This window comes from Gordonia sp. PvP123, from assembly GCF_040547295.1.
GTDB classification, from domain to species: domain Bacteria; phylum Actinomycetota; class Actinomycetes; order Mycobacteriales; family Mycobacteriaceae; genus Gordonia; species Gordonia terrae.
In genome coordinates, this window is the sequence record NZ_JBEPPN010000005.1 from 1 (window position 1) to 57671 (window position 57671).

The 57671-nt window shown below is 68.8% G+C and carries 50 protein-coding genes (1 of these 50 running past the window's edge); 31 read left to right on the forward strand and 19 right to left on the reverse strand.

Annotation, left to right across the window (positions count from 1 at the left end; translation table 11 throughout):
* The coding region (locus tag ABIC25_RS10260; protein WP_354561654.1) for an IS3 family transposase at positions 1-70 on the forward strand (70 nt) is incomplete at its 5' end.
* An 87-nt stretch (positions 71-157) separates the two neighbouring features.
* On the opposite strand, the gene ABIC25_RS10265 is transcribed toward ABIC25_RS10260, so the two are convergent.
* The 3 genes from ABIC25_RS10265 to ABIC25_RS10275 all read right to left on the reverse strand — a co-directional run bounded on the left by ABIC25_RS10265 (position 158) and on the right by ABIC25_RS10275 (position 4177).
* Positions 158-1645, reverse strand: a complete 1488-nt coding sequence (locus ABIC25_RS10265; RefSeq protein WP_354561301.1) for an outer membrane protein assembly factor BamB family protein — start codon at positions 1643-1645, stop codon at positions 158-160.
* Positions 1646-2140: 495 nt separating this feature from the next.
* Positions 2141-3553, reverse strand: coding sequence for an amidase (locus tag ABIC25_RS10270; protein WP_354561303.1), 1413 nt, complete (start codon positions 3551-3553; stop codon positions 2141-2143).
* Positions 3554-3562: 9 nt separating this feature from the next.
* Complete coding sequence (locus ABIC25_RS10275) at positions 3563-4177, reverse strand: TetR/AcrR family transcriptional regulator (RefSeq protein ID WP_354561304.1); 615 nt, start codon at positions 4175-4177, stop codon at positions 3563-3565.
* An 87-nt stretch (positions 4178-4264) separates the two neighbouring features.
* Between ABIC25_RS10275 and ABIC25_RS10280 the strand changes: the two genes are divergently transcribed.
* Positions 4265-5518 (forward strand): MFS transporter, encoded by a 1254-nt coding sequence (locus tag ABIC25_RS10280; protein WP_354561306.1) that lies wholly within the window; start codon positions 4265-4267, stop codon positions 5516-5518.
* Position 5519: 1 nt separating this feature from the next.
* Here the strand turns inward: ABIC25_RS10280 and ABIC25_RS10285 are convergent, their stop codons facing one another.
* Entirely contained in the window at positions 5520-6140 is a 621-nt protein-coding gene (locus tag ABIC25_RS10285; protein WP_354561307.1) for a TetR/AcrR family transcriptional regulator, read from the reverse strand.
* 215 nt (positions 6141-6355) lie between these two features.
* Here ABIC25_RS10285 and ABIC25_RS10290 point away from each other — a divergent pair, with 215 nt between their 5' ends.
* The 4 genes from ABIC25_RS10290 (at position 6356) to ABIC25_RS10305 (ending at position 9911) form a co-directional block, all read left to right on the forward strand.
* Entirely contained in the window at positions 6356-7549 is a 1194-nt protein-coding gene (locus tag ABIC25_RS10290; RefSeq protein ID WP_354561309.1) for an acyl-CoA dehydrogenase family protein, read from the forward strand.
* 42 nt (positions 7550-7591) lie between these two features.
* Complete coding sequence (locus ABIC25_RS10295; protein ID WP_354561311.1) at positions 7592-8704, forward strand: acyl-CoA dehydrogenase family protein; 1113 nt, start codon at positions 7592-7594, stop codon at positions 8702-8704.
* A gap of 164 nt (positions 8705-8868) precedes the next feature.
* Positions 8869-9351 (forward strand): DUF350 domain-containing protein, encoded by a 483-nt coding sequence (locus ABIC25_RS10300; protein ID WP_248644532.1) that lies wholly within the window; start codon positions 8869-8871, stop codon positions 9349-9351.
* Positions 9352-9452: 101 nt separating this feature from the next.
* Positions 9453-9911, forward strand: a complete 459-nt coding sequence (locus ABIC25_RS10305) for an SRPBCC family protein (protein WP_004022833.1) — start codon at positions 9453-9455, stop codon at positions 9909-9911.
* Between the two features lie 75 nt (positions 9912-9986).
* On the opposite strand, the gene ABIC25_RS10310 is transcribed toward ABIC25_RS10305, so the two are convergent.
* On the reverse strand, positions 9987-10787 hold the full coding sequence (locus ABIC25_RS10310; RefSeq protein WP_248644531.1) for an HAD-IIA family hydrolase: 801 nt from the start codon (positions 10785-10787) through the stop codon (positions 9987-9989).
* A 101-nt stretch (positions 10788-10888) separates the two neighbouring features.
* Between ABIC25_RS10310 and moeA the strand changes: the two genes are divergently transcribed.
* The 6 genes from moeA to ABIC25_RS10340 all read left to right on the forward strand — a co-directional run bounded on the left by moeA (position 10889) and on the right by ABIC25_RS10340 (position 19033).
* Positions 10889-12130, forward strand: coding sequence for a molybdopterin molybdotransferase MoeA (gene moeA / locus ABIC25_RS10315; protein ID WP_354561313.1), 1242 nt, complete (start codon positions 10889-10891; stop codon positions 12128-12130).
* A 104-nt stretch (positions 12131-12234) separates the two neighbouring features.
* The gene (locus ABIC25_RS10320; RefSeq protein ID WP_101822593.1) at positions 12235-12966 is read left to right on the forward strand and encodes a phosphatidylserine decarboxylase; all 732 of its coding nucleotides are present in this window, start codon (positions 12235-12237) and stop codon (positions 12964-12966) included.
* A gap of 26 nt (positions 12967-12992) precedes the next feature.
* Positions 12993-14042, forward strand: coding sequence for a CDP-alcohol phosphatidyltransferase family protein (locus tag ABIC25_RS10325; protein ID WP_239401805.1), 1050 nt, complete (start codon positions 12993-12995; stop codon positions 14040-14042).
* Positions 14039-16333: an AAA family ATPase gene (locus ABIC25_RS10330; protein WP_354561315.1), complete on the forward strand. Its 2295-nt coding sequence runs from the start codon at positions 14039-14041 to the stop codon at positions 16331-16333. Before ABIC25_RS10325 ends, ABIC25_RS10330 begins: the two co-directional genes overlap by 4 nt.
* A gap of 193 nt (positions 16334-16526) precedes the next feature.
* Positions 16527-18203, forward strand: coding sequence for an MDR family MFS transporter (locus tag ABIC25_RS10335; RefSeq protein ID WP_064571457.1), 1677 nt, complete (start codon positions 16527-16529; stop codon positions 18201-18203).
* Positions 18200-19033: a universal stress protein gene (locus ABIC25_RS10340; RefSeq protein ID WP_248644527.1), complete on the forward strand. Its 834-nt coding sequence runs from the start codon at positions 18200-18202 to the stop codon at positions 19031-19033. The genes ABIC25_RS10335 and ABIC25_RS10340 overlap by 4 nt, the downstream gene beginning before the upstream one ends.
* 20 nt (positions 19034-19053) lie before the next feature.
* On the opposite strand, the gene ABIC25_RS10345 is transcribed toward ABIC25_RS10340, so the two are convergent.
* Positions 19054-19482, reverse strand: a complete 429-nt coding sequence (locus tag ABIC25_RS10345; RefSeq protein ID WP_004022825.1) for a hypothetical protein — start codon at positions 19480-19482, stop codon at positions 19054-19056.
* 73 nt (positions 19483-19555) lie between these two features.
* Between ABIC25_RS10345 and ABIC25_RS10350 the strand changes: the two genes are divergently transcribed.
* The 6 genes from ABIC25_RS10350 to mnhG are packed head-to-tail and all read left to right on the forward strand — an operon-like array spanning position 19556 to position 26381.
* Positions 19556-22528 (forward strand): Na+/H+ antiporter subunit A, encoded by a 2973-nt coding sequence (locus ABIC25_RS10350; RefSeq protein ID WP_248644526.1) that lies wholly within the window; start codon positions 19556-19558, stop codon positions 22526-22528.
* Positions 22525-23319 carry a Na(+)/H(+) antiporter subunit C gene (locus ABIC25_RS10355; protein WP_064571460.1) on the forward strand — a complete coding sequence of 265 codons (795 nt, stop codon included), beginning with the start codon at positions 22525-22527 and terminating at the stop codon, positions 23317-23319. Before ABIC25_RS10350 ends, ABIC25_RS10355 begins: the two co-directional genes overlap by 4 nt.
* Entirely contained in the window at positions 23316-24932 is a 1617-nt protein-coding gene (locus ABIC25_RS10360) for a Na+/H+ antiporter subunit D (protein ID WP_354561317.1), read from the forward strand. The genes ABIC25_RS10355 and ABIC25_RS10360 overlap by 4 nt, the downstream gene beginning before the upstream one ends.
* Entirely contained in the window at positions 24929-25792 is an 864-nt protein-coding gene (locus ABIC25_RS10365; RefSeq protein ID WP_248644525.1) for a Na+/H+ antiporter subunit E, read from the forward strand. The genes ABIC25_RS10360 and ABIC25_RS10365 overlap by 4 nt, the downstream gene beginning before the upstream one ends.
* Positions 25789-26052, forward strand: a complete 264-nt coding sequence (locus ABIC25_RS10370) for a monovalent cation/H+ antiporter complex subunit F (RefSeq protein WP_004022820.1) — start codon at positions 25789-25791, stop codon at positions 26050-26052. The genes ABIC25_RS10365 and ABIC25_RS10370 overlap by 4 nt, the downstream gene beginning before the upstream one ends.
* Entirely contained in the window at positions 26049-26381 is a 333-nt protein-coding gene (gene mnhG, locus ABIC25_RS10375; protein ID WP_004022819.1) for a monovalent cation/H(+) antiporter subunit G, read from the forward strand. Before ABIC25_RS10370 ends, mnhG begins: the two co-directional genes overlap by 4 nt.
* Here mnhG and ABIC25_RS10380 read toward each other — a convergent pair.
* Positions 26364-26978 (reverse strand): TetR/AcrR family transcriptional regulator, encoded by a 615-nt coding sequence (locus ABIC25_RS10380; protein ID WP_248644524.1) that lies wholly within the window; start codon positions 26976-26978, stop codon positions 26364-26366. The two genes, mnhG and ABIC25_RS10380, sit on opposite strands and share 18 nt — an antisense overlap.
* A gap of 97 nt (positions 26979-27075) precedes the next feature.
* Here ABIC25_RS10380 and ABIC25_RS10385 point away from each other — a divergent pair, with 97 nt between their 5' ends.
* Positions 27076-27465 carry a DUF1304 domain-containing protein gene (locus tag ABIC25_RS10385; protein ID WP_248644523.1) on the forward strand — a complete coding sequence of 130 codons (390 nt, stop codon included), beginning with the start codon at positions 27076-27078 and terminating at the stop codon, positions 27463-27465.
* A gap of 34 nt (positions 27466-27499) precedes the next feature.
* Here ABIC25_RS10385 and ABIC25_RS10390 read toward each other — a convergent pair whose 3' ends face one another.
* The 4 genes from ABIC25_RS10390 to napA all read right to left on the reverse strand — a co-directional run bounded on the left by ABIC25_RS10390 (position 27500) and on the right by napA (position 30364).
* Complete coding sequence (locus ABIC25_RS10390) at positions 27500-28627, reverse strand: glutamate--cysteine ligase (RefSeq protein WP_101822567.1); 1128 nt, start codon at positions 28625-28627, stop codon at positions 27500-27502.
* 32 nt (positions 28628-28659) lie between these two features.
* Entirely contained in the window at positions 28660-29340 is a 681-nt protein-coding gene (locus ABIC25_RS10395) for a superoxide dismutase family protein (protein WP_004022815.1), read from the reverse strand.
* Positions 29341-29459: 119 nt separating this feature from the next.
* Positions 29460-29945, reverse strand: a complete 486-nt coding sequence (locus tag ABIC25_RS10400; protein WP_248644522.1) for a LytR C-terminal domain-containing protein — start codon at positions 29943-29945, stop codon at positions 29460-29462.
* 47 nt (positions 29946-29992) lie between these two features.
* Entirely contained in the window at positions 29993-30364 is a 372-nt protein-coding gene (gene napA, locus ABIC25_RS10405) for a nucleoid-associated protein NapA (protein WP_004022813.1), read from the reverse strand.
* 260 nt (positions 30365-30624) lie between these two features.
* Between napA and ABIC25_RS10410 the strand changes: the two genes are divergently transcribed.
* Genes ABIC25_RS10410 through ABIC25_RS10425 form a run of 4 tightly spaced genes read left to right on the forward strand, consistent with a single transcriptional unit; the run spans position 30625 to position 33909 of the window.
* Positions 30625-31476, forward strand: a complete 852-nt coding sequence (locus ABIC25_RS10410; RefSeq protein WP_004022812.1) for an esterase/lipase family protein — start codon at positions 30625-30627, stop codon at positions 31474-31476.
* Between the two features lie 20 nt (positions 31477-31496).
* Positions 31497-32099: a peptide deformylase gene (locus tag ABIC25_RS10415; protein WP_004022811.1), complete on the forward strand. Its 603-nt coding sequence runs from the start codon at positions 31497-31499 to the stop codon at positions 32097-32099.
* Positions 32100-32113: 14 nt separating this feature from the next.
* Positions 32114-33124, forward strand: coding sequence for an N-acetylglutamate synthase, CG3035 family (locus tag ABIC25_RS10420; protein ID WP_248644521.1), 1011 nt, complete (start codon positions 32114-32116; stop codon positions 33122-33124).
* Positions 33121-33909: an exodeoxyribonuclease III gene (locus ABIC25_RS10425; protein WP_004022809.1), complete on the forward strand. Its 789-nt coding sequence runs from the start codon at positions 33121-33123 to the stop codon at positions 33907-33909. The genes ABIC25_RS10420 and ABIC25_RS10425 overlap by 4 nt, the downstream gene beginning before the upstream one ends.
* 207 nt (positions 33910-34116) lie before the next feature.
* Here the strand turns inward: ABIC25_RS10425 and ABIC25_RS10430 are convergent, their stop codons facing one another.
* Positions 34117-34863, reverse strand: coding sequence for a siderophore-interacting protein (locus ABIC25_RS10430; protein ID WP_248644519.1), 747 nt, complete (start codon positions 34861-34863; stop codon positions 34117-34119).
* Positions 34864-34967: 104 nt separating this feature from the next.
* Entirely contained in the window at positions 34968-36617 is a 1650-nt protein-coding gene (gene mbtM, locus ABIC25_RS10435) for a long-chain-fatty acid--ACP ligase MbtM (RefSeq protein WP_354561320.1), read from the reverse strand.
* 377 nt (positions 36618-36994) lie between these two features.
* On the opposite strand from mbtM, the gene ABIC25_RS10440 reads away from it, so the two are divergent.
* From ABIC25_RS10440 to ABIC25_RS10470, 7 genes are read left to right on the forward strand one after another with little or no spacing between them, the layout of a single operon-like run.
* Entirely contained in the window at positions 36995-40681 is a 3687-nt protein-coding gene (locus ABIC25_RS10440) for a non-ribosomal peptide synthetase (protein ID WP_248644517.1), read from the forward strand.
* Between the two features lie 58 nt (positions 40682-40739).
* Positions 40740-41348 carry a GNAT family N-acetyltransferase gene (locus tag ABIC25_RS10445; RefSeq protein WP_004019740.1) on the forward strand — a complete coding sequence of 203 codons (609 nt, stop codon included), beginning with the start codon at positions 40740-40742 and terminating at the stop codon, positions 41346-41348.
* A 4-nt stretch (positions 41349-41352) separates the two neighbouring features.
* Positions 41353-43167: an IucA/IucC family protein gene (locus ABIC25_RS10450; protein WP_248644516.1), complete on the forward strand. Its 1815-nt coding sequence runs from the start codon at positions 41353-41355 to the stop codon at positions 43165-43167.
* Positions 43167-45551: a penicillin acylase family protein gene (locus ABIC25_RS10455; protein ID WP_420871513.1), complete on the forward strand. Its 2385-nt coding sequence runs from the start codon at positions 43167-43169 to the stop codon at positions 45549-45551. Before ABIC25_RS10450 ends, ABIC25_RS10455 begins: the two co-directional genes overlap by 1 nt.
* Positions 45539-47044: a condensation domain-containing protein gene (locus ABIC25_RS10460; protein ID WP_248644514.1), complete on the forward strand. Its 1506-nt coding sequence runs from the start codon at positions 45539-45541 to the stop codon at positions 47042-47044. Before ABIC25_RS10455 ends, ABIC25_RS10460 begins: the two co-directional genes overlap by 13 nt.
* Positions 47045-47094: 50 nt before the next feature.
* Positions 47095-48639 (forward strand): pyridoxal phosphate-dependent decarboxylase family protein, encoded by a 1545-nt coding sequence (locus ABIC25_RS10465; protein ID WP_248644513.1) that lies wholly within the window; start codon positions 47095-47097, stop codon positions 48637-48639.
* A complete protein-coding gene (locus ABIC25_RS10470; RefSeq protein WP_101823166.1) occupies positions 48636-49955 on the forward strand; it encodes a lysine N(6)-hydroxylase/L-ornithine N(5)-oxygenase family protein in 1320 nt (439 codons plus the stop codon). Before ABIC25_RS10465 ends, ABIC25_RS10470 begins: the two co-directional genes overlap by 4 nt.
* Before the next feature lie 411 nt (positions 49956-50366).
* Here ABIC25_RS10470 and ABIC25_RS10475 read toward each other — a convergent pair whose 3' ends face one another.
* The 6 genes from ABIC25_RS10475 to ABIC25_RS10500 form a co-directional block, all read right to left on the reverse strand.
* Complete coding sequence (locus tag ABIC25_RS10475) at positions 50367-51341, reverse strand: ABC transporter substrate-binding protein (protein ID WP_248644512.1); 975 nt, start codon at positions 51339-51341, stop codon at positions 50367-50369.
* A gap of 64 nt (positions 51342-51405) precedes the next feature.
* Positions 51406-52248: an MTB12 C-terminal domain-containing protein gene (locus ABIC25_RS10480; RefSeq protein WP_248644511.1), complete on the reverse strand. Its 843-nt coding sequence runs from the start codon at positions 52246-52248 to the stop codon at positions 51406-51408.
* A gap of 107 nt (positions 52249-52355) precedes the next feature.
* On the reverse strand, positions 52356-53663 hold the full coding sequence (locus tag ABIC25_RS10485) for a wax ester/triacylglycerol synthase domain-containing protein (RefSeq protein ID WP_248644510.1): 1308 nt from the start codon (positions 53661-53663) through the stop codon (positions 52356-52358).
* A 40-nt stretch (positions 53664-53703) separates the two neighbouring features.
* On the reverse strand, positions 53704-54885 hold the full coding sequence (locus ABIC25_RS10490; protein ID WP_248644509.1) for an acyl-CoA dehydrogenase family protein: 1182 nt from the start codon (positions 54883-54885) through the stop codon (positions 53704-53706).
* 14 nt (positions 54886-54899) lie between these two features.
* Positions 54900-55148 carry an acyl carrier protein gene (locus tag ABIC25_RS10495; protein ID WP_004019729.1) on the reverse strand — a complete coding sequence of 83 codons (249 nt, stop codon included), beginning with the start codon at positions 55146-55148 and terminating at the stop codon, positions 54900-54902.
* 45 nt (positions 55149-55193) lie between these two features.
* A complete protein-coding gene (locus ABIC25_RS10500; RefSeq protein WP_004019728.1) occupies positions 55194-56534 on the reverse strand; it encodes a salicylate synthase in 1341 nt (446 codons plus the stop codon).
* A 156-nt stretch (positions 56535-56690) separates the two neighbouring features.
* Here ABIC25_RS10500 and ABIC25_RS10505 point away from each other — a divergent pair, with 156 nt between their 5' ends.
* Positions 56691-57671: the 5' portion of a (2,3-dihydroxybenzoyl)adenylate synthase gene (locus ABIC25_RS10505; protein ID WP_354561324.1), read on the forward strand. The gene runs 678 nt beyond the window's last position; 981 of the gene's 1659 nt are visible here — the first part of the coding sequence; the start codon lies at positions 56691-56693; its stop codon lies off the right edge, out of view.

A 57671-nucleotide genomic window follows, 5' to 3' on the forward strand; every position in this document is an offset into this window, starting at 1 on the left:
CAACCGCACCTCCGAACGCCTCGAGGGTCTAAGCCCGGTGCAATACCGGACTCAGACCCTCGTGGCGTAACCTCCCGAATTACCAGTCCAACTCCCGGGGACCAGTCCACACGAGGCGGTGGGTTTCAGGAAAAGGGGTGGATTTGTGGGTACTCGACTACTCCGGTCGAAGTGCCGCCACGCTCACCGGCGCATTGGGGTCACCGGGCTCGCCGAAGCATGCGACCAGCACGGCTCCCGGCACGGGTATCACGCCGCCCGTGGCCGTCCCGCACGGCGAGGGCACGGACGTGATCGAACCGTCCGGGTGGATTGTGGTCAGGTCGTACCGCCTCGGGCTATCGAGAGGTCTCTCCAGTTGGGCCGTCACCACGGAGTCGTGCAGAAGAACCCAGGTCTGCGACTCCGGGATCGGATCCCTTGGCCATCCGGTGCCGGTCGGGATCACGGCGCGGGTCGTCACGTCGGAGTCCAGGCGTCTGATGACTGCCACCCCGGGCTTGTCGCCGTACACGAACCAGGACGGCTGGGGACTCACGGAGATCCCCGACATACGACGCCCTCGGGCATCTGAACCCCACCACCATCTGTCGACCGGCTCGTGGTCCCCGTTCGCGATGGAGACCACCAATGACCGGGGGACGTCATCGACGTCCCACAGGTGAGCCACGAACTCAGAGTCGCCTGTTTCGCCGACGGTGACGTCGAGCCGCTCATCCGCTGCCGTGATCGCGATGCGATGGGTCCGATCAACACCGGTCAGTGCGTCGAAAGCGACGACTTTCACGTGCCCGTCGTCCGGGGCCACGTGGACGACATGGGCACCGGTAGCGGACACCGAACGCGGATGCGGGCTGGGTTCATCCCGTCCGGTCGACGGCGACACACGTCGCTGCCATCTGACTTCTCCGCTCCGGGACTCGAGGACTGCTATCTCGCCGTCACGAATCACCGCCAACGGCCGATCGACCTGTCCGGCACGTGGAACGTCGGACACCAGAATCCACGACGAATCGTTTGTCCAGAGAATTCGTCCGGTCATGGCGTCGATCCCGGTCGTGAAATACCCTTTCCGCCCTGCGCGGACGAAGTCGCAGCTGACCACAACCACCGATTCTGTTCCGGTTCCGGTGCTGGTGATGCGATCGAACCCTCGTTCGGCGCAATTCGCCGCACCGACGCCATCGGAGGTGTGGCTCCACCGTGGTCGGCCCGTCGTGCCGTCGTAGGCGACCAGGACACCTTCGACGACTGCGGCGAAGCCCGGGCCGGCTGGGGTGATGGACCAGGGGTCGACGTCATCCACTCGGTAAGCGACGTCCCCGCCGGCCGAGGGCGGCACTTCGGGAATGTGGACGGCTTCGACCGGTGCAGCCCCTGAATGCTCCGACGGCACGAGGCCCACCGCCAGGGTGGCGACCAGGGCGACACCGGTCGTCGCTCCGATCCCTCTCGCGGACAACCGACCTCGTCGAACCATCGCCACGATTCCGGCGGCGAGTAGGCACGCCCAGGCCGCGGTGACCGATCGGACCACGTCGTGTCCACCTGGGCCCCCGGTCAGCGCTGCGATGCCGTCCATGGTCTCCGATCGGACCGCATAGGCGAGGCAGGCGCCCGAGACACATGCAGACCCGATCGCCACACCGCGACCGACAAAACAGAGCAGTGTGGCACCAACCAGAAGCGACAGTGCGAGCGACGCCCCGAGTAGGAGTGTCGTTGCGGCCCACTCTGGTCCGGTCCAGAATCCGCCAGACACCCGACCCGATGGAACCCGCTGGACGAAAGCCAGTCCAGAAAGCACGATCCCAGCAACCGCGAGGAATGCGATTACATAACCAGTCGAGCGGGATACGGCGGCCGACCTCTGTGAGCCGCGACCCGTCGTGTCGTCGACGGGATCGGCAGCGTCGACCGTTCCCGACTCCCCAGTGCTTCCGTTCTGGCCCATCCCCAACCCCCGTCGACCGAGCACACAATCGGTGCTGCCCGGGGGGAGACTATCGGAGTTCGGCATCTTGCGCGGTCGCGCATCCCCAGACCCATCCGAACTCCCGCGGCCCTGCTCCCGTCCCGCTTATCGGATCCAATAAGCGGAACGGAAACGGAACCGCGGGAACACAATCAACCCCGGGACTCAGGCGTCCTGGATCCGCGCGAACGGCCGGGCGGCTTCGAGTTCGAAGGCCAATTCGAGGAGGGTGCGCTCCTGGCCGAGGTCGGCGGCGAAGTGGATGCCCACCGGCATACCCGACTCCGTCTGTCCGAGTGGCAAACTGATCGCCGGGGTGCCCGCAGTGTTGTTGGCCGGGGTGAACGCGATGAACTTCGTCAGCCGGTCCATCGCCTCGTCGAATTCGATTGCCGGATCGAGGTATCCGATCTCGGGAGTTGTATGGACGACGGTCGGGGTGAGGATCACGTCGAAGGTGTCGTGCAGACCCCGGATCGTGGCGGTCGACTTCTTCAGCCCGCGAACCGCGCCGGGGAGCCGGTAGAAGTGCCGGAGGGCGCTCCGCGACAACCCGCGGGTGAAGGAGTCGACCTGCGAGCGGTCGAAGCCCTTGTCGACGACCCGCTTTCCGAACCGGTCCAGCGCCAGGGCCAGCAATGACCAGTAGTCGATGAAGTCCCGGACGTAGTCGCGATCGACCGGCAACGGCACCATCTCGGTGCGGTGGCCCAGCGACTCGACGAGTTCGGCGGCCTCGGCGACGCACCGTTGGGTCTCGCGGTCGAGCAGCGCACCGGTCAGCGGCTCGGTGATCAGCGCGATCTTCAGCCGCTTCGTGCCCGGACCGTCGACCACACCGATCGGCGGCATCCCGGGTGCGGGCCGGAAACCCTGTGTGTCGGCGAGGAAGCGCGCCGTGTCCCGCACCGAGCGACTGACGATGCCGTTGGACACCAGGTCGATCGGAGCGTCCCGCGTCTCCTTCGACGACTCGACCCGCCCGCGACTCGGCTTGAGCCCCACCAGACCACAGATGGCGGCTGGGATCCGGATCGACCCGCCACCGTCGTTCGCGTGCGCGATCGGTAGCGCACCGGCGGCGACGAGCGCCGCCGAACCACCCGACGAACCACCCGAGGAATAGTCGGTGTCCCACGGATTGCGCGTCGGCTCGCGGTCGACGAATTCCGTCGTCGAGGTCAGCCCGAAGGCGGGCATCGTCGACGCCCCGACGACGTTCACCCCGCTGGACAGGAACTGATTGGTGAAGGCCTCGTTGGCCTCGGCCGGCCGCGGCGGCACCGCCGCCGAACCATGGCGGGTCGGCAGTCCCGCGAAGTCGGTGTTGTTCTTGATGATCGACGGCACCCCGATGAACGATCCCAGCGGGAAGTCGTTGTCGACGGCACGCTTCCGAGCGCGCTCGCGATCGTCGAAGGCGATCGCGTTGAGGTGCGGGTTGACGGCGTCGATGCGGGCGATGGCGGCCTCGACCGCTTCCGCTGCGGAGACCTGGCCGGAGGAGATCGCGTCGGCGATGCCGACCGCGTCGTGCTCGCCGAGTGCGTCGTCGGTGAACGCGTGGACGTGTTTCATGCCCGGACCCTACCGTCTCGGCGCAACCCCGATCATCGACAAGACGTCACCCACGAGGTCCGAGGCGTGATCGGCGTCGAGGGCGAGCCCGAACACCGCGTGGTGGTACAGCGGGGCGATCACGTGATCGAGCACCTGGCGCACGGACGGCGTGGGTTCACCGCGCCCCTGCGCCCGCGCGATCATCTGCTCGGCGTGCTCTCGCCTGATCTCCCAGCAGGGGCAGACCTCGACGATGTCCTCGCGGGCCGCGACCATGGCGCGCAGGTAGGCCCGGCGCTTGGGACGCGCGATGTCGGCGGCGATGATCTGCGCCCACTCCGCGAGATCCCCGGCAAGGGTGCCGGTGTCGGGCAGCGGTTCGCCCTGCGTCAGCGCCGCGACCGCCACCTCGCCGAGCAGTGCGTCGATCGACCGCCACCGTCGATAGATGCTGGTCGGGTTGACCCCGGCGAGTTCGGCGACCTCCGGGATCGTCATCGTCTCGCGGCGTCCGGCGCCGACGAGCTGACCGACAGCCGTGTAGACCGCCGATTGCACGCGCGCGCTGCGACCACCGGGACGCCGGGTCGGCGCGGCGGGGCCGCCAGGAGTCGGCTTGTCGGAAGTGCGGGCGGTCGTCATGGACGCCATTATTGCAAAGCTGATTGCTTTTGGAACACAGTCCGGGCTAGTTTCTGAATGCAACTCTGTTTGCTTTAAGGAGACCTCGTGGCGCCACTTCACCCCCATCGCGCGTTCTGGCTGATCGCGGCCACCTACATGATGGTCCTGTTCGCGTCCGCGGCACCGTCACCGCTGTATCCCGTCTACCAGGAACTCTGGGGGTTCTCCGCGCTCACGCTGACGCTGGTGTTCGCGGTGTACGTGCTCACCATGCTGTTGAGCCTCCTCACGGTCGGGTCTCTTTCCGATCATGTCGGCCGGCGGCCCGTTCTCGCCGTCGCGCTCGTCCTGCTCATCGCGAGCATGGTGCTGTTCGTCGTCGCCCAGGACGTCGGCACGCTGCTTGCCGCCCGCGCCCTCCAAGGCCTGGCCACCGGGGCGGCGATGGGCACGTTGACCGCGACAACGGTCGATCTGCAGCCCTCGGCTCGGATCGGTTCGACGATCGTCGGCGCGGCACCGGCGATCGGCCTGGCGAGCGGCGTCGCCGTGGCCGGTGTGCTCGTCGAGTACGCACCCGCGCCCCGCGTCCTGATCTACGAGATCATCCTCGGCCTGTTCGCCGCGCTGCTGATCGCCCTGCTCATCGTCCCGGAGACACGCGAACGGATCGGCTTCGATTCCCGACGGCACCTGGCGGGCACACTCGCGCCGCAGGTGCGCGTGCCCCGCGAGGTGCGCACGGTGTTCCTGGCCTCCGTGCCCGCGCTCGTCGCCACCTGGTCCCTCGGCGGCCTGTACCTCTCTCTCGGCTCGTCGGTGGTCTCCCGCGTATTCGGCGTGGACAACCACGGCGCGGCCGGCGCCATCCTGTTCGTCTTCTTCGCCTGCGCGGCCGTCACGTCTCTGTTGATCACCGATCGCTCGTCGACGGTCAAGGCCGCGTACGGATTTCCCGCACTCGCCGCGGGCGTGGTGATCTCACTCGCCGGGGTCCTCATCGAATCGTTGCCCCTCTACATCGTCGGTTCGATCGTGGCCGGCTCGGGCTGGGCCGCCACCTTCCTCTCCGTGATGGACAACATCACCGCCGCGACCCCGCCCGCGAAGCGCGGTCAGGTCTTCTCGTCGGTGTTCGTGGCGAGCTACCTCGCATTCAGCGTCCCGGCCGTGATCGCCGGGATCGTCGTCTCGCACATCGGTTTGCGCGACACCATCGTCGGCTACGTCGGTTACGTTCTCGCGATGGTGATGATCGCGGCGGCATTCGCGGTGACGATGCGCCGCCGGGCAGCATCCGCAGCCCGTGACGCCGTTGAAGTCTCTCCGCCGCAACCGGAACCGGCACGCAGGGGCTGAGTCACCCGACGGCGGGCGGTCGCCATCCCACCATCCGCGTGGCCAGCTCCGCGTAGAAGTCCCCCATTTCCCCGGGCGAGAGTGATCCCCCGTCGCGATACCAGCGCGCGACATCGATTCCCATGGACAGCATCGCGTTGGTGGTAGCGAGCGAATCGGCAATCGCGAAGTCGCCGTTGGCGATCCCGGCGTCGACGATCGCGCGCACCCGTCGGGTGATCTCGCGGCGCATGGCCATCACGGTGTCGAGGTGGTCGGGCGCGAGCGAGTTCAGCTCGTAGTTCACCACCCGGCCCCCCACGTGTTCGCGCGCGTGGTGCTCGGTGAATGCGCGGACGATCGCCCGCAGGCGGTCACCGGGGGGTGCCGACGGATCGTCGGCGACGTCGATCGCCTCGAGGATGGCGCGATGACCGGCATCGGAGATCTCGAACAGCAGCTCTTCCTTGGAGCGGAAGTGGACGTAGACCGCGGCCGAGCTCATCTGCGCGCCGTTGGCGATGTCCCTGGTGGTGGTGCCGTTGAACCCCTTCGCGGCGAACGCCTCGACGGCAGCGCGCAGGAGCCGGGCCCGGGCGGCCATCGGCCGCGCCTGGGGCGCCGGGACAGCGGACGGGCCCATCGTCACCCTCTCGAAACGGTCGGACTGGTCATCGCAACGGACCCGTGATTGACAGCCTCCGGCCCGCGCGGCATAGTGCAACCTATCACTAAGCAAGCGCTTAGTCATTCGTGAACCGGCTGGGTCTCCCCAGCCGGGAGGCACACGGCAGAGGTCCCCGGTTCGGCCACACCGCCCGGAGTACGGACACCCTCGACAGGAGTAGAGAAGAACCTATGCAGCTGACATTCAGTCCTGAAGAAGAGGCTTTCCGCGAAGAGATTCGCGGCATCTTCGCCAAGGTCCCCGAAGACGTCCGCAAGCGATGCGAAGAGGGCAAGCTCAACTACCCCGAGGACCTCGTCACCACGACGCGCATCCTCAACGAGCACGGCGTCGCCACCCCGAGCTGGCCGGCGGAACACGGCGGCAAGGACTGGACCCCGATCCAGCACCACATCTACCGCGAGGAGATGAGCCTCGCGTTCGTCCCCGACATGCTGCCGTTCAACGTCGGCATGATCGGCCCGGTCATCGCCCAGTTCGGGTCCGACGAGATGAAGGAACGCTTCCTCGCCAAGACCGCGAACCTCGACATCTGGTGGTGCCAGGGCTTCTCCGAGCCCGAGGCTGGTTCAGACCTGGCCTCGCTCAAGACCCGCGCGGTTCGTGATGGCGACGACTACGTCATCAACGGCCAGAAGACATGGACCACGCTCGGCCAGTTCGCGGACTGGATCTTCTGCCTCGCGCGCACCAACCCCGAGGTCAAGAAGCAGGCCGGCATCAGCATGTTCCTGTTCCCGATGGACACCCCGGGCGTCGAGATCCGCCCGATCCAGCTCATCGACGGCAGCTACGAGGTCAACGAGGTCTTCTTCAACGACGTCCGCGTGCCCGCCGAGAACATGGTCGGCGAGGAGAACAGCGGCTGGACGCAGGCCAAGTTCCTGCTCGGCAACGAGCGCAACGGCATCGCCCGCGTCGGTTACACCAAGGCCAAGCTCGCGCGCGCCAAGGAACTCGCCAAGCAGACCCGGACCGCCAAGGGCACGCTGCTCGACGACCCGCTGTTCGCCGCACGTCTGGCCGAGGTCGAGAACGAACTGCTCGCGCTCGAGCTGACCCAGCTGCGTGTCGCCGCGTCGTCGGCCGACGGGAAGCCGAACCCGGCGTCGTCGTTGCTCAAGCTGACCGGTAGCCAACTGCAGCAGGCCGCGATGGAGCTGATCGCCGACATCGCCGGCCCCGACTCGCTCCCGGTGGCACAGCTCGATGCCTCGGCACCGAACGGCAGCGCCGAGGTCAGCGCCCCCGAGTGGGCCCAGCTCGCCGCGCCGACCTACCTCAACTACCGCAAGGTCACGATCTACGGCGGCTCGTCAGAAGTGCAGCGCCAGATCATCGACAAGGCCGTCCTGGGCCTCTGAGCCTCGGCCACGACTCTTTCCGACCTTCACCAAAGGAACACCATGGATTTCGAGCTTTCCGAAGAGCAGGGGATGCTGCGCGACACCGTTCGCGAGGTCCTCACCAAGACCTACGACGTCGAGACACTGCGCAAGGTCACCGACACCGACCTCGGCTGGAGCGAGAAGGTGTGGAAGTCGCTGGCCGAGATCGGCATTCTCGGCCTGACCTTCCCGGAGGCCGAGGGCGGCATGGATGCCGGCCCGGTCGAATTCACCAGTGTGATGACCGAACTCGGCCGCGCACTGGCCCCCGAGCCGTACCTCGACTCGGTCCTCGTCCCCGGCTCGCTCCTCGGCCTCGCCGACGACGCGACCCGCACCGAGCTGCGGACCGCACTGGCATCCGGCGAACTCCTGATGGCTTTCGCCCACACCGAGCCCGGTGACCGGTGGCCGGAGGCCCGGGTCGAGACCACCGCGTCGGCCGACGGCGTCCTGAACGGAACCAAGAGCCTTGTCGGACACGGCGATTGCGCAGCCAAGCTGATCGTGTCGGCCCGCGACGACAAGGGCGTGGGCCTCTACCTCATCGACGCCGACGCCGAGGGCGTCACCCGCACCCCCTACCGGACCCACGATCGTCGGCGCGGTGCGCAGATCGAGTTCACCGATGCCAAGGCCACGCGCCTCGGCGACGGCGACGCCTCGCAGACGATCGCCGATGCGGAGGTCGGCATCCAGACGGCGCTGTGCGCGGAGGCCGTCGGCGCGATGGAGCGCAGCCTCGATCTCACCGTCGAATACCTCAAGTCGCGCAAGCAGTTCGGCGTCACCCTGTCGTCGTTCCAGGCGCTCACCCACCGGGCCGCCGACATGTACGTCCAGCTCGAACTGGCGCGCAGCCTGAGCCTGTATGCGACCTCGGCGCTCGCCGACGGCATCGCCGACCCGATCATCGCGTCGCGGGCGAAGCTGCAGATCTGCCGGTCCGCGCGTCTGGTCGGCCAGGAAGCGATCCAGATGCACGGCGGTATCGGCATGACCGCCGAGTACCCCATCGCCCACTACGTCAGCCGACTGACCGCGATCAGCCATACCCTCGGCGACGCGTCGGACCATGTGACCCGCCTGGCGGAGAACGTCGACTCCTACGACATGCTCAGCGTCGGCTGACACGCCGATCCCCCCGGACACGCTCCGGAGGGGTGCTGCGGGGGCTGTGCCCCGGCTACTGTCCTTCAGCGAAGGTCCTTCTGCGCTTCCCGCGTACGGACCTTCGCTGAAGTCGTTGTCGGGCGACCGCCCGCTGACGGTGTCGTGAGGCGAGAGGGATCCGGATGGAACTGCTGCGGGACAATCTGGCCGCGGGCGCGTCGTTCAGTCTGGTCGGCATCGCCCTGCTCATCCTGGGATTCGCGGCACTCGACCTGGTGACGCCCGGCCGGCTGCGGCAGCTGGTGTGGATCGAACACAACCGCAACGCGGTGCTGCTGACCACGTCGATGGTCATCGGTCTCGCCATCGTGCTGGTCTGTTCGGTCGTCGACACCGAACTCCTCGAGCTGTGGCGCGCATTGCTCTACACCGTCGCCTACTCGGTCTTGGCGATCGCGGTCATGATGTGGTCGTTCGTACTGATCGACTGGCTCACGCCCGGCAAGCTCGGGACCCTGCTGTTCGACGGCGCGCCGGGCGCCGACGACGCTCCCGACTCCCTCGACACCGGCCGGAGGGCCGCCGACGAGCATCCCGCGGGGTGGATCACGGCCGCGGTGTTCGTCGCCGTGGGCGCCGTCATCGGGATGACCCTGCTGGTCTGAGTTCGGGGCGACACCGCTGGTCCACGCGTTTTCCGGGGTTGACTCAGGCACCCGAACATGCTTATTGACCCTCGGCCAACAAGCCCATAGGGTGAGCGACCATGACCGCAGCACTCATCGAGGAATCCATCGACATCGACGCCACCCCCGAGCAGGTGTGGTCGGTGATCTCCGATCTCAAGCGCATGGGCGAGTGGAGCCCCCAGTGCAAGAAGATGATCATCCGCGGCGGCACCGTCGGGTTGGGGACCAAGACCATCAACATCAACCGCCGGGGCCCGCTGGTGTGGCCGACCACCTCCAAGGTCGTGCGCTTCACCCCCAACCAGGAACTCGGTTTCCGGGTCGCGGAGAACCACACCATCTGGAGCTACACCATCACCCCGAAGGACGCCGGCGTCACGGTCACCGAGCGCCGTGAGGTCAACGGATCGACCACCAAGGTCTCGTCGGTGCTCGTGGACAAGCTCTTCGGTGGGGCCGACTCGTTCGAAGAGGAACTCAAGCTCGGGATGGCCGAGACGCTCGGCAAGATCAAGCGCGCCGCCGAGTCCAACTGACCCTTCGAGACGCTCGCAAGCTCGCTCCTCAGGGAGCGGGGGACGCTCGCGAGCTCGCTCCTCAGGGAGCGGGGGTCAGGTTCCGCTGAGCTTGTTGATGAGCTCGGGGAGGTCGGCCACCGAGTCGATGATGTGGTCGGGGTAGGGCCCGAACTCGTCACGCTGCAACGCATGCAGCGCCTCCTCGCGGAACTTGCCGGTGCGCACCAGCACCCCGATCAGCGCCGCGGCCTGGGCTCCCAGGACGTCGTTGTGCATGTCGTCGCCGACCATGACCACCTGCGTCGGCTCGAGACCCAGGATCTCGGTGGCCGCCCGGAAACCGACCGGCGAGGGCTTGCCGATCGCCTTGATCTTTGCGCCCGAGGCCTTTTCGAGGCCCTCGAGGTACACCCCGGTGTCAATGCTCAGACCGGCCGACGTCGACCAGGTCATCGACCGGTGCATCGCGATCACCGGGATGCCGTCGAGCAGCATCTCCAGGACCTTCGACAATGCCGCGTGGGTGAACACCGAACCGGCGCCGCCGAGTACCACCACCTCGGCCGACGCCGGATCGTCGGTCAGCTCCACGCCGGTCATGTCCTCGGCGATCGGCCCCTCGTTGAGCACCCATACCCGCTTGCCCGGATACGCCGCGGCGACGTGTTCGGCGGTCAGCTTGGCCGCCGACAGGATCTCGTCCGACTTCACCTCGAAACCGCATTCGTTCAGCGCCTCGGCGATCTCCCCGCGCGACCGGGACGTCGTGTTGGTCAGGAACATCCGTGGGATGCCCTGATCGGCGAGTTCGGCGATCGCCTCCACCGCGCCCGGCAGCGCCCGCCACGAGGTGACCATCACCCCGTCGATGTCGAGCAGCAGACCCAGCGCCATGCGCACGAATGTAGTCCTCGGGCAGCTGCGTCGCAGGGCAGGCCCGGCCACCTGGCCGGGACCGCGGCGGCGCCCGCGGCGGCACCTGGCATGCTGAGCCCATGCGTACCGTCGTAGAGCATCAGCGCGTCGTCGCGGCATTGTTCGGCGCGCCCGAACCGTCGAGGGTCGCAGTGCCGCAATCGCTGGGTCTCGCCACGTTCACCGATGTCGACGCCCCGCTGTCCCTGCCCGGCTTCGACAACTCCGCGATGGACGGATTCGCCGTGCGCGCCGCCGATCTCGCGGACGCGAGCACCGATTCACCGGTCACCTTGCCGGTCGCCGCGGACATCCCCGCCGGCCGCACCGACGACCTGACGCTCGAACCGGGGACCGCACACCGCATCATGACCGGCGCCCCGATGCCCGCGGGCGCCGATGCGGTCGTCCCGGTCGAACTGACCGACGCCGTGGTCGGGCCGGTGGCCGCCGCGCCGACGGTCACCTTCACCGCGGCGCCCGAGCGGGGCAAGCACATCCGGCGCGGGGGCTCCGATATCGAGTTCGGCACCCGCGCGCTGCCGGCCGGCACGGTGATCGGCGCGCCGCAGATCGGCTTGCTGGCGGCACTGGGCATCGCCGAGGTCACCGTCGCCCGACGATTGCGCGTCGTCGTGCTGTCCACCGGTTCCGAACTCGTGGAGCCCGGAAAACCGTTGCGCCACGGTCAGATCTACGAGTCCAACGGCGCCATGCTGACCGCCGCGGTCACCGAGGCCGGCGCGATCGGTCGTCACCTCCACTTCGTTCCCGACAACACCGCGGACTTCGCCGCGCGGCTCGACGAGGTCGCCGACGACGCCGATCTGATCATCACCTCCGGCGGCGTCAGCGCCGGCGCCTTCGAGGTGGTCAAGGACGCCCTCTCGGCGACGGGGACCGTCGAGTTCGTGAAGGTGGCGATGCAGCCGGGAATGCCCCAGGGTTGCGGCCACTTCCCCTCGACGCGTGGGACGCGGGTACCGATCATCACCCTGCCGGGCAACCCCGTCAGTGCGCTCGTGTCCTTCGAGGTCTTCATCCGGCCGGCCCTGCGCGCCGCGATGGCCCTGCCGGCCGACCGGGAGCGGGTCGAGGCCCGCCTCGGCGCCGACATCCGCTCACCCCGCGGCAAACGACAGTTCCTGCGCGGCGTACTCGACGCGGGGCACCTCGACGGAGCCGTCGGGGTCGATCCGATCGGCCCACCCGCCTCCCATCACCTGCGCTACCTGGCCGAGGCCGACGCACTGATCGACATCCCCGCCGACGTCGAGTCAGTCGAGGCCGGAACGCTGGTGGAAGTGCTGGTCCTGCGCTGACGACGAGGCCCGCGGGGGCAGCGCTCTAGAGTGGACGCCGAGGCACCCGGCGATGCGGTGCGCACCGAGTACCCGGCCTGGACACAGGCCAGAGGAGGTTGATCGTGGCCCGACGTCCGCGTCCGGACGGCTCCGGTGACACCGGCCGTGTCGCCCATTTTCTCGATCTGGCCCGAGAGACCATCCCCCCGATCCATCCAGCCGGTGTGCCGTTCGTCGCCGCTCCGGCCGCCGTTGCCCTGCTGGGTCGCAGGCACCGCTGGATCGCCCGGCCGGCCGCTCTGACCGCCGGGGCGTGCGCGGCCTTCTTCCGGCATCCGAAGCGGGTTCCGCCCACCGAGCCCGGGGTGGTGGTCGCGCCCGCGGACGGCACCATCGCCCTGGTCGACGAGGCCGTCCCGCCCGCCGAGTCCGGCCTGGGCACGCAGCCGCTGCCCCGGGTCTCGACCTTCCTGTCGATCTTCGACGTCCACGTGCAGCGCGTGCCGATCGCGGGCACGGTGACCGCCGTGACCCACACGCCGGGCGCGTTCGTCTCCGCCGACCTCCCCGAGGCCAGTCGCGACAACGAGCGCACCACGATGACCATCCGCACCACCGCCGCAGGCGGCGCACCCGGCCCCGAGCTGGCGGTCGTGCAGATCGCCGGTCTCATCGCGCGGCGGATCGTGTGCGAGCCGACGGTCGGGGACTCGCTGGCGCTCGGTGAGACCTACGGGCTGATCCGATTCGGCTCGCGGGTCGACGTCTATTTCCCGGCCGGCACCCGGCCCCGCGTCTCGGTCGGCCAGCGCGCGGTGGGCGGCGAGACCCCGTTCGCGTACCTGGATCAGTGAACTCCGGCCCGGTGAACCCGACCGACATGACCTCATCCGGCACGACCCCCGGGCGTCGACGACCCGGCTCGCGCACCGCCCGGACCCCGACAGCACGCTCGGCGAGCCGACACGCACAGGCGCACCCGGTTCCGCGGAAGGAGCCGGAGCGCCGTCGTCTGCGCCGCCAGGCACAGGCCAGCCGCATCGTCATCCCGTCCTCGCTGACGATCCTCGCGATCTGCGCGGGCCTCACCGCCATGCGGTCGGCCATCAACGGCGACGTCGACACCGCGATGGCGCTCCTGGTTGCGGCGGCGTTCCTCGACGGCATCGACGGCCGGGTCGCACGCCTGATGGGAGCGACCAGCCGCATCGGCGCCGAGATCGACTCACTGGCCGACGCGATCAACTTCGGTGTGGTCCCGGCGATGATCATCTACTTCCACTTCATCGACGGGCACGACCTCGGCTGGGTGCTCGCCCTGATCTACTGCTGCGCCATCGTGCTGCGGCTCGCGAGATTCAACACCCTGCTCGACGACGACGAGGCACCGGCGTACACAAAGGATTTCTTCGCCGGTGTCCCCGCGCCCGCCGCGGCGATCTGCGCACTCCTGCCGATCGGGCTGGAACAACAGTTCGGTGACGGGTGGTGGACCTCGCTGCCGGCCGTGGGCGGGTGGTTGATCCTCGTCGCGTTCATGGCCGTGAGCCGCATCCCGACCTCCTCGCTCAAGACCGCCTCGATCCCGCCCGGCGCGGTGGCCGGCCTGCTGGTGCTCGTCGCCGCGGCCGCGGCACTGCTGGTGACCTTCCCCTACGTGCTGATGATGATCGCGATCGCCGGGTACGCAGTGCACATCCCGTTCGCGTGGCGCGCACGTCGCTGGGTCGCCTCCCGTCCCGAGCACTGGGATGACAAACCGGCCGAACGTCGTGCCCAGCGTCGGGCCCTGCGCACCGCGTCTCCCGGTGGCCGGCGCCGGCGGCCGGTCATCAACTCGCTCGGCCGCCTGGGCCTGAACCGCCCCACCGGCCCCGGCGTCACCGCGCCCCGCACGACCGGCGGGACGACTGAAAGCGAGCCCGAATGAGCACGCCCGCATCCCTCACCCTGACGGCGCGCCACAATCCCTCGGCGGCCGAGGCCCGGCGCGGCATCATCCGCGTGCATCCCGAGGTGCTGACGGCTCTCTCGCTGCGGGAGTGGGATGCGGTGTCGATCACCGGCGCACGCGTCACGGCTGCCGTGGTGGCCGCGACCGAGCCCACCGCGCCGACCGGGGTGGCCCTCCTCGACGAGATCGCCTTCTCCAATGCCGGTGTCCGGGAGAACTCGCCGGTCGTTCTCGCGCCTGTCGAGGTGCAGGGCGCAAGCCGCGTGGTGGTGAGCGGTTCGGTGCTGGCCACCCAGTCGATCACCGAGTCGACGCTGCGCCGCGCGCTGCTGGGCAAGGTCCTGTCCGTCGGCGACGCCGTCTCGCTGCTCCCCCGCGACCTCGGTCCCGAACTCGCGGCCACCGAGGCCACGCGCGCGCTGGCCCGCTCGGTCGGGATCACCTGGACCACCGAGTTGCTGACCGTCACCGCGACCGAGCCGGGCCCGCCCACGGGTGACCAGGTGTCGGCACCGGTCAGCGTGCAGACCAACACCGCCGTGCTGTGGTCGACGACCGCGGGCGAGGTGCCGCCGCTCGGCGACCGGACCTGGCCGGGGTCACCTGGCATCCCCGGCGCACTCGGCATGGTGTCGGAGTCCGACTCCCGCCCGCGGCCGGTCGCCGCGCCCACCCCTGTCCGCGAGCCCGCCCGCGAGCCCGACGTCCCGGTCCGGCCGGTGTCGGAGCTCGTCGGCGTCGACTCCCAGATCACCAAACTCACCGAGTGGCTGACCATCACCCTCGACGAACCGGAGGTCCTGCGCACCCTCGGCGCGACACCGCGTCTCGGCGTCCTGGTGACCGGCCCGGCCGGCGGCGGCAAGGCGACGCTCGTGCGCTCGGTGTGCGCGTCGCGCGCGCTGGTGACGGTCGACGGGCCGACGGTCGGAGCCCTCGAGGCCACCGCGCGACTACGGGCGGTCGCCGACGCGGTGGCCCGCACCCGATCGGGGGGCGGCGTCCTGCTGATCACCGATGTCGACGCGCTGCTGCCCGCCGAACCCGAGCCGGTGGGCGCCCTCATCCTCGATGAACTGCGCTCCGGCATCGCCGACGGGCGCATCGCGCTCGTCGCGACCACCGCCGAACCGGTCCGCCTCGACGCGCGGTTGCGCGATCCGTCGCTGTGCGACCGCGAACTGGTCATCGGTCTGCCCGATGCCGCCACCCGCGCGCGGTTGCTGTCGGCCATCCTGTCGAACGTCCCGACCGACGGCGATCTCGACCTCACGTCGGTCGCCTCCCGAACCCCCGGCTTCGTCGCCGGCGATCTCGCCGCGCTCGCCCGCGAGGCCGCCCTCCGGGCTGCCACCCGCGCGAGTGCCGAGAAGTCTGCGCCGTCGCTGCGCACCGAGGACCTCGTCGGCGCCCTCGACGTCATCCGGCCGGTGTCCCGCTCGGATTCCCCCGAAGTCGCGCTGGGCTCGATCACCCTCGCCGACGTCGGCGACATGGTCGAGACGAAACAGGCCCTGACCGAAGCGGTCCTGTGGCCGCTGCAACACCCCGACACCTTCGCCCGACTCGGCGTCGATCCGCCGCGCGGGGTCCTGCTGTTCGGTCCGCCCGGCTGCGGCAAGACCTTCGTCGTCCGCGCCCTCGCGGCGTCGGGTCAGCTGTCGGTGCACACGGTCAAAGGCGCTGAGCTGATGGACAAGTGGGTCGGATCGTCGGAGAAGGCGGTGCGGGACCTGTTCGCACGGGCCCGCGAGACGGCACCGTCGCTCATCTTTCTCGACGAGGTCGACGCGCTGGCCCCGCGCCGCGGGCAGTCCACCGACTCCGGTGTCGGCGACCGCGTGGTCGCCGCGCTGCTCACCGAACTCGACGGCGTCGAACCACTCCAAGACGTCGTCGTTCTCGGCGCGACGAACCGTCCCGACCTCATCGACCCGGCGTTGCTACGCCCCGGACGGTTGGAACGACTCGTCTTCGTGCCGCCGCCCGACGCCGACGCCCGCGGGGACATCCTGCGCGCCACCGGTCGCGACGTCCCGCTCGACGGCGTCGACCTCGACGAACTCGCCACTGATCTCGAGGGCTATTCGGCGGCGGACTGTTCGGCGCTGCTGCGCGAGGCGGCGCTGTCGGCCATGCGTCGCGACATCGATGCCGCCGCGGTTACCGTCGCCGACGTCGACGAAGCCCGCACGCGGGTCCGCCCGTCGCTCGACCCCGCACAGGTCGCCGACCTGAAGGCCTACGCCGAGCGCCGCCTCGACTGACCACAGCCGACGTCCCTTCGCCGGCCGGGTGAGTCCCGGAACACACCCGGAATAACCTCCGATAGTTGTTGGTTGCAACCATCACGCTTTATAGTTGCATCAATCAACCAATTGGGTGCGCCGCCGTGCGCGCCGATTCGCAGCCCGCTCGTCTCCTCGTCGCGGGCAGCTTTCTTTCTCGGAGGTTTGTTCTATGAGTGCACCCGCATCCGCGGTGGCGCCGGTCGAAGACGTGCCGATGACCCATCGCCAGAAGATCGAGGCCCTCATCGGCCTCCTGCTCGGCATGTTCGTCGCGTTCCTGTCCTCGACCGTGGTGTCCAACGCCCTGCCGACGATCATCACCGATCTGCACGGCACCCAGGACCAGTACACCTGGGTCATCACCGCGACACTGCTCGCGTCCACGGCCACCACGCCCATCTGGGGCAAGTTCGCCGACCTGGTCAGCAAGAAGCTGCTGGTGCAGGGCGCCCTGTTCCTGTTCACCCTGGGTTCGGTCCTCGCCGGACTCTCCACCTCGGTCGACATGCTGATCGGCTTCCGCGTCATCCAGGGTCTGGGCCTCGGCGGTCTGCAGGCGCTGGTCGTCATCGTCGTCGCGACGATGTTCAGCCCGCGCGAACGCGGCCGGTACCAGGGCCCGATGGCCGCGGTGATGTCGGTCGCGACCGTTGCCGGTCCGCTCATCGGCGGCGTCATCGTCGACACCAGTTGGCTCGGCTGGCGCTGGACGTTCTACGTCTGCGTCCCGCTCGCCGTCCTCGCCCTCGTCGTCATCCAGCGCACGCTGAATGTTCCGGTCGTGCGCAAGAAGGTCAGCATCGACTACCTCGGCGCCGCTCTCATCGCCTCCGGTGTCAGCACCCTGCTGATCTGGGTCACGCTGGCCGGTAAGAATTTCGACTGGGCGTCGCTGACCTCGTACGGGCTCGTCGCGCTCGGTGTCGCGCTGCTCGTCGCCGCGGTCGTCGTCGAGTCGAAGGTGTCCAGCCCGATCATCCCGCTGCACATCTTCCGGGATCGCACCACCGCCCTGGCGACCCTCGCCAGCATCGGCGTCGGTGTCGCTCTCTTCGGCGGCGCGGTCTTCCTCGGCCAGTACTTCCAGATCGCCCGCGGGTACTCGCCCACCGCGGCCGGCCTGCTGACCCTCCCGATGGTCATCGGTTCGATGCTGTCGGCGACCGTCTCCGGCAACCTGATCACCCGGTACGGACGGTGGAAGCGATTCCTCGTCGCCGGTGCCGCGATGATGACGATCGGCTTCGGCCTGCTCGCGACGATCGACGCGCACACCGACATGGTCCTGGTCGGTGCATTCCTGTTCGTCCTCGGCTGCGGCATGGGCATGACGATGCAGAACCTGGTTCTCGCGGTGCAGAACAACGTCAGCCCGGACAACCTCGGCGCGGCGACCTCGACGGTCACCTTCTTCCGCTCACTCGGCGGCGCCGCAGGTGTGTCGGTGCTCGGTGCGATCCTGTCCAACCACGTCACCGATCTCATCGCCAAGGGTCTCGGGGCCCTGGGCATCGGGTCCGGACAGACCGGTGGCGGCGCGGCCGGCCTGGCCAATCTGAACGAGCTGCCGGCTCCGATCGCGGCCATCGTCCGCGGTGCGTACGGCGACGGAACGGCCCGGATCTTCCTGGTCGCGGCAGTCATGGCGGCGCTGAGCTTCATCGCCATCACGCTCATCAAGGAGGTCGCCCTCAAGACGATGAGCAGCGACGAGGAACGGCGCGCGGAGGAGGCAGCCATCGCCGCATCGGCGCCGCAGGCTTTCGCCCCCGCCGAGGGGCCGCAGGAAGACGTCACCGGGTCCGTCGCCGACACGCGAACCGGCGACCCCACCCGCACGCGATGAACACCATCGCCGTCGGGGTGGACCTGAGTCCCGAATCCGAGGCGGCCGCCCGCTGGGCGGCCGCCTCGGCCCGCGTCGGGGACCGCCTGGTGTTGATCCACGGATTCGCGGCCGCCGGGGCGCTGCAACCTCTCAGCGAGTTCGAGCTCGACTTCGACGTGACCGCCACGCGGCGGGCAGCGGTCGACCACCTGTCCGCGGTGGCCACCCGCCTCGGCGCACACCATCCCGGCCTGCGCATCGACACCGTCGTCGAGCACGACTTCGCGATCCCGCTCCTCACGCGCTTGTCGAGCCAGGTCGATCTGATGGTCGTGGGTCACCACCGGCCCGGACTGATCGAGCGTCTCACCACCGGGAGCATCAGCTCCGCGCTCTCGGGGCGCTCGCACTGCACCGTCGTGACCGTCCCGTACGGCAACCTCGCAACCGGCGGTCCGGTCGTCGCCGCGATCGACGTCGACGCCCCTTCCGACCTCGCCCTGTCGACCGCGTTCGAGTACGCCGGTGGCACGGGCAGCGCGGTGGCGGTGGTGTGTGCGATATCCGACGCGGCTCCTCCCGCCCAGATCGAGTCCGTGTACGCGCGGGCCGACGCGCTGCTCGCACCGTGGCGCCGGCGCTTCCCCGGTTGCGCCACGACGCTGCAACTGGTCAACGGCAACCCGTCCCGGGCCGTCGGGGAGGCGGTGCCGCAGGCGTCGTTGCTCGTCGTCACCCGACCACGCGCAGGGAGCGCCTTCGCCGCCTGGGCGGGATCGGTCGCACGCGCGGCGCAGCATCGCACGCGCTGCCCGATCGCGATCGTGGACCACAGCCGAACGTCGTGATGGCACCCCCGCGGTGCGCGCTACTCCACGTTGACCAGATAGAAGACCGACGAGCCGCCGCCCGCGGCCTGTGGGGACGCGCCGATCTGGACCCAGTAGGTCGCACCCTCCTTGGTCGCCGACATCACGACCACCGACTGGCCGCCCTCGGTCGAGCGGTGCGACTCGGCGAAGCCCGCCTCGGCCAGTGTGTCGGTCGCGGCCTCGAGCTGGTTGCCGGCGTTCACCGGACCCTGCACCGTGACCTCCCAGCCGTCGGAGCGGCTGCCCCCGGCGGAGAGCACGTGGCCGTCGATGAGCGGCACCTGGGTGACCGGGAAGTCCGACGGCAGCGGGACACCGTCCGGACCGGCCTGTTCCTCGTCCGCGCACCCAGCGACGAGGCCGAATACCAGCAGGACAGCAGCGGTGATGACGGCGGTACGCCGGAGCCAGTCGAACCGGAACATACGGGCAACGGTAAAGTAGCGACCGCGGGTGTTCGCCCGTGACACCCCGCCGGGAGAAAGACGGAGTGCCCTTTTGATCACTGTGTTGGCTGCGTTGGCAGTGTGCGCACTCGTCGCGCCCGCAGTCATCCACTGGATGGGCACCCGCGGTTTCTATGTCCTCGCGCTCGCGCCGCTCGGTGGTCTGATCTGGGTGATCGCCAACTGGCCGCCGGCCGACGCGGCCGCCGCCCGGGTCGAGACGGTCAGCTGGGTTCCATCGCTCCAGATGGACATCGTCACCCGATTCGACACCCTGACGGCGATCCTGTCGGTACTCATCCTCGGGGTCGGCGCGCTCGTGCTCTGCTACTGCGCCCACTACTTCGACGACGCCCGCCCCCGGGTCGCGGTGTTCGGCGGCGAGATGGTCGCCTTCGCCGCGGCCATGTTCGGCCTCGTCATCTCCGACAACATGCTCGTGCTCTACGTGTTCTGGGAGCTCACCACCGTGCTCTCGTTCATGCTCGTCGGCTTCTACGGGGTGCGCGCGACGGCTCGACGATCCGCCACGCAGGCCCTGCTGGTCACCACCTTCGGCGGTCTGGCGATGCTCGTCGGCATCATCATGCTCGGCGAGCGGTCGGGCACCTACCTGCTGTCCGAGATCATCTCGGCCCCGCCCACCGGCGTCTACGTCGACATCGCGGTCGTGCTCCTGCTCATCGGCGCCCTCACCAAGTCGGCCATCGTCCCGTTCCACTTCTGGCTGCCCGGCGCGATGGCCGCGCCCACCCCGGTCAGCGCCTACCTGCACGCGGCGGCGATGGTCAAGGCGGGCATCTACCTCATCGCCCGGTTGGCCCCCGCGTTCTCGGTGACGATCAGCTGGCAGGTCGCCGTGGTCGGACTCGGCCTGGTGACGATGGTGCTCGGCGGGTGGCGTTCGTTGCGCGAACTCGACCTCAAACTCATCCTGGCGTTCGGCACCGTGTCGCAGCTCGGTTTCATGGCGGTGCTCGTCGGCATCGGCGACGCGAACGTCGCCATGGCCGGCATCGCCATGCTGGTCGCACACGCTCTGTTCAAGGCGTCGCTGTTCATGGTCGTCGGCATCATCGACCACTCGACGGGTACCCGCGATGTCCGCAAGCTCGCGCGCCTCGGTCATCGACTCCCGGGACTGGCCGTCACGGCCGCCGTCGCCGGGGCCAGCATGGCCGGCATCCCGATCACCCTCGGATTCGTCGGCAAGGAGACGGCCTTCGCGTCGGTGTGGGAGACCGGTGCATTCGTCTCCTGGCAGGCGCACGCCGTCGACATCGTCCTGCTGGTCGGCTCGATCATCACCTGCGCCTACACGCTCCGCTTCCTGTGGGGCGCGTTCGGCCGCAAGGTACGCAACACCCCGAGTCCGGCGGTCGCCAAGATGCACCCGCCGACGTGGCCGTTCTACTTCTCGCCGGTCGCCCTCGCCGCTGCCGGTGTGGCGGCAGGCGTGTTCAGTCCCCAGCTCGGCGGCCTCTTCGAACCGTATGCGGAGACCCTCAACGGTTACGGGCACGAACTCGAGCATCTCGCACTGTGGCACGGGTTCGGCCTGCCCGTCGTCTTCTCGATCATCGTCATCGTCGGCGGAGCTGCGCTGTTCCTCGGCGTCCGGCGTGTTCGTGACCGGGTCTTCGGCTTCCGCCCGCTGGTGAACGCCGACCGCATCTACGACGCGACGCTGCGCGGCGCCGACACCTTGTCGCTGCTGCTGACCCGCAACACCCAGCGCGGTTCGCTGCCGGTCACACAGGGCGTCATCCTGTGCACCGCGATCCTGCTGCCGACGATCGTCCTGTTCGCCGGCGCTCGCGATCGGTTGAGCATCGACTACACCGCCACCCCGGTCCAATGGGTGATCGGCGGCTGCATCGTCGCCGCGTCGCTGTCCGCCGTCCTCCTCCGCAACCGCCTGGCGGCCACGCTCGTCGTCGGCATCACCGGTTACGGCTGCGCGATGCTGTTCGCGCTGTACGGCGCACCCGACCTCGCACTCACCCAGTTCCTGGTGGAGACACTGACCCTGGTCATCTTCGTGCTCGTGCTGCGCAAGCTGCCCGCCGAACCGGAGAAGCGTCACGCCACCGGGTTCAAGCCGCTGCGCGCCCTGATCGGACTCGCCTTCGGCGCCATGCTGGTGCTCATCGGCCTGTTCGCGGCATCGGCACGTTCGACCGAACCGCTTCACGTCGATCTCCCGGAAGCCGCCTACGACTTCGGTCACGGCGCCAACGCGGTCAACGTCCTGCTCGTCGACATCCGCGCCTGGGACACCCTCGGCGAGGTGTCGGTGCTCATCGCGGCCGCCACGGGCGTGGCATCGATGGTCTTCCGCAACCGCCGTTTCGGGGCCGCGCCGCGCGTGGCCGACGCCGCCCGATTGCAGGCCGGCGACAACGGGGACGACGACGATCACGTCCCACCGGACCGCACCACGTGGCTGCTCGGTTCCGGGTTGCGCGACCCGCGCCACCGGTCGATGGTGCTGGAGGCCACGACCCGCCTGCTGTTCCCGACGATGGTGGTGCTGTCGATCTACTTCTTCTACGCCGGTCACAATGCGCCGGGCGGCGGTTTCGCGGGTGGCCTGACCATGGGTCTCGCGCTCGTGCTGCGCTACCTCGCGGGCGGACGCTACGAACTCGGTGAGGCCCTGCCGATCGAACCCGGCCGCATCCTGGGTGCCGGCCTCGCCGTCTCCGCGACGACTGCGATCGTCTCGATGTTCCTCGGTGCGCCCGCGCTGTCGTCGGCGGTCTTCGAGGTCACCGTGCCCGTCCTCGGCGACATCAAGTTCGTCACCGCTCTGTTCTTCGATCTCGGCATCTACCTGATCGTGGTCGGTCTCGTGCTCGACGTGCTGCGCAGTCTCGGCGCGCGGCTCGACGTGGAGACCACCATCGCCCGCACCGCGGCGCGGATCAGCGACTCCGGCGGTGGCACCTCGAGCAGCGGCGCCGCCACCGGTGACACCACCGGCGAGGCAGCGAACGCGGCCGGCGGGCAGGTGAGCCGATGACCACCAATCTCCCGCTGATGCTGGTCGTCGGCGCGATGGCGGCGTGCGGGGTGTACCTGCTGATGGAACGCAGCCTGGTCCGGATGCTGTTCGGACTCCTGCTCGTCGGCAACGCGCTCAACCTGATGATCATCGTCGTGTCCGGCGGCATGGGGAATCCGCCGATCATGGGCCGCTCGTCGGAGAACCGCGCGTCCGACGCCGATCCACTCGCCCAGGGCATGGTCCTGACGGCGATCGTCATCATGATGGGCGTCGCCGCCTTCGTGCTCGCACTGGTCTACCGGTTGTTCGTGATCAACCGCGACGACGACGACGTCGAGGACGACGAGGAGGACGTCAAGATCCTGAGCGGGTCCCTGGGCACGGCGCCCGACCGCGATCGCAGCGACGATCCCCTGACCCACTCGGACACGCCCACCGGCGACTACTTCGACGACAAGGGCAATCCCCTGACCCCGGAGCAGGCCGCCGCCCGCCAGGCCGCGCTGTACGAGACCGACATCATGCCGACCGACTCCGACGTCGTCGACGAGATCGGCGGCGCGGAGGAAGAACCGGACCCCGAGACCACCGAGCAGAGTGCCGCCCGCGAGGCGGGGCCGGATGTGTACGGACCAGGCGAACTCGGTCCGGATGAGGTGGGACAAAAGGCTGCCACCGCACCTCCCGACGGGTCCGGCGAGGACGACGCCGACCCCGACGTCATCGACCAGCACGAGATGCCGGACCGCGACGTGGTCGGGCCGGACAAGAAGAAGCATGCCGACGAGGACGGGGGTGACCGATGACCCCGCAAGAGTCGTGGATTCCGGTCCTGATCACCCTGCCCACCCTCGTGCCGCTGGGCGCCGCCGCCATCTCGCTGTTGCTCGGACGCAGTCCCAAGATCCAGCGATTCGTGTCGATCGTCGCCATCACGGTCGCTTTCGTGGCGTCGTGCATCATGCTCTACCTCACCGATCGCCAAGGCACCTTCGCGGTCGCGATCGGCGGGTGGGGCGACAAGGGCAAACCCAATGGACCACTCGGCATCACGCTGGTCGTCGATCAGCTCGCGGCGCTCATGCTCGTCGTGTCGACGATCGTGCTGCTGTGCGTCATCGTCTACGCGATCGGTCAGGGTATCCGGGACGGTACGGCGCAGCAGCCGACGTCGATCTTCCTGCCGACCTATCTGATCCTGACCGCCGGCGTGTGCAACGCGTTCCTCGCCGGCGATCTGTTCAACCTGTACGTCTCGTTCGAGATCCTGCTGACCGCGAGTTACGTGCTACTCACCCTGGGTGCCAGTGCCGAGCGCGTCCGTGCGGGCGCCTCGTACGTGATGGTCTCGATGGTGTCGTCGCTGATCTTCCTGGCGGGCATCGCGTTCGCCTACGCCACCACCGGCACCCTGAACCTCGCCGAGATGGCCGTCCGCCTCGACGACGTCCCCGACGGGACCCGCAACGCGCTGTTCGCGGTGTTGCTCGTCGCGTTCGGCATCAAGGCCGCGGTGTTCCCGCTGTCGACCTGGCTGCCCGACTCCTACCCCACCGCCCCGGCACCGGTCACCGCCGTGTTCGCCGGTCTGCTCACCAAGGTCGGCGTCTACGCGATCGTGCGTGCACACTCACTGCTGTTCCCCGGCGGCTCGATGGACACGGTGATGCTGGTCGCCGGACTGTTGACGATGCTCGTGGGCATCTTCGGCGCGATCGCCCAGGCCGACATCAAACGGCTGCTGTCCTTCACCCTCGTCAGCCACATCGGCTACATGATCTTCGGCATCGCGCTGTCCTCCGACCTCGGGATGTCGGCGGCGATCTACTACGTCGCCCACCACATCCTCGTGCAGACGACCCTCTTCCTGGTCGTCGGACTGATCGAACGGCAAGCCGGCTCGGCGTCGCTCCGCCGACTCGGCGGACTCATCGCCAGTCCACTGCTGGCCGTGCTGTTCCTGGTGCCCGCGCTGAACCTCGGCGGCATCCCGCCGTTCTCCGGCTTCATCGGCAAGGTCGCGCTCCTCGAGGCCGGCACCCAGGACGGGTCCGTGCTGGCCTGGATTCTCGTCGCCGGCTCGGTGGTCACCAGCCTCCTCACGCTCTACGTCATGGCCCGCATCTGGACCAAGGGCTTCTGGCGGCCGCGCGCCGACGCCCCCGAAGGCGAGCTCGCCGACAAGGGCCCCTCCGCACTCATCGACGAGAGCGCCGACGACGCCGCCTTCTCCGACCGCGAGGACGTCGGCCGCATGCCCGTGATGATGGTGCTGCCGACGATGGCGATGGTGGCGGCGGGACTCGTCCTGACGCTGTGGGCCGGACCGATCTTCGACTTCACCGACCATGCGGCGACCGACGTCGTCGACCGTGCCGTCTACGTCGATGCGGTGCTGGGCGAAGGTGGTTCCCGATGAGCGCCGAGGAACGCGCGAGCGAACGCGACCGGGGATCGGGCGACGCGCCGAGGCGCCGCTCACCGGTGGTCTCGACCAAGGGGCCGGTCCTGTCCCTCGTCATCAACGTGTGGCGGGTCTCGCTGCTGTTCGTCTTCTGGCACTTCGTCGGCGCGCTGGTCTGGCTGCGGACGCACACCCGCCTGCCGAGGTGGCTGGGTGGCGACGGTCGTGAGGTCGCGGTCCGGTTGTGGACCATCGCGTGGTTGACCTTCGTCTGGGTTCTGTTGTGGGGCACGCTCTCCTGGGCCAACGTGATCGGTGGCGTGGTGCTGGCGACGCTGGTGCTGACGGTGTTGCCGTTGCCGCGGGTCCCGGTCGAGGGCCGCATCCATCCGCTGTCGGTGCTGCAGCTCGTGTTCCGCCTGATCGTCGACTTCTTCGTGTCGAGTGTGCAGATCGGGTGGATGGCCATCCGTCCGGGCCGCCCACCGCTCGGTGCGGTCGTCCGGGTGCGCGTCGCGATCAAGTCCGACATGGTGCTGACTTTGGCCGTCGACTACCTGAACCTGGTACCGGGCACGATGGTCCTGGAGATCGACCACCGCCGCCGGATGCTCTACGTTCACGTCTTCGATGTCCGATCAGAGAAGAAGGTTCGTGCCTTCTACGATCAGGTCGCGTACGTCGAGCGCATGTTCATCAAGGCGTTCGAGCGCGACAGCGAATGGCATCCGAGTCCGTTCCACGGCATCGACGAGGACTTCCACCACGTCCGCTCGGTGGACCGCTCGGTCGACACGGCGTCCTCGACCACCGACTCAGCCGATGCGCCCGAGCCGGACCACCGACCAGCCGAGACGGAACGGGGGGACTCATGAGCTACGTGTGGACGATCGCGGCAGCCATGCTGCTCGTCGCCACGGTGCTGACGATGGTCCGGATCCTGCGCGGTCCGACCACGCTGGACCGGCTCGTGGCGCTCGACGTGCTCATCGCGCTGTGCATGTGCGGTCTGGGGACGTGGGCCGCGTTCAGCCGCGATTCGACGGTCGTCCCGGCGATCGTGGCCCTGGCTCTGCTCAGCTTCGTCGGATCGGTCGCGATCGCGCGATTCCGAGTACGGGACGACCAGACATGATCATCGACATCATCAGCGCGACGCTGCTCCTCACCGGCTGCCTGATGGCGGTCACCGCCGCGATCGGACTCGTCCGCTTCCCGGACACCCTGAGCCGCATGCATGCGGCCACCAAACCGCAGACCTTCGGCCTTCTGCTCATCCTGCTCGGTGCGGTCCTGCGGCTCGGCGACAACGTCGACAGCGGGATGCTCGTTCTCGCCGGGCTCTTCGCCCTGATCACCGCACCCGTCGTGGCGCATCGGATCGGCCGGCTGGCGTATCAGGAACAGCGGGCGCGTGATGGCCTCATCGATCAGCGGGACATGGAGTCACCGGACCGCGACTGACTGCGAACCGGCCGTCCGACGCCCCTCACGGACCAGCGCGACGGCGGTGTCGAGGCCCCGGGCCGCTTCCTCGGGAACGACCCGCACGAGTGCGAGCGCGGCGATGACCAGCGCCGTCACGGCGTCGGCGAGTGCAGCCTGTCGGGCGTCGCTCAGCGCGGGTGCGCTCGCCCGCACACCGGCCCCCACGGCACCCCGCAACTCCTCGCGATACCCGGCGATGGTCCGGGCCACGTCGGCGTCGCGCCCGATGGGGGCGCGTGCGGTGTTGATGAGCAGGCAACCCTCACGAGCCGGGGACGTGTCGTCGGTCAGCGACGATCGCAGCCCGTTCAGGTAGTCCTCGACGGCGTCCGGCGTGATGGTGCTGCCGGTCAGCGGACGCAACCGGGGGCGGACCACCTCGTCGAGGTAGCTCTGTACGGCCGCATCGAAGAGACCTCGCTTCGACCCGAAGGCGTGATAGAGACTCGATCGCCCGATTCCGGTCGCCCGTTCCAGGTCGGGCAGGGACGCGCTCTCGTATCCCCGCTGCCAGAAGATCCCGCGGGCGGCCCGGACGACCTCCGTCGTGTCGAACTCCTGGATCCGTCCCATCCGCGGCCCACCCGCCTCTCTCTCGTCGCCCTTCGGTATTTTAGACCGGTCGGAACACTATGGCTCCGGCCGGCCGTCGACAACGAGGAGTACGGAAATGGTCATCGCAGGTCTGGTGCTCGCCGCGATCGCGGCGCTCGTCCACGTCTTCATCTTCTATCTGGAGTCCATCGCGTGGACGAGCAAGCGTGCACGCGCGACATTCGGCACCGGAACGGTGGAACAGGCGAGTACGCAGCAAGAACTCGCGTTCAACCAGGGGTTCTACAACCTGTTCCTCGCGATCGCCGTGTTCGTCGGGATCGCCTTCGTCATCGGCGGGTCCACCGCGATCGGCGCGACGCTCGTCATCACCGGCACGGCGTCGATGGCGGCCGCCGCACTCGTGCTCGCCGTGTCGAGCCCCGACAAGATCGCGGCCGCACTCAAGCAGGGAGTCGTTCCGGCCCTTGCGATCCTCGTACTCGCCATCGGCCTGGCCCTCTGACGTCGAGCCCCGGGACGACCTCGATCCGACCGGGTCAGGGAGCGTCGAGTTCGCCGACCACCGACGCGACCACCTCGCGCAGGGACGCGGTCCGACGATGCACCGCGCGCTGGCGCTGATAGCTGGCCCCCTGCGCCATGATGCGCTCGACGCCGGCGAGCTCGTCGACGCAATCGAGTTCGCGCGCAATGGGTTCGAGACGCTCGAGGAGCGCGGCGAGATCGTCGGTCACCAGTTCCTCGGTGCAGTCCGCGTCGAGGATGACGATGGCATCGAGTCCGTATCGAGCCGCGCGCCACTTGTTCTCCTGGACGAGCCAGGGAGCCATCGTCGGCAGCGTCTCCCCCGCCGAGAACCGACGGTCGAGGTCGACGACGAGGCAGTGGATGAGCGCGACGATCGCCGACAGCTCACCGAGGTTGGTCATGCCGTCGCAGACCCGCACCTCGATGGTGCCGAGATGCGGCGAAGGCCGGATGTCCCAACGGATCTCGTTGAGATGGTCGATGATGCCGGTCGTCTTCTGATCGGCGACGAAGTTCTCGAACTGCTCCCACGTCCGGAACTGGAACGGCAACCCCGCTGTCGGGAGTTGCTGGAACATCATCGCGCGGTTGCTCGCGTATCCGGTGTCCTGGCCGGCCCACATCGGCGACGACGACGAGAGCGCGAGCAGGTGCGGATAGTAGTTCAGGAGCGCGTCGAGGATGGGTAACACCTTGTCGCGGTGGCTGATCCCGACGTGGACGTGCACGCCCCAGATCAGCATCTGCCGACCCCACCACTGGGTGCGTTCGATCAGCTCCGCGTATCGGTGCCCCTCGGTGAGCAGCTGGGTCGAATACTCCGCGAACGGATGCGTACCCGCGCCGTACAGATCGACGCCGAGTTCCTCGGTCAGCCCGCGTACCACCCCCAGCGTGCCGGCGAGGTCGGCGATCGCCTCACCCGTGGTCCGGCAGATCCCGGTCACCAGCTCGACGGTGTTGCGCAGCAGTTCCTTGTGGATCTTGCCCGCGAAGTCGGGGTGGTGGTCACCGACGGCGGCGAAGAGCGCCGCAGCCGAGTTCGACAGGTCGCCGGTCACCTTGTCGGTCAGGGCGAATTCCCATTCGACCCCGAGGGTGGGGGTCGGTGAACCGTCGAACTCGATCGGTGCCATGTGCGTGGCGGCCTCGGACGGTGCCAGGACGCCTAGCTCTGCTCTTCGATGACACCGCACGCGATACGGGCGCCGGCGTCGCCGGTCTTCAGGGTGTCGGGGTTCGCGCCGCCCGGGTACTTGTCGGCCGGGATGTTGCCGAAGTTGTCCGGCTTCTCGTGGATCATGATCGACTTGCCGATCAGCTGCTGGAGGTTCACGGCGTCGGTCGTCGTGACCGTCCGGCCGGTGTGATCCTCGAGGATGTTGATCGAGATCAGGTCGCCGCTGGAGGGGTGGCTGGTGTTGCCGTCGACCTGCAGGTGCCCGCCCGCGGACGTGAACGCCTGCGAACCGCCGGCGCCCGCGTCGCAGGTGCCGTTCTCGTGGATGTGCATGCCGTGGAACCCGGCGGGCAGGTCACCCGCGGTGACGCGGACGTTGATGGTGACCGGCTCGGCGGTCTCGGAGGCCGCGGTGATGGTGGCCTGGCCGACGACGTCGCCGGAGGTGTCCTTGATCTCGGCGACGGCGATCTGACCGCTGGGCTCGCTGTCCACGTCGTCTTCGGCGCCGGGCGGAAGGGGCGCGTCGCTGACGACAGGCGGCGTCGTGCCCGGGACATCCGTGGGCTCCTGGTCGGGACTACACCCGGCCAGTGCCACGCCGATCAGTCCCGCGGAGACCAGCGCGGCGAGGGCGCGGGGCGCGGCGAGTTTGGAACGTCCGGACATGTCACTCCTTGTTTGGCGGACAATGATTTTCAGGATCAGGCGTTGTCGGTCGGGCGGGTTCTCGGGGCCAGGGATGCTTCGGCATCGGCGTCACGTACGCGGTGTCATCTCACGACCGCTCACGCGCCGCTGACCGCGGTCACCACGACGACGGGGATACCGCCCCGGCAGCGCGTGAACGACGTCGGACGCTCCTCGACGGCGACCGTCCCGCCCAGCGCCTCCGCCACCTCGTCGGCCTGGGCCTTGTCCGTGTCGTCCTCGTGGAAGATCGTGTTCTCGCTGAACCCGCCCGCGGTGTAGTTGCCGGGTTCGGCCATCTGATAGCCCTTGGCCCGGAGCAGCTCGGTCACGTCCGAGGCCAGGCCCGCGACCTGACCGGCGTTGATCACGCACAGCCGCTTGCCGGTCGATGCCGCACTGGTGGACGGCGACGTCGAGGTGGGCGTCGATGACACGGTCGTCGCGGCCTCGGTCGTCGGCGAGTCGTTCCCCGCGGTCGCCGCGGAATGCCAGCCGAGGCCGATGAAGACGACGGCGACTGCGAAGAGCATCATCGCCCCCGCGCGCAGCGGAAGGCGATTGGGCTCACGGTCTGCATTCATCACCGACGACCTTAACGCACCGTGGGACGGCGACCGGGTTCAGCGTGTCAGGTGATCTCGAAGCCCAAGCGACGCGCCGCGCGGGCTTTCTGGCGTGTTGCCCGCAGACGACGCAGCCGTTTGACGAGCATCGGATCGGCCGCGAGCGCCTCGGGACGGTCGACCAGCGCGTTGAGCACCTGGTAGTACCGCGTCGCCGACAACCCGAACAGCTCTTTGATCGCTTCTTCTTTGGCACCGGCGTACTTCCACCACTGCCGCTCGAACGCGAGGATGTCGTGTTCGCGGCGGGTCAGTCCGTCCGCGCCGACCTCGTGCGGATCGAGCGGCGCGGCAGTCCCGTCCGCCCCGATTCCGGCGTTCGTGTCGGGGGTGGGTTGATCGCCCTGTTTCTGGCTACGCGCAGCTGCGCTGTCCATCTCACTCCCTCAGATACAGTCAACGACCTCACACCACCGCTGACGTGCACCGATTCGCTGGGCGATGCGGATGCGGACGTCGCCTCACGACGACGAATGACAGCGGTGTGGTTCGCAGACAATCTAACCACGGCGGGCCGGTCCGATCGCGCTGTGACTCGCCACGGCCCACACTCCGCACGATCCGGGTGACGGCGCCCACTGTTAGGCTCCCCTTATACATCTCCCGACCGGGGATGCCATCGATCGGGGGCACAGAGATGACGACAGTTGTATCCGGGACCGCACGGCCCCGTCGACCACTCGGCGGCGCTCTCGTCGCCCTGGCGTCGGCGATCGCGATCGCTTCGGCGGCAACCGCACTCCCCGCGGCCGCCGGCGCGGCGCCCGCCGATCGGGTCGTCGTCATCGTGCCCGGTCAGCAGCTCTACGCGGGCGATGCACAGAACGAGGAGACGTTCCGTCCGCTCGCCGACGCGATCCGCGCCGACGGGAACACCGTGGTGTACGCGCACGCCGGGGGTCGCGACGTCGCATCGGATGCGAAGCTCATCCAACGGACGGTCGAGCCCTTCGTCGGCAAGGCGTCGTCCATCGGCATCGTCGCCCACAGCGCAGGCGGGCTCGGCGCCCGGCACTACCTGAAGTTCCTCGGCGGGTCCGCCGTCGTCGACGAGTACGTGGCGATCGGCACGGCCCAGTACGGCTCACCCGGCGGGTGCGCTCAGCCGCGCGACGGCGGGTACGACACCTGCATGTACGCCGACGCGGTCACCGCCCTCAACCGTGGTCCCGACGCCCCCGGCCCCACTCGCTACTCGGTGGTGCAGAGCGACGGCGAATGGACCGACGGCCGCCTCGACGGGACCGCACAGTGCCGCGCCTATTCACCGGTCCCCCTCGCGAACACGGGCTTCGACCACACCATCGAAATGCGTGACCCGGCGATCATCGCCGATGTGCGGGCCTCCCTGCGCGGGTCGTGCGCCGGCGCCGTGGTGACCGAGCCGGTCGACAGCTTCGACTGGCAGTCGACGCTCTTCCCCGGCATTCCCGGCCCCGCCGGTGACGCCATCCGCGACGCCGTACCCGGCGTCGTTCCTGCGCCCTGAGCAGCGCTAAGGTGAGCGCCATGGCGATTCTCCCGATCTGCATCGTGGGCGAGCCGGTCCTGCACCAGCCGACCACTCCGGTCCCCCTCGACGCGGACGGCCGTCCGTCCGACGAGGTCGTCGGTCTCCTCGACGACATGTACGAGACCATGGACGCCGCCCACGGCGTGGGCCTCGCCGCAAACCAGGTGGGCGTCGGCTCCCGCATGTTCGTCTACGACTGCCCCGACGGCGACCGGTCGTCGGCTCGCCGGCGCGGCGAGGTCATCAACCCGGTCCTCGAGACGTCCGAGATCCCCGAGACCATGCCGGATCCCGACGACAACGACGAGGGCTGCCTGTCGGTGCCGGGCGAGCAGTTCCCCACCGGCCGCGCCGACTGGGCGCGTGTCACCGGGGTCGACCGGACCGGCGCCGAGGTCGTCATCGAGGGCGAGGGGTTCTTCGCCCGCATGCTCCAGCACGAGGTCGGCCACCTCGACGGCTTCCTCTACGTCGACGTCCTGGTGGGGCGCAACGCCCGTGCCGCGAAGAAGGCGATCAAGCGGAACAACTGGGGCGTGCCCGGGTTGACCTGGACGCCCGGCGAGGTCGCCGACCCGTTCGGCCACGACGACGACTGATCTCGCTTTCGCGCGTGGAGTTCTCATTGTCGGGTGCGGTCATCGGTGACCGCGTGGTCGTCCGGTACCGGCTGGGCGATTCCACCCCCGCCGACTGGCGGGGCGATCCCGCGGCCGCTCGGTCCGACGTGACCGGCGTCCTGCTCGACGACGCCGACCCCGTGCGGATACGACGCGACGACGAAGAGTTGTCGATCCCGTTCGCGGCCATCACGTCGGTGCGCCTGCTGTCGGCGAAACCCGTGCGCAACAACGAGATCCGGAACCTCGAGTGGGCTGCCGCCGCCGCCTGGCCCGGCGTCGACAGCGAGTGGGTCGACGGTTGGTTCCTGCGGGCCGGGCACGGATTCAGCAGGCGCGCGAACTCGGCGGTGCCCCTCGAGCGACACGCTCGTCCGGACGCATCGACCCTGCGACGCATCGGCGCGTGGTACGCCGATCGCGACCTCCCCGCGCTGCTCGCCCTGCCGGACCGGCTCATCCCGCCGACCGCCGTCGCCGAGAATCCCGGGGTCGGGAATCCCGGGGTCGAGGTGCAGATGCTGACGGCCGACCTCGCCGCCCTGCACGCGCGCATCGGCGAGAACGCCTCGCGCCCTGTCCGACTCGAGAACGCGCCGGACGCCGGATGGCTGGGCGCGTACGCCACCGGGCGTGCGTCTCGGCAGCCCGATGCGGCCGCCGATGTCGTGACCGCCGGGGACGGCCCGCTGACCTTCGCGACCATCGGCGACACGGCAGCGATCGGGCGGGGCTCGGTGACCGAGGCACCGGACGGGCGCCGATGGCTGGGATTGACCGCACTGTGGACCGAGCCGAGCCGGCGAGGAGGCGGACTGGCCTCCGATGTGGTTGCGGCACTGACGGCCTGGGGGGTGAACCGCGGCGCAGAGGCGGTCTACCTGCAGGTCGAGTCCGACAACCGGTCGGCCGGGTCCTGGTACCGCCGCCTCGGATTCGGATTGCACCACACCTATCGGTATGTCACGCCGGACCTGCCGATCGCGCCGGGGGGCGGCCGATGAGAATCGCCACCTGGAACGTGAACTCGATCCGCGCCCGGTCGGAGTCCGTCGTCGCCTGGGCGGAGGGCGCCGACGTGGATGTACTGGCCTTGCAGGAGACCAAGTGCCACGACGACGCGTTCCCGCTGATGAGTTTCCTCGCCGCCGGGTACGACGTCGCGCATGTCGGACAGGGCGCCTACAACGGCGTCGCGATCGCCTCGCGGGTCGGGCTCGACGAGGTCGAGATCGCCTTCGACGGCGTGCCGACCCATCCGGTCGACGGCCAGCCGATCCGGGAGGCTCGCTCGATCTCCGCGCGCTGCAACGGCGTTCGCGTCTGGAGCCTGTACGTGCCCAACGGCCGGACCCCCGATGACCCGCACTACAGCTACAAGCTCGCGTGGCTCGACGCGCTGCGCAACCACATCACCCTGCGGCTGGCGCACGACCCGGCCGCCGAACTGATGCTCGCGGGCGACTGGAACGTCGCGCAGACCGACGACGACGTGTGGGATCGCGAGTACTTCGACGGTCGCACACACGTCACCCCGCCCGAACGGGCAGCCGTACAGGGATTTCTGGACGCCGGCCTCGTCGACTCGGCCCTCCCGTACGCGCCCGGGTTCACCTTCTGGGACTACACCCAGTTGCGCTTCCCCCGCAACGAGGGCATGCGCATCGACTACGCGTTCTGCTCACCCGCCCTCGACACCCGCATCATGGGCGCCCACATCGGGCGCGACGCGCGAAAGGCGAAGGGCGCCAGCGATCACGCCCCGGTGGTCTTCGAGGTCGCGGAGTGAAACTCAGCCCATCCCGAGGTGCGAGCTCCCGCTGCCCCCTGAGGTGCGAGCCTCCCCATGCTCCCTGAGGTGCGAGGAGCGATAGCGACGAGCCACGAAGGGCGCAGCGAGATGCGTTGCGAGCCCCTTCGTGGCTCGCTTCGCTCGCACCTCAGGGAGCAATGGGGCTCGCTTCGCTCGCACCTCAGGGAGCATGAGATGGTCGACTCAGGCGAACGACTTCCCGACGATCCAGTACGCCTGGGACTTGACCGACTTCTTGGGCAGCCCGAACTCGCCTTTGAACAACCCCGCGACCGCGCGGGTGTTCGTCGAATCGAGGGCCACCCAACCGAAATGGTCCGTGGCATCGAAGGCGGCGGACCGAACCGCGTCGACGAGAGCGCTACCGTCCGCCCCGCGCGCGATCCAGTGGACCGTGTCCTGATCGCGGAGTCGCAGCGGCAATGACTTGTCGCTCTCGTGCTGGTACTCGAACCAGATGGTCGCTCCCGCACCGGAGTTCCCGAGCGTGTCCAGCAAGGAGTTGATCGCGGGAAGCGAAGCGGTGTCGCCGGCGATGAGCCAGCCCACCGGGGCGGGCTCGGGGATCGCGAACTTCGAGCCCATCAGGGTGGCACCGATCGTGTCCCCCGCCTGCGCGTCCCGGGCCCACCGCGCCGCGGTGCCGTCGTGGATGGCGAACTCGATGTCGAAGGTGTCCGTCGACGGGTCGGGATCGACCAGCGTGTATCCGCGCTGATGCATCTTGCCGCCATCGGCGAACCACAGTCGAACCCACATGGTGGGGTGGACCGTGGAGTCGGCGAGGAGCCCGCCACCATCGAAACGAAGTCGCAGATAGTGGTCGGTCACCGACTCCTTCGCGGTGACGGTGAAGGTGAAGTCGTCGCCACCCAGGATCTTCATGACCGCGCCTTGCCAGCCACGACCCTTGGTCGATACCTCGCTCATACCTGAACCTCTCTACAGCGCCTCCCCGGCCCGGTGACGGGCCGGAGAGACACTGTCATTCTCGTGGCCGCCGGGATGACACGACGCCCCACGGAAAATCGGATCTACTCGAAGGTGCCGTTCTCGACCATCTGACGGGTCTCGAGCCGGCGGATCTTTCCGGATGTGGTGCGGGGCACCGAATCCGGCGCGACGAAGATCACCTCGGCGGGCATGATCCCGCACGCCGATGCGACTTCGGAGTTGATCTCGGCGCGCGCCGTGTCCGGGTCGGAACCCTTGTACTCGGCGAGGATCACGAGGCCCGGACGGGACGATCCCTCACCTCGGGCCATCGCCACGACGCCACCACGACGCACCCCGGCCACCTCGGCGGCTGCACGTTCGATCTCGATCGGGAACAGGTTGCGGCCGGCGACGATGATGACCTCCTTGGCCCGTCCACAGATCACCAGCCGGTCGTCGACCAGGTAACCGAGGTCGCCGGTCGAGAACCATTCACCCGCACCGAGATCCGCGTCGCCGAGGTAGCCGCGCATCATCGACGCACCGCGGATCTCCACGTGCCCGACGTTGCGCCCGTCGATCACCGGGACGTCGACATTCGGCTCGACGATGCGAACCTGCATGCCGCCCAGTGGTTTACCGAGGATCGCGTACCGACGGCGAATGGGCTCGCCACCGCCGGGCGGGGTCACGGTGACCTCGTCGTAGTGCACGCCCTCGCCGACCGCGGGCATCGTCACCGCGCACGCGGATTCAGCCATTCCGTAGGCGGGTGCGGCGGCGGACCGATCGAAGCCGAACGGCGCGGTCGCCTCGAGGAACTTGTCGAACGCGTCGGCGTCGATCGGCTCTCCGCCACTGATCGCGACGCGCAGATTCGACAGGTCGATGTCGCGCAGCAGCTTGCCGTAGCGCCCGAGGATGTCGTAGGCGAAGTTCGGCGCAGCAGTGACGGTCGTCTTGGTCTCGGTGAGCCACTGCATCCACTTGAAGGGCGCCGCGGCGAAGGCGGTGTTGGGCACGATGTAGGCCGGGATGCCGGTGGTCATTCCGGCGAGCAGGAACATCAGACCCATGTCGTGATAGAGCGGCAACCAACTGAATCCGGTGTCGCGGGTGCGGTGGAGGCCGAGCCGGCTGACCAGTTCGATGGCGTTCGAGTAGACGGCCGACGCCGTGAGGGCGACGGTCTTCGGGTCGCCGGTCGAACCGGCGGTTCCCTGGAGGACGGCGATGGTGTTGCCGTTGACATTGCGCGCGACGAAGTCGGTGGTGTCTGCGCCCAGGCCGTATTCGGCCACGCGGGCGATGTGCAGCCGCCCCTCGACCTTCGTCAGCAGGTCTAGCTGGGTGCCGCTGCCGAGGACGGTGCCGACGCCGATCGACACGTACCGCTGGTAGGTGTTCTGCGCCCACCGCTCCTCGTCCGCCCCTCGGATCGGACCCGGCAGGATGGTGACCGGAACGCCGGCGAGCCACGCGCCCTGGATGGCGGCGATCAGATCCACCGTGGGGTCCCCGATCAGGCCGAGGGCCTGCGGCTCGTGCAGTTCGCTGTCGGCGAGCAGTTGGACGGCGATCTGCTCGGCGCGGGCGTGGACCTCGCGCCATGGTGCCGTCACCCACTCGCCGGTATCGGAGTCCAGGACGGAGAGGCTCGTGTCTCCCGCCAGCATCGCCTCACGAACGGTGGCCGCCAACGCATTGGTCGAGCCCGATTCCTCCAGGATCACGCTGTTCTGCGACATTCTCGTTTCCCGTTCTCGCCAGCATGTGGCGTCGGTCGTGTCAAAGTCTTCGGTCGTGTCGGCGACCGAGGGGTCGTCCCGCGTGTCGTCTCGACCGCCGGTCCGGCGAACATGAACGTTCGCGTCATTTGGGTAGGGTAGCCTAATCTTTCTAGGACACAAGACCCAGATCCTGTCGGTGGCGCAGCGTGATTCACATCATCCGATGGGACGTCCGGAGCGAACTTAGGCTAACCTAATTCGCGTCGGCTCGTGGGGCTCTCTCGCCGGCGTGCCCAGGGATTGGGCAGAGCGGTTAGTTAGTATAACCTACCCTAAATGCGGGTTCCCCCAGCCTGAGTAACCATGTCACCGAACTGCGAGAGGCACGCCGGCTGATGGCCACGAATTCCCAGACCACGGACCTTGCCACCATGGCCGACATCGTCGCCGAGGTGGCCGGGGCCCTCGGCCTGACGCCCGAGTCGCTCGACCCGGAGCAGGATCTCATCGCCCAGGGACTCGATTCCCTGCGGATGATGCGACTGGCCGGCACCTGGCGCAAACGCGGCATCGACATCGACTTCGCCCGCCTCGCCGCACAACCGACCATCACCGCCTGGGCACCACTCCTTCTCGCTGCCACCGGTGACGCCGAGGTGGACACGACCACACCGGACATCCGCGCCGAGGTGGGCACCGCGCTGGGCGTCTCTCCCGAGTCGCTCGACCCAGACCAGGACCTCATCGCCCAGGGACTCGATTCCCTGCGGATGATGCGACTCGCCGGCACCTGGCGCAAACGCGGCATCGACATCGACTTCGCCCGCCTCGCCGCACAACCGACCATCACCGCCTGGGCAGCACTGCTGGGCGGCGCATCGGCACCGATCGCCGACGACGACTCCTCGTCACCGGTGTCCGAAGCGACCACCGGACCGTTCCCCCTCGCCCCGATGCAGCACGCCTACTGGATCGGGCGATCGGACAGTCACGCCTTCGGCAACGTCGCGGCACACCTCTACATCGAGTTCGACGGTTCCGACGTCGATCCCGAACGCTTCGCCGCGGCCATGTCCGCGCTGATGGAGCGCCACCCGATGCTGCGCGTCCGCGTGCTCCCCGACGGCACCCAGGAGATCGGCCCGGCGCACCCGGAAGCCATTGCCGTGCATGATCTCCGGTCCCATTCGGCAGAGATGGTCGAGCAGATCCTGGCCGCGAAGCGCGCCGACGGCACACACCGCACGCTGCCGGTCGACGAAGGAGCGGTCATCCGCGCCGAACTGAGTCTGCTGCCGGCGAACTCGGCCCGTGTCCACCTCGACGTCGACATGATCGCCGCGGACGCGATGAGCTACCGGGTACTCGTCGACGACTTCGCTCGCCTGTATCGCGGTGAGACGCTGCCCGAGCTCGGCGTGACCTTCGCGACGATCACCGCGGATCGCACGTCCCGCGAGATCCTCGACGACGACGTGACCTGGTGGCGCGACCGCATTCCCACGCTCCCCGGACCGCCCGAGCTTCCGCTCGACGAGCGCGCGGCGCGCGGTGAGGTCGAGCCGCACAGTGTCCGCCTGCACCATTCGGTGTCCGCCTCGGACTGGAAACGGCTCGAGGAGCACGCACACCGACGCGGGGTCACCCCGGCGGCGGCGGTCGCCGCGGTGTTCGCCGAGGCAGTCGGAACACATTCGGCCACACCGCGTTTCCTGATCACCGTGCCGCTGTTCGACCGACCCCAGGCGCACCCGGACGTCGAGCGCGTGGTGGGCGACTTCACCTCGTCGATCCTCGTGGGTGTCGACCTGAGCGCGCCGGCCACACTCGCCGAGCGAGCACGGTCGATGCGGTCGTCGATGCACGAGGCCGCCGCGCACGGTTCGATGAGCGGCCTGGACGTGCTGCGCGAACTGAGCCGCCACCGTGGCGAGCCCGTTGTCTCGCCGATCGTGTTCACCAGCGCACTGGGACTGGGAGACCTCTTCTCCCAGCAGGCGACCGACGTGCTGGGAGATCCGTCCTGGATCGTGTCGCAGGGCCCGCAGGTCCTTCTCGACGCCCAGGTGACCGAGGTGGCCGGTGGCCTCCTCCTCAACTGGGACGTCCGCGCCTCTGATCTCCCACTCTCCACTGCGCGTTCGATGTTCGACCACTACGTCCGGCTTCTCGGACTCCTCGTCGACGGCGAATGGGATGCGCCCGCACCGTCGCCGATCAGCGCGGAGGTCCGCGCACAGCGACTCTCGGTGGAAAGCCCACTGCCGGTCACCGACACCTTCGACGGGACCCTGCACGGAACCTTCTTCGCCCGGGCCGCCGAGCACGACGACGCGCCGGCCGTCGTGTCCGATGCACGTACCTGGACCCACGCCGAGTTGGCCGAGGAAGCCCGGCGCGTCGCCGGAGCGCTTGTCGCGGCCGGTGTCGCGTCCGGCGACACGGTGGTCGTCCATCTGCCCAAGGGTGGCGACCAGATCGTCGCGGCGCTGGGAGTTCTCGCCGCCGGCGCCGCCTACGTCCCGATCGCCCCCACACAGCCCCGGGCACGCCGCGAGCGCATCCGCGACGTCGCCACTCCCGCCGCTGTTCTCACCACCGATCCCGCGGCCTGGGAATCCACCGCCGGCACCGTGCTCACGCTCGACGACGCCCGGCTCGCCGAGCCGACCGAGCCGATCGCGGTGACCACCGGCGACCTCGCCTACGTACTGTTCACCTCCGGCTCGACCGGCCTGCCCAAGGGCGTGCAGGTTCCGCATCGTGCCGCGGTGGCGACCATCACCGACCTCGTCGACCGGTACGCGATCGGGGCAGGCGACCGCAGCCTGCAGGTGTCGTCGCTGGAATTCGATCTCTCCGTCTTCGACATCTTCGGACTGCTGGCCGTGGGCGGCGCGGTCGTCGTGCCGGGCGACGACGAGCAGACCAAGGTCGACGACTGGGTGCGACTGCTCGGCGAACAGTCGGTGAGTGTGCTCAACTGCGTGCCGTCGATCCTCGGCATGCTCCTCGACCTCGCGCCCCTGCCCTCGTCGCTGCGGATGATCATCATGGGCGGCGACAAGGTCGATGTGTCACTGCTCGACCGTGTCGCGGCGCAACTGCCGGATTGTCGCGTCGCCGGTCTCGGCGGGACCACCGAGACGGCCATCCACTCCACCATCTGCGAAGCCGATGCCGTCCCGGCCGGAATGGCATTCGTACCGTACGGAATACCGTTGCGCGGCGTCCGCTGCCGAGTCGTCGACGACGCCGGTCGCGACCGTCCCGACCTCGTACCGGGCGAACTGTGGATCGGCGGGGCCGGGGTGGCCGACGGGTACCGGGGCGATCCGGAACGCACCGCCGACCGCTTCGTCGAGCACGAGGGTCAACGCTGGTACCGCACCGGTGATCTCGCGCGCTACCTACCCGGCGGCTTCCTGGACTTCCTCGGTCGCGCCGACCACATGGTCAAGATCCGTGGATATCGCGTCGAACTCGGCGAGGTCGAGGCCGGCCTCCTGGGCCTGAACGGGGTGGGCTCGGCGGTCGCGTGGTCCGACGGCCGGGACCTACGCGCGGCGGTCGTGCTCACCGCCGGGGCGACCGACGACGACGCCGGCCTGCGCGCCCGGTTGACCGAAACCCTGCCGCCACACATGGTCCCGCGTTCCGTCGCGGTCCTGGACCGGTTCCCGCTGACGCCGAACGGCAAACACGACCGCAAGGCCATCGCCGCCGGCACCGACACCGACGACGACCCGCTCGAGGCCGTCACACCTCGCGGCCCGGTGGAAGAAGCCCTCGCGGTGATCTTCGGCGAGGTCCTGCCCGCCCCGCCGGCGAGCGTCACCGAGGACTTCATCTCTCTCGGCGGGGATTCCGTCCAGGCCACCCGGGTGGTCGCGCTGGTGCGCCAGTGGCTCGACGCACCCGGCCTCTCGGTCGCGGACATCTTCACCCAGCGGACCATCGCGGGTCTCGCCGGGCGGCTCACCGAGCTCGGCGGGGAACGCGCATCCTTCGTGGCGCAGACCTTCCTCGACGTCATACACCTCACCGACGAACAGGTGGAGGCCGAGATCGCGCGCAGCTGACCGCATCCGGCACCTCCTCCGGCCACAACGGCAGACCACCACCCAGAGCAAAGGCATCATGACCATTTCCTCCGCACCGACCTACGACCTGAACTCGGTCGACCTCGACGACGTGTCGCACGCCGCGACCGTGCACGAATGGCTGACCCATCCCAAGGCCAAGTACTGGGACATGCTCGACAGCTCGGTCACCGACGTGGAGAAGATGATTCGCGATTCGGCCGAGGCGACGGCCGGCACCCCGTACGGGATGCGCCTGGGCTACCACGACGGGCGTCCGCAGTTCCTGTTCGAGCTCTACGACCCGGCCGCCAGTGAACTCGCCGACCCGGCCAGCGGTTACGTGCCCGCCGACGGCGACATCGGCATGCATCTCCTGGTCGCGCACGCCGAACAGGCACTGCCCGGTTTCACCGGCGCGGTGATGCTGCACATCATGCGTACCGCGATCCTGGAGGTCGGCGCCGCGCGCGTCGTCGTCGAGCCCGATGTCCGCAACAAAGCCGTGCACCGTCTCAACGCGAGTGTCGGCTTCCGCGTCGACGGCGACTATCCCGTCGGGAACAAGACCGCTCACCTGAGCTACTGCACCCGCGCCGATTTCCTCGCGGTGACCGACAACGGCAAGTCCGTCGGACCGGTCGAGGTCACGGATCTGGGGGCGTAGATCGTTGACTCTCCAGGACATCGGGACCATTCAGGAATTCGCGACGCGCACGGCCGGGGGGTCGGGTGCGCGAAGCCATCGCCAGACGTATCACACCAGGATCGCGACGAAGATCCTCGCCGAGTTCGCGCACGAGCGGGCCCTCGACCCGGTCGCGAGCGGCGACGGTTACGTCGTCTCCTCCGCCGACGGTCTCACCGACTACCACTTCCGCGCCGACCGGCTCGCCCTGGACAGCTGGGCGATCGACGAGTCGTCGTTGCGTCGTGTGCGGACTGGCGACGAACTCCCGATCGACGCGGTCGCGATGATCGTCGACCTCGCCCCGTTCCTGGGGATCGGGCCCCAGGCCCTGCCGGAATACCTCGAGGAGTTCATCAACACCCTGGCGATCAGCGCCGACCGTCCGGACGAACGCCGCATTCCGGCAACCGATCTCGCGCACGCCGACTTCCAGACCATCGAGGCGACGATGACCGAGGGTCATCCGTGCATCGTGGCCAACGCGGGCCGACTGGGCTTCAGTTCCGAGGACATCGAGCGTTACGCCCCCGAGGTCGGCAACCACTTCCGGCTCGTCTGGCTGGCTGCTCGTCGCGAGGATTGCGATGTCGCCACCGTGAGCGACATCGACTACGACACACTGCTCGTCGATGAGCTCGGTGCCGAGACATTGGCGGGGTTCGACTCGGCGCTGCGCGAAGCCGGTTGTGACCCCGCTGATTACCGCTATCTGCCGGTACATCCCTGGCAGTGGGTCGAGAAGGTACGGAAGCTGTACTCCGCCGACATCGCAGGCCGTCGCATCGTCGAGGTCGGCACGAGTCCCGACCTCTACCAGGCCCAGCAGTCGATCCGCACGGTGTTCAACTCGACCACGCCGACCCGCAATTACGTGAAGGTCGCGCTGTCGATCGTGAACATGGGCTTCACGCGCGGGATGTCCGCCGACTACATGCGTACGACCCCGCTGATCAACAACTGGGTCCGCGGACTCGTCGCCGACGACCAGTACCTCGCGGCGATCGGGTTCGAGATGATCTTCGAGGTCGCGGCGATCGGTTACCGCAGCCCGACTTTCACGCCGATCACCCAGCCGGGATCGGAGTACCGCAAGATCCTGTCGGCGCTGTGGCGACAGAGCCCGGTGCCGCTGACGGCCGCCGACGAGCAGTTGTCGACCATGGCCGCGCTGCTCCACGTCGATCACCTGGGTGAACCACTCGTCGGCGCGTTCATCGAGCGATCGGGTGTCCCGGCGACGGAGTGGATCCGCCGCTACCTGCGGACCTATCTCCATCCCATCGCCTATCTGCTCTACCGATATGAGCTGAAGTTCTCCCCGCACGGCGAGAACCTCATCCTGGTACTCGCCGACGGCATCCCGGTGCGCGCCATCCTCAAGGACATCGGCGAGGAGGTGTCGGTGTTCGGGGAGGCCCAGGGCCTCCCGGAGAGCTGCGCACGGGTCCGGACGACCGAGCCGGACGAGATCCGCAACCTGGGCGTGCTGTCGGATGTCTTCGACGACTTCCTGCGCCCCCTCGCCGCGGTCCTGCACACACACGGCATCGTCGACGACGGCGAGTTCTGGTCGCTGGTCGGTGAGAGCCTGCACGAGTTCGTGGCCGCCCATCCCGAACTCGAGGACCGGTTCACCCGCTGGGATCTGTTCGCGCCGGAGTTCGGCGCGGTGCACATGAACGGCCTGCAGCTGCGCAACAACAAACGCATGGTCGACATCGAGGACTCCTACGCATCACTGATCGATGCCGGTCACCGGCTCGCCAATCCGATTGCGTCGCAGAGGGGCCGGTGATGGACATGACCGCCACCCACAGTGGCGCGGGACCGGACGTGGAGATCCTGCGCGACGGCCACGGCATCCCGCACGTCCGCGGGGCCGACCCGGCGGCCGTCCTGTACGGACAGGGTCGGGCATGCGGTGAGGACCGGCGCTGGCAGATCGAGTTCATGCGGTTGCGCGCCGAAGGACGCACAGCCGAGGTCTTCGGGGCCTCGTGCGTGGAGTGGGACACCTTCGCCCGCCGGGCACAGCTCGATGCCGCGGCCAGACGGATCTTCGACGCATCCTCCGCCCGGACCCGAGATCTCGTCGCCGCCTATGTGGCCGGGGTGAACAGCACCCTCGACGACCCCGACACCTCTGCTGCAGCACCGGAACTCGAGGCGCTCGCGCATCGCCCGCAACCGTGGCGCCCGTGGACACCGATCTCGGTGTTCATCATGCACCACGTGCTGTTCGGACGGTTCACGACGAAACTGTTCCGGCTGCACGCCTGCCGTACGCTCGGTCTGGACGCGTTGCGATTCTGGGACTTCGAGACACGAGAGACCGACCCCACGATGCCCGCGATGCCCGACGAGGCGTTCCTCGACGAGATCCTGGCGATCACCCGGCCGGTGTCCCCCGAACAGCCCTCCCCCGCAGTCGACCTCGGTGATCCGGTGTCGGGCAGCAACGCATGGGGCGTCTCCGCGGAGCGGAGCTCGACCGGCGCGCCGATCGTCGCCGGTGACCCCCATCGCTTCCTCGAGCTGCCGGGCATCTATCAGCAGTTCCATCTCGCCTCCACCGGACCCCTCGACGCATTCGACATGGCCGGGTTCGCCTTCGCGGGCGTACCCGGGGTCCCCCACTTCTGCCAGGGCGACGACATCGCCTGGGGCATCACCAACGCCATGGGCGACTATCAGGATCTCTTCCTCGAGCGGTTGACGCGCGACGAGACGGGCGCACTGCTGGTCGAGGTGCCGGGTGGTGGCCGGGTGCCGGCCGGGGTCAGCACCGAGACCATCCTGGTCCGGGGTGCCGAACCCGTGGCGACACAGGTGATCACCACCCCGAACGGTGCTGTCGTGTTCGGCGGCCCCGAGGACTCGTTCGCGATGAGCATCCGGTCACCCCTGCTCTCGGAAGACGTCTCCTTCGACGCGCCGCTGGATCTGCTGTTCGCGAGCACGGTCGCCGACGTCGAGGCCGCGCTCGTCAACTGGGTCGAGCCGGTCAACCGCGCGGTGATCGCCCACGCCGACGGCACCGTCGCCACCCATGTGGCCGGCCGAGTACCGGTCCGTGCGCCCGAGAACTACTGGTTGCCGGTGCCCGGCTGGGACGAGCGCTACCAGTGGCGCGGATACGAACGCGGCTCACTCGGCGATCCGGACTTCGACGCGACCCCCCGCTCCCTGAGGAGCCCGGAGCTTGCGGAGGGCGTCACGAAGGGTCGCGGCATCACCGTCACCGCCAACCAGCGGATGTCGGACGTGCCTGCGCTGCAACCGCTCACGAGCGAGTGCGTCGAGCCGTTCCGCGCCGACCGTATCGCCGCGCGGCTCGACGATCTCGATTCGGTGAGTCCGGCCGACTGTGCCGACATCCACTCCGACGTGCGCCTCGAGCAGGCGACCGTCGTCCAGGAGTTGCTGTCCCGCGTAAGCGTCGACAACGCCGCGGCCGAGGATGTCCGGCAGCGGCTGGTGGCGTGGGACCGTTCGATGGCCGCCGACAGCACCGATGCGTATCTGTACGCCGAGTTCCGTACCCAACTCGTCCTGGGGGTGGCGAACACCGAAATCCTCGCCCCGCTCCGCGGGCCGCACGGATTCCCGGCGGTGTTCCAGCCCTGGTTCGTGCCCGAACCCCGGCTGGCCACCGCACTGACGTCCGTGGTCGCCAACACGGCGGGGATCGGCATCGACATCGAGGCCGTCGCGGTGGCGGCACTCGACGCCGTGGTGGCCCGCGTCGCCGGCTTCGGTTCGACACCCACCTGGGGCAGCGTCCACCGCCTCGCCCCCATCCACGGGTTCGACCTGGTCGGCGCATCGCCGCAGTACCCGGACATGTTCGCCACGCTTCGTCCGACACCGCTGCCCCTGGCCGGCGACGCCGAGAGCGTCTTCGCCAACGCCGCGGCGGTCGGCACACACCTGTGCATCACCGGTGCCGCGGCACGCTATGTGTGGGATCTCGCCGATCGCAGCGCAAGTCGCTGGATCGTCCCGCTGGGCGTGAGCGGCGATCCCCGATCCGAACACTTCCAGGACCAGGCTGCCCAGTGGGCGACGGGCGAGCTGGTCGAGGTCGTCCGCGACTGGGACACCCTGCACGCCATGGCCGCGGCTGCGTCGACGCCGACCGCCGCCACATCGACCGAGAGGGAACCATGCCCGCGTTGACCGAAGCGCGCCTCACGCTCCTGCGTCGTCGGCTCGCGCAGGCCGGTGACATTCGGCCCGCTCACTCCGCTCCCGGCGCCGGTGACACTCGGCCCGCTCGCTCCGCTCCCGGCGCCGGCACACCCGAGGCGACTGTGCCGTTCGGCGAGTTCGGCATCGCCGAACGCCGGATGTGGCGGATCTATGAACTGGACCCGGAATCGTTGTCGCACAACATCGGACTCGTGCTGGAGTTCGGCGGACGCCGGACGCTCGGTTCGGTCGTCGCCGCCGCCGAGCTGCTCGTCGACCGGTTCCGGGTGTTGCGCTCGGTGGTCGAGGTCGACGATGCGGGCACGCCGAGCCGCCGCGAGGTGCCGCGCGCGGGCTCGTGGGACGCCTCGCGATCGGTGTGGACCTGGGGACCGACGGACTCGGCTGTGAGCGACGCCGGTGACGATGTCGACGACACGGCCACCGCGCTCACCCGGACACCGTTCGATCTCCACTCGGAAGTCCCACTGCGCATGCGGGTCTCGGGGTCGGACGGGAACGTCACGATGATCCTGGTGGTCCACCACCTCGCGGTCGACGACACGTCATGGCCCCTGCTCCTGGGCACCCTGGTGTCGGGTTCGTGGCCGGGAGACGTCACCGCGGACGCCCGACCGGAGACGCCCGACCCCGCGGCGGCCGCGGAAGCGGCGAACAGCGCGGTGCGGCATGCGATCGCGACCTGGGCTGCCGACGATGTCCGCTACCCGCTCACCGGCGAGCTGCCCACGGAGAGCGCCGCCGACAGCTGGCTGTCACCGATGGACGACCGCGACGGGATCAAGGCCGCCGCCCCGGTGGCGGCCGACTCGCTGTCCGCCTTCGGGCGGGTGGCCCAGACCGTCGGGGCAACGCCCAACGCACTTCTGATCGGGGTCTGCTCGCTGGCGTCGTACGCACTGACCGGCGCCGCGGACCATGTCCTGGTGGTGCCGGCGGACAATCGTCGGCGCGAGCAGGCACCGCAGGACGTCGGCTACTGCGGCAACATCATCCCGATGCGGTTCCGCGTCGACCCCGACGCCACCGTCGAACAGGCCCTCCGCGACGCGGGTTCGGTCATCTACCGGTCGATGGAACACTCCGGCACCGACTTCGGGCCGGTCCTCACCGCGTTGCGACAGCAGGGTGGACGGTTCCCCGTCATCGAGATCATGGCGTCGGTGCGGCCCGCGCCGCTGCGCGGTATCCCGCAACCCGCCGACGCGCCGGTCACCTGCCGGTCGGTCTTCAACGGGATCGCGAACTACCCGCTCTCGATCGCCTTCGAGGCCGACGACGACAGCACCCACGTCGAGGTCGATCACCAACCAGGAATCGTCCCCGACGAGATGGCCGACCGAGCCACCGCCGTGCTCACCACGCTCGTCGACCTGATCCCGACGTCGTTGCACCACTCCGTCTCCGCGCTCCTCGAAATCCTCGCCGAGCGCGTTCCGCAGAAGGGCATCGCCGGATGACCGGCCTGCCGCCGCGCCATCGCGCGCCAGAGTCAACAAGGGGGAACTCAGTGTCCGAAGACCACCAGTCCGTCTGGGGTGCCTCGCGATTCGCCCGTCCCGGCCACGGTTGGGCCGACGTCGGCCGAGGCCTGGCCGAGGTCGCCGCCGCGGTCAGCGACGATCACCACGGCGCCCCGCTGCCGAGCGGTGACCCCGTGGCTGTACTCGGCGGCGTGACGGCACTGCTCGGTCCGCACGGGATTCCCGAGACCGGCATCGGCGAATCCGAGGCACTGACCCGGCTCGCTCGCCTGGTGGCCGAGTTCGGTCTCGACCTCACCCACCCCATGGCCGCGGCACATCTGCAGCCCGCTCCGCTGTCGGTGGCGGTTGCCGCGGACGCCCTCGCATCGGCGACCAATGCCTCACTCGACACCTACGATTCGGGTCCGGCCACGCTCGCGCTCGAGACCTGGACCGTGCAGTCACTGGCCCGCATGGCCGGCTTCGGCGAGCATGCCGGCGGTGTCTTCAGTCCCGGCGGATCGATCTCGAACCTGCTGGCGCTCATGATCGCCCGCGATCACACCGCCGCGCGCCACGGTGTGGACGTGCGTCATGACGGCGTCGGCGCACTGCATCGCCCCGTCGTCTTCTGTTCGCGGGTCGCCCACTTCTCGGTCCATCGTGCCTGCGCGGCACTGGGTCTGGGCGAGTCCGCGGTCATCCCGGTCGACGTCGATTCACACCACCGGATGATCCCGGAGGCCCTCGAGGCAGCGATCCGGGACTCCGGCACCGCCACCCCACTGGCGATCGTCGCCACCGCGGGCACCACCGACTTCGGCACCGTCGACCCGCTCGGGGAGATCGCCGACATCGCCGAGCGTCATGAGATCTGGATGCACGTCGATGCCGCATACGGTTTCGGTTCGCTGTTCTCCGACCGCCTCGCCGGGTTGCTCACCGGCGTCGAACGCGCCGACTCGGTCACCCTGGACCTGCACAAGGTCGGCTGGCAGCCCGCCGCTGCGAGCCTCATGCTCCTGTCCGACGCCGATCGCTTCGTGTCCCTGAATCGCTCGGTGGCGTACCTCAATCCCGACGACGACGTGGAGGCCGGGTACAGCGGCCTCCTCGGTCAGACCCTCCAGACGACCCGGCGTCCGGACGTCCTCAAGGTCGCGACCACCCTGCTCGCCTACGGACGCAGCACCCTCGGGGAGATGCTCGACAAGTGCAACGACCTCGCGCTGTACGCCGAACAGCGTGTCGCCACCGAACTGCAGCTCGAGCTCATCGCGCCGGTCACGCTGACGACCGTCGTGTTCCGCTACCGGTGCACCGATCTCGACGTGGTCAACGGTGAACTGCGGCGCCGCCTCATCGCCGACGGCAAGGCCCTCATCGGCCGTACCCAGGTCCGGATCCCGGGCGAGGACGAGCCACAGACCTGCCTGAAGTTGACCCTCCTCAACCCGGAGACCTCGGAGAGCGACATCGACGAGCTGTTCGACGAACTCCTCCGCGTCGCCCTCGAGGTGGAGTCCGAAGGCTCCGCCGCACCCGGCGCGGGAACATACAGTGAAGAAATGGTGAGAGTCTCCGAATGAACTCTGTTGAGAACGTAGACGTATTGGCGATCGGTTGCGGCCCGTTCAATCTGGGCCTCGCCGCGCTCGCCTCGACGCTCGACGACGTGAACCTCCTCGTCGTCGACTCACGCGACGAGTTCCGGTGGCACCCGGGCCTGATGTTCGACGATGCCACCCTGCAGGTGAGCTTCCTGTCCGATCTGGTGACGCTCGTCGATCCGACCCACCCGCTGTCGTTCCTGAACTACATGGCCGACATCGATCGCATGTACCGATTCCTGGTGCGCGAGGACTTCTTTCCGACGCGCATCGAGTACGAGGCCTACCTCCTCTGGTGCGTGTCCCGGCTCGACTCACTCCGGTGGAGCACCACCGTCGACGAGGTGACATGGGACGCCGAGGCCGATGCCTTCCGGGTGACCATGCACACTCCGACGAGCTCCTCGACGGTGATCGCGCGTCACGTGGTGGTCGGGATCGGCACCGAACCGTTCATCCCGCAAGCACTCTCGTCGGAGTCGCCGGCCGTGGTCCACAGTTCCGACTACCTGTTCAACCAGGAGAAGGCGCTGGCCGCCGACACCGTCACGGTCGTCGGATCCGGCCAGTCGGGTGCCGAGATCGTCATCGATCTGCTCGAGGCCAACCTGCGCGGCGGCCCCGCCGTGCGATGGTGGACGCGCACACCATGGTTCGCACCCCTGGACTTCACGAAGCTGTCGCTGGAGATGACCACGCCGGCCTACATGGACTACTTCCACAGTCTTCCCGAGGCCGCACGTGACCGGGTCCGCCCGCAGCACTGGCAGTTCCACAAGGGAATCTCCACCGACTCGCTCGAGCGGCTCCACGACCTGCTGTACCGGCGTCAGTTGCAGGACAAGCTCAACCCGGTGCAGCTGCGGATCTCGGTCGAGGTCGACGGCGTCGACACCCTCGCCGACGGCAAGCTCCGGGTGCGCGGCCGCCACCTCGACACCGGTTCCGAACTGGCCCACACCACCGACATGGTCATCGCCAGCACCGGATACCAGGCGCGCAAGGCGGACTTCCTCGCTCCGATCGAGTCTGCGCTGCATCGCGATTCCCGTGGACGGCTCGTCATCGGCGCCAACCACGAGATCGAGACCGACGACGCCCTGACCAACCGGATCTTCGTCGCCAACGCCGAGGAGCATGCGCACGGCGTCTCGGCCCCGAACCTCGACATCGGCGCCGTCCGCAACGCGCGCATCCTCAACACGGTTCTGGGCCGAGAGGCCTACCGGTTGCCCAAGCACACCGCGTTCACCAGCTTCGGCGCCGCGGACGACGACGACATCGTCGCTCCCTAGTCGACCCTGCCCACGGCCCGATCCGCCTCGCGGGTCGGGCCGTGGTCGTTCATGGGGTTGCGAAGTGGCTTCGACACGGCTCCTCGCTGCGCTCGTCGCCTGCTCAACCAGCAGGGGGGCACCCTCTGCTCCCTGAGTCGCTTGAAGCGCGAGCGACCGATTCCCCTCTGCTCCCTGAGGTGCGAGGAGCGTTAGCGACGAGCCTCGAAGGGTCGGGCCGTTGTCGTTGGCGGGGTTGCGAAGTGGCTTCGACACGGCTCCTCGCTGCGCTCGTCGCCTGCTCAACCAGCAGGGGGCACCCTCTGCTCCCTGAGGTGCGAGGAGCGCAAGCGACGAGCCTCGAAGGGTCCGGTGCCCCAGAAACGAAGTCGCCCTCCGCTTTCCGCAGAGGGCGAGTTCGTCAGACGGAGATCAGTTGGACGCCGCGGCGAAGGACGGCTTGAGCAGATCGAGGACGTAGGGGATCGAGTTCGGCGTCGGCGCGTTGAGGCCGGTGATCTGCGACTGGGTCATGAACGTGACGGCGTTGTCCTTGACCGCCTTCAGGTTCTTGTACCCGGGAAGCGACCGCAGGGTCTCCGCCTGCTCGGGGGTGGCGGTGGCCACGACGAGCACGTCGGCGTCGAGCATCGGGATGTTCTCGGTGCTCAGACCGAACCGCGGCTGCCCGGTCCGCTGGTACTCGGCGACCAGCTTGGGGGCCATCTTCATGCCGAGCTGGGTGAACAGCTTTGCGGCACCGTCGTTCTCGTCACCGAGAACCGACAGCTGATCGGGGCCGTACATGAAGGCGAACGCGTAGGTCTTGCCCTTCAGACCCGGGTACTCCTCGGACACCGCCGCGATCTTGCCGTTGGTGTCGTCGATGATCGACTTCGCCTTCTCCGGATCGTGCAGCACCGTGCCCATCACGGTGACCATGTCCTGCCAGGGGTCGATCTCCTGGTCGCTGATGGCGTTCACCGTCGGCGCCAGCTTCGAGATCTGTTCGAACTCCGGGCTGTCCGACGCGAAGCCCGGTGCGAAGATCAGATCGGGGTTCAGTGTGGCGATGGTCGTCGCGTCGTCACCCTTGGTGGGGTCGACGAACGTGGCATCGGCCAGCTTCTGGCCGTACCAGGGCTGCATCTCGCCGGTCGCCGACTTCGAGTAGTCGTAGTAACCGACCGGCGTCTCACCGAACGACAACACGACGTCGGTCCACTGGTCACCCAGTGTGACGATCCGCTCCGGGGTGTCCGGGATGGTGACCTGCCTGCCGTCCGGGAGATTGAGTTGGACGGAGCCGCCCGCGGATTCGTCATCCGAGCTCGAGCAACCGGCCAGCAGGCCCGCGAACAGGAGTGCGCTCGCGACGAGAGCGCCCAGGCGATGTCGTGAAGTCACGTGAAGATCCCCCAATGGAGTGTCGATGTCGTCCGGCGGACCGGACAGAGTGTGTGCCCGGCCGTCAGAGCGAGCAGGGCAGCAGGACGAATCCCGCTATGGTGCAGACGCTTCGGTTGGACAGCTTCCACTTGTTGCCGCTCCACACGAACGTCATCGACCGGTTCTGGCTTCCGCGGCCGACCACGCTGATCTGCAGCGGCGCGGTCAGGGTGTTGCCACTGACCTGGACCGGCCCGACCATCTGGTAGCTCAGCCCGACGTTGCCGTAGGTCGTGATCGCACGGGCGACGAGGTCGATCTGGCGGAGCGCACGCTCACCGCCTTCGAGTTCGGCGGCCCGGGCGGCGCGGCTGCCGTTGGAGTTCATGACGATCCGGACCTTGGTGTTGAGCTGTCCCGGGGTCAGCGCGGTGGGCCCGGCGGCCACGGTCTGCTGCGGTGCGGCCGTGGTGCCCGGCGCCGGGGCCGGGGCCTGACCAGCTCCCTCACCGGGAGGGGCGACCGGTCCGCCGATCGCGCCGCCGCCTTCGGGCACGTTCTCCGTCGGGGCCGCCGCGGGCGCTCCGGCGGCCGGCGCCCCGGCGGGTGCGGGCTGGCCCGGGACCGCGCCCGGCTGCTGGCCCGCGATGCCCTGCTGGGGCAGCGCCGTCTGCGCGGCACCGAGGTTGACGACGGTCGGCTGGGCGGCGGTGGCGGAGTCGTTACGCTCGCTCACCACGATGCCCACCACGCCGATCGTCACGACGATCGCGGAGATGATGGCGGCGACGCCTGCCGACGCCAGCACGGTCGGGATGCTGACCCCGCCCGACCGACGCGACGAACCCGCATCCGGTTCGCGGTAATCGACCCCGGATTGGTAGTCGACCGCCGACGGGTCCTGGTAGTTGACGTCGTTGCTCATGTTGATCTTTCTCCGTGTATGTCTTCGCCCCCGCCGAGCCGACGGCCACCTGTATCTTGCAGCCCTCGGACATCGGATGACAAGGCAAGCCTAAGCTTGCACCCCCGTCAGGTCGACGGGAGGGCCTCCCGCAGTACTTCACCGAGCGTCGCCACGAAGCGGTCGGCGTAACCGGGCAGTGCCTGCGCATCGGTGACGACGCCGAACGTCGTGGTGTGTCCGAGGATCAACGTCGTCACCGACAGCGAGTAGCCCGCGAGCGGCGACAGCGGCGTCAGGGTGACGATCGACTGCCCCAGCACCGACCGCACCCGGGAGAAGCCGGGGTTGATGCCGATGTGGATGTCGGGGTGCATGTGGGACATCGACGCGTTCACGATCGCGCGCTGCAGACCCCACAGCGGTGCGCGCGGCAGATCGTCGGCCGCGGCCAGGTACAGCTCCGGCTTCCGCCTCGCGATCGTCTCGAGCTCGCTTCGCGCGCGGTCGATCTGGCGTGTGAGATCGGGCTCGTTGCCGAGCAGGTTGAGGAGCGCCACGGACACCGCGTTACCGGTGTGGCGGAATCCGTCGTCGAGGGTCACGGGCAGGGTCACGCGGACGACGTCGGCCTGTGGACTCGTCGGCGGGTTGAGGCTGATCGCCCGTCCGATGGCGGCGAGCAGGAACTCGTGGACCGTCGCATCGTTGCGTTTGGCCGCCTTGCGCAGGTCTCGGGTCGAGGCATCGACGAGTGCGTACTCCCGCTCGCCCGACTTGGTGAGCGCGGGCCAGGCCCGCTTCTTGCCACCGCCGGCCGCGTGCTGATCGCCGTAGGCGGCCTTCGCCTCGGCGAGTTCCTCGGGATCGATGCCGCTGATCCGGAATCGAGGGCTGGTCGCGAACCGCTCGAACTCGGCCAGGTCCTCGGGTTCGCCGTCGGCGAGGAGCGCGGCGAACGCGGCGCCCGCGATGCCGTCGGAAACGCTGTGGTGTACCCGTAGCAGGACCCACTGCCCGACGCCCTCGGCGCCGGCCGACGGGGTGAACAGCGTGATGTCCCAGAACGGGCGCGGGCGAGGCAGCGGCGACTCGAGGAGCTTCGCCACCCGACGTTGCAGGTGCGCACGGTCGGTGAACCCCAGCTCGGTCACGTGCTCGCCGGCGTCCCAGCTGTCGTCGGCGAGCACCACCTCGGGCTTGCGCCAGCGCCCGTTACGGATTCCCAGCCGAAAGATCTCGAACAGCCCGGATCGTTCGCGGACCCGCTCCCGCACCTCGTCGAGGCCGAGCACGTCGCCGCCGCCCTCGAGCTGCAGGATCATCGACCAGTGCATCGGCGCACCGGCCTTGTCCATGTGCAGGTAGGTGTGGTCGGGAGGCGCGAGTTCGGTGACGCGTGCGTCGACCGGTGCCTGGCCGGCTGGGCTGTTCATGTGAGGACCGCCTGGGTGGGAGAGGATGTTCGGATGCTTCTCAGGACGCGGACGAGCCCGGCCGGTGCAGCTCCGAATCGACGAACATGGCCTGGTAACGCTCGGTGTCGGGCTTCATCGCTGCCGCGACGAGTTCCCACAGCACCTCATCGGTGCCGCCCCCGACGCGGGCCAGCTTCATGTCCCGCCACCACCGGCCGATCGGGGTCTCGGTCTCGAGGTAACCGATCCCGCCGAAGATGTGCAGGCACTCCGACGCGACCTCCTCACCGAGATTGGCGGCCGTCGCCTTCAGCGCCGCGGCGGTGCGCAGGTTGATCTTGCCCTCGGCGGCGACGCCGGCGAGTGCGTACCGCAGAACGTCGACCCTGGCCTGCAGGTCCGCCACGCGCAGGCGCAGCGCCTGGTGGTCGTAGAGCTTCTTGCCGAACTGGGTGCGCTCCATCATCCGGGCGAGCGTCACCCCGATCATGACCTCGCAGGCGGCGGCGATCTGGGCGGCCACCGAGTACCGCTCGTGCGCCAGCCCCCAGCTGATGATGGCCAGGCCGGTCCCCGGCCGCGCGATCAGCGCCTCTTCCGGGATCCAGGCATCGATCGTGACCGGGGCGGTGTCGAGCGGCCCGGCGCCCAGCTTCTGGTACGGCTCACCCACCGTGACCGACTTGATCGGCACCGCGGCGAGGGCCACGTTGCCGCCCAGATCAGGACCGTCGTCGACGCCACGGCAGACCACGAACACGTGATCCGCGATCGGCGAGAGCGACACGAACTTCTTGTGTCCGACGACGCGGAAGCCGTCGTTCTCCGGGAAGATCCGGGTCTCGGAGTTCTGCAGATCCGAGCCGCCCTGCTCTTCGGAGGCCCCGATGCAGAGCACCGTCTCGGCGGTCAGCGCACGCTGGGCGAGGTCCTTGAGGTAGTCGTTGCGGCCGAAGCGGCGGAGGATGGCGATCGCCGAGTCGTGCAGGCTCACCCCCACCCCGATCGCCGCGGAGCCGAGCGCGCCGAGGTGGGCGCCGAGCGCGAAATGATCGCGGAGGTCGGTGAACTTGCGGTCCTCCCACTTACGGACGAAGACACCTTCGGAGCCGAGGTGCTCGAGAAGGGGCCGCGGGAACCGGTGATCCTGTTCGGCCTGCGCCGTCCACGACGTCACCCGCTCGTCGAACGCGGCGTCGAGCAATTCGGCGTACGTCTGCACCGGTGTGTCCACACTCATGTCGACTCTCCGTCTCAGGCCGGGGTGCCGGCCTTCGACCGGATGAGGTCTTCGAGGTCACCGACGGTCTTGGACTCGAAGAGCTCCCGCTCGGACAGCTTCACGCCGAGCCGCTCCTCGATCGCCACCACACCGATGGCGAACGCCACCGAATCCAGTCCCAGGTCGTCGATCAGCTTCGCGTCGCGGCTGACGTCTCCCAGCGAGAGGTCGAGGTCTTCTTCGAGGATGCCGCGCAGGGCTTCGGTGATGTGGTCGGACATGTGGTGACTCCTGAGATGGGGTGTTCGGTCGAAAGTATCGGGTGATCAGCGCGGGACCACGTACGGGGCGACGCTGCCGAGTTTTTCGCAGGTCTCGGTGAACTCGCGCTCCGGCGTGGACTGCGCGACGATCCCGGCGCCGGCACGCAGCCACGCGCCGTCTCCGGAGGAGAAGATGGTGCGCAGCGCAAGGGTGGCCTCGAGTTCGCCCGTCGATGCCGCGGTGAGGATGGCGCCGGAGTACAGGCCACGACGCCGCGGCTCGAGGCGGTCGATCGCCTCCACCGCCGGGGTCTTGGGGATCCCCGACGCGGTGATCGACGGGAAGACGACTTCGAGTGCACGCCAGGGTGATTCGTGAGCAGCGAGGGTGCCGCGGACGGTCGAGGCCAGGTGCTGGACGCTGCCTCGTTCGCGGACCTCCATGAACTCGCTCACCGCGGTGGTGTCGTCCGCTGCGATCGACGAGATCTCGTCGAAGCATGCCCGCACCGACATGGCGTGCTCGGCGATCTCCTTCGCATCGGAGAGGAGGTCGGCGCGCGCCGCCGCGTCCTGATCCGCCGAGATACCGAAAGCCCTTGTCCCGGCGAGCGGTTCGGTGACCACCGTCCGGTCGTCATGCACCGCGACGACGAGCTCGGGGCTGAATCCGGCGGCCTGGAGGTCGCCGAGCGAGAGCAGATAGCTGCGGGCGGGATTGTTGTCGGCCCGGCCGCGCGCGTAGGTCGCGGGGATGTCCACGTCGAACGGGATGTCGACGGCGCGGGAGAGGATCACCTTCTGATACCGGCCGGCTTCGATCTCGGCGACCGCAGTCGCCACCCGCCCCCGGTAGTCGTCGGGGTCCGCCTGGACATCCACCGGTCGCGACTCTGCCGAAACAGTTGCCTGCGAGGCGATCTCGAGAAGACGACGGGCACGATCGGCGTCGACGGCGCCGGTGTCGACGCCCTCGGCATCGACGGTCACCTCGAACTCGGGGACGATGAGGTGCGCCAGGACGGTGTCCTCCGGGACGCGGTCGAGGATGCCGTGATAGGGCGCACAGAAGTCGAAGCCGACCCAGCCGTAGACGCGCCAGTCCGGGATCGACAACGAAGCGGTCGCGGCAGCGAGCGCGTCGGCGGGGTCGCCGCGCCACGGCGTCGTCGTCCGGTCACCCTGATCGTCGACGATGACCTCGCTCCGCGTCACGACCACACGAGCACGCACCCCGGCCGCGAAGGTCCATCGCCGGTCGCGCTCGTAGACGACATGATCGCCGAACTCGCCGGAACCCGCCCAGGCGGCCGTGATCCGCGCAGCATCGGACTCACCCAGCGGCGAGGCGGGCGCGAGCAGGTCGACGAACTGCGCGGCGTGCGATTCGGTTGTCAGCGACATGTCCTTCGTTCCTCCGGTCGTGATGCACTCGAGCACCGATGATCATAGGGAAGCTTAGGGCAGCCTAATCAAACAACCCCCCACGGTCGAGAGCGGGCCCACCGTCCCGCATCGACCGGTAAGGTTACCCTATCCTGGCTGTGTTTGAATGAACTCATGCCGACGCACCTCGACCACGTGACCGATCTGCTCGACGGTTTCTCCCCCCACACCGATGCACAGGCCCAGCGATACCGGGACGCGGGCGTGTTCCTCGGCCGCCCGCTGTTCGCGGCCCTCGACGTCGCGGCCGAGCGCTCCCCCGATGCGCCCGCGGTGACCGACGCATCCACCGACGGTCCGCGAACGCTCACCTACGCCGAGTTCCGCGCCGCCACCCTGCGCCGGGCCGCCGGTTTCGTCGACGCCGGTCTGCGGCCCGCCCAACGGGTCGTCCTGCAGCTCAACAACTCCCTCGACTTCGCCGTGACCCTGTTCGGCCTCCTTCGCGCGGGTGTCGTGCCGGTGATGACACTGCCGGCGCACCGGATCACCGAGATCGCCCATCTCGCGACCGGCTCGGGCGCGGTCGCCTACATCGGCGAGGACGGCCGCCGGGGGTTCGACTTCCGCGACCTCGCGGCCGAACTGCAGTCGCGGGTGCCCGACATCGCGCAGGTCTTCATCTCCGGCGATCCCGGCCGGTTCGCGGCGCTGCCCGACGCCGACCCCGCCGCGACCGCGCTCCCCGACGGCCCCGACCCCGGTCTGCCTGCGCTGTTCCTGGTCTCGGGGGGAACCACCGGCCTGCCGAAACTGATCGCCCGCACGCACGACGACTACGACCTCAACGCGCGACTGTCGGCGGGCATCGCCGGCCTCACCGCCGACGACACCTACCTCGTCGCGCTGCCCGCAGCACACAACTTCCCGTTGAGCTGCCCGGGCATCCTCGGTGTGGTCGGCGTCGGCGGGCACACCGTCTTCGCCGACAACCCCAGCCCGGACAACACCTTCGACCTGATCGAGCGACACCGCATCACGGTGACCTCGCTCGTCCCCGCCCTCGCGCAACTCTGGTGCGCGGCGACCGAGTGGGAACCCGCCGACATCAGCTCGCTGCGCCTGCTGCAGGTCGGCGGCGCCAAGTTGGCCCAG

Coding starts and splice junctions, on each gene's coding strand:
- ABIC25_RS10270 (WP_354561303.1), bottom strand. CDS start 3,553: ATGAAACACGTCCACGCGTTCACCGACGACGCACTCGGCGAGCACGAC.
- ABIC25_RS10275 (WP_354561304.1), bottom strand. CDS start 4,177: ATGACGACCGCCCGCACTTCCGACAAGCCGACTCCTGGCGGCCCCGCC.
- ABIC25_RS10285 (WP_354561307.1), bottom strand. CDS start 6,140: ATGGGCCCGTCCGCTGTCCCGGCGCCCCAGGCGCGGCCGATGGCCGCC.
- ABIC25_RS10290 (WP_354561309.1), top strand. CDS start 6,356: ATGCAGCTGACATTCAGTCCTGAAGAAGAGGCTTTCCGCGAAGAGATT.
- ABIC25_RS10295 (WP_354561311.1), top strand. CDS start 7,592: ATGGATTTCGAGCTTTCCGAAGAGCAGGGGATGCTGCGCGACACCGTT.
- ABIC25_RS10300 (WP_248644532.1), top strand. CDS start 8,869: ATGGAACTGCTGCGGGACAATCTGGCCGCGGGCGCGTCGTTCAGTCTG.
- ABIC25_RS10305 (WP_004022833.1), top strand. CDS start 9,453: ATGACCGCAGCACTCATCGAGGAATCCATCGACATCGACGCCACCCCC.
- ABIC25_RS10310 (WP_248644531.1), bottom strand. CDS start 10,787: ATGGCGCTGGGTCTGCTGCTCGACATCGACGGGGTGATGGTCACCTCG.
- moeA (WP_354561313.1), top strand. CDS start 10,889: ATGCGTACCGTCGTAGAGCATCAGCGCGTCGTCGCGGCATTGTTCGGC.
- ABIC25_RS10325 (WP_239401805.1), top strand. CDS start 12,993: ATGACCTCATCCGGCACGACCCCCGGGCGTCGACGACCCGGCTCGCGC.
- ABIC25_RS10330 (WP_354561315.1), top strand. CDS start 14,039: ATGAGCACGCCCGCATCCCTCACCCTGACGGCGCGCCACAATCCCTCG.
- ABIC25_RS10335 (WP_064571457.1), top strand. CDS start 16,527: ATGAGTGCACCCGCATCCGCGGTGGCGCCGGTCGAAGACGTGCCGATG.
- ABIC25_RS10340 (WP_248644527.1), top strand. CDS start 18,200: ATGAACACCATCGCCGTCGGGGTGGACCTGAGTCCCGAATCCGAGGCG.
- ABIC25_RS10345 (WP_004022825.1), bottom strand. CDS start 19,482: ATGTTCCGGTTCGACTGGCTCCGGCGTACCGCCGTCATCACCGCTGCT.
- ABIC25_RS10355 (WP_064571460.1), top strand. CDS start 22,525: ATGACCACCAATCTCCCGCTGATGCTGGTCGTCGGCGCGATGGCGGCG.
- ABIC25_RS10360 (WP_354561317.1), top strand. CDS start 23,316: ATGACCCCGCAAGAGTCGTGGATTCCGGTCCTGATCACCCTGCCCACC.
- ABIC25_RS10365 (WP_248644525.1), top strand. CDS start 24,929: ATGAGCGCCGAGGAACGCGCGAGCGAACGCGACCGGGGATCGGGCGAC.
- ABIC25_RS10370 (WP_004022820.1), top strand. CDS start 25,789: ATGAGCTACGTGTGGACGATCGCGGCAGCCATGCTGCTCGTCGCCACG.
- mnhG (WP_004022819.1), top strand. CDS start 26,049: ATGATCATCGACATCATCAGCGCGACGCTGCTCCTCACCGGCTGCCTG.
- ABIC25_RS10380 (WP_248644524.1), bottom strand. CDS start 26,978: ATGGGACGGATCCAGGAGTTCGACACGACGGAGGTCGTCCGGGCCGCC.
- ABIC25_RS10385 (WP_248644523.1), top strand. CDS start 27,076: ATGGTCATCGCAGGTCTGGTGCTCGCCGCGATCGCGGCGCTCGTCCAC.
- ABIC25_RS10390 (WP_101822567.1), bottom strand. CDS start 28,627: ATGGCACCGATCGAGTTCGACGGTTCACCGACCCCCACCCTCGGGGTC.
- ABIC25_RS10395 (WP_004022815.1), bottom strand. CDS start 29,340: ATGTCCGGACGTTCCAAACTCGCCGCGCCCCGCGCCCTCGCCGCGCTG.
- ABIC25_RS10400 (WP_248644522.1), bottom strand. CDS start 29,945: ATGAATGCAGACCGTGAGCCCAATCGCCTTCCGCTGCGCGCGGGGGCG.
- napA (WP_004022813.1), bottom strand. CDS start 30,364: ATGGACAGCGCAGCTGCGCGTAGCCAGAAACAGGGCGATCAACCCACC.
- ABIC25_RS10410 (WP_004022812.1), top strand. CDS start 30,625: ATGACGACAGTTGTATCCGGGACCGCACGGCCCCGTCGACCACTCGGC.
- ABIC25_RS10415 (WP_004022811.1), top strand. CDS start 31,497: ATGGCGATTCTCCCGATCTGCATCGTGGGCGAGCCGGTCCTGCACCAG.
- ABIC25_RS10425 (WP_004022809.1), top strand. CDS start 33,121: ATGAGAATCGCCACCTGGAACGTGAACTCGATCCGCGCCCGGTCGGAG.
- ABIC25_RS10430 (WP_248644519.1), bottom strand. CDS start 34,863: ATGAGCGAGGTATCGACCAAGGGTCGTGGCTGGCAAGGCGCGGTCATG.
- mbtM (WP_354561320.1), bottom strand. CDS start 36,617: ATGTCGCAGAACAGCGTGATCCTGGAGGAATCGGGCTCGACCAATGCG.
- ABIC25_RS10440 (WP_248644517.1), top strand. CDS start 36,995: ATGGCCACGAATTCCCAGACCACGGACCTTGCCACCATGGCCGACATC.
- ABIC25_RS10445 (WP_004019740.1), top strand. CDS start 40,740: ATGACCATTTCCTCCGCACCGACCTACGACCTGAACTCGGTCGACCTC.
- ABIC25_RS10455 (WP_420871513.1), top strand. CDS start 43,167: ATGGACATGACCGCCACCCACAGTGGCGCGGGACCGGACGTGGAGATC.
- ABIC25_RS10460 (WP_248644514.1), top strand. CDS start 45,539: ATGCCCGCGTTGACCGAAGCGCGCCTCACGCTCCTGCGTCGTCGGCTC.
- ABIC25_RS10470 (WP_101823166.1), top strand. CDS start 48,636: ATGAACTCTGTTGAGAACGTAGACGTATTGGCGATCGGTTGCGGCCCG.
- ABIC25_RS10480 (WP_248644511.1), bottom strand. CDS start 52,248: ATGAGCAACGACGTCAACTACCAGGACCCGTCGGCGGTCGACTACCAA.
- ABIC25_RS10485 (WP_248644510.1), bottom strand. CDS start 53,663: ATGAACAGCCCAGCCGGCCAGGCACCGGTCGACGCACGCGTCACCGAA.
- ABIC25_RS10490 (WP_248644509.1), bottom strand. CDS start 54,885: ATGAGTGTGGACACACCGGTGCAGACGTACGCCGAATTGCTCGACGCC.
- ABIC25_RS10495 (WP_004019729.1), bottom strand. CDS start 55,148: ATGTCCGACCACATCACCGAAGCCCTGCGCGGCATCCTCGAAGAAGAC.
- ABIC25_RS10500 (WP_004019728.1), bottom strand. CDS start 56,534: ATGTCGCTGACAACCGAATCGCACGCCGCGCAGTTCGTCGACCTGCTC.